Annotated in this window: 37 protein-coding genes, 11 pseudogenes, 1 riboswitch and 1 other annotated feature (1 of these 50 running past the window's edge); of the genes and pseudogenes, 20 read left to right on the top strand and 28 right to left on the bottom strand. The window is 60.1% G+C overall.

Going from position 1 to position 57,671, the window contains the following annotated elements:
* Positions 1-204: 204 nt before the first annotated feature.
* The 6 genes from NKI18_RS21000 to panB form a co-directional block, all read right to left on the bottom strand.
* Entirely contained in the window at positions 205-615 is a 411-nt protein-coding gene (locus NKI18_RS21000) for a DUF2285 domain-containing protein (RefSeq protein WP_084641649.1), read from the bottom strand.
* Positions 616-673: 58 nt separating this feature from the next.
* Complete coding sequence (locus NKI18_RS21005) at positions 674-1,048, bottom strand: transcriptional regulator domain-containing protein (protein WP_352480277.1); 375 nt, start codon at positions 1,046-1,048, stop codon at positions 674-676.
* Entirely contained in the window at positions 1,045-1,695 is a 651-nt protein-coding gene (locus tag NKI18_RS21010; RefSeq protein ID WP_352480278.1) for an acyl-homoserine-lactone synthase, read from the bottom strand. The genes NKI18_RS21005 and NKI18_RS21010 overlap by 4 nt, the downstream gene beginning before the upstream one ends.
* A 93-nt stretch (positions 1,696-1,788) precedes the next feature.
* Complete coding sequence (locus NKI18_RS21015) at positions 1,789-2,514, bottom strand: LuxR family transcriptional regulator (protein ID WP_352480279.1); 726 nt, start codon at positions 2,512-2,514, stop codon at positions 1,789-1,791.
* A gap of 94 nt (positions 2,515-2,608) precedes the next feature.
* A complete protein-coding gene (gene panC / locus NKI18_RS21020; RefSeq protein ID WP_352480280.1) occupies positions 2,609-3,469 on the bottom strand; it encodes a pantoate--beta-alanine ligase in 861 nt (286 codons plus the stop codon).
* On the bottom strand, positions 3,466-4,326 hold the full coding sequence (gene panB, locus NKI18_RS21025) for a 3-methyl-2-oxobutanoate hydroxymethyltransferase (protein WP_353020359.1): 861 nt from the start codon (positions 4,324-4,326) through the stop codon (positions 3,466-3,468). Before panB ends, panC begins: the two co-directional genes overlap by 4 nt.
* Positions 4,327-4,499: 173 nt before the next feature.
* Between panB and NKI18_RS21030 the strand changes: the two genes are divergently transcribed.
* From NKI18_RS21030 to groL, 11 genes are all read left to right on the top strand, one after another.
* Positions 4,500-5,468: an NUDIX hydrolase gene (locus NKI18_RS21030; RefSeq protein ID WP_352480292.1), complete on the top strand. Its 969-nt coding sequence runs from the start codon at positions 4,500-4,502 to the stop codon at positions 5,466-5,468.
* Between the two features lie 66 nt (positions 5,469-5,534).
* Positions 5,535-6,509 (top strand): quinolinate synthase NadA, encoded by a 975-nt coding sequence (gene nadA, locus NKI18_RS21035; protein WP_352480282.1) that lies wholly within the window; start codon positions 5,535-5,537, stop codon positions 6,507-6,509.
* Positions 6,506-8,047 (top strand): L-aspartate oxidase, encoded by a 1,542-nt coding sequence (locus NKI18_RS21040; protein ID WP_353020360.1) that lies wholly within the window; start codon positions 6,506-6,508, stop codon positions 8,045-8,047. Before nadA ends, NKI18_RS21040 begins: the two co-directional genes overlap by 4 nt.
* On the top strand, positions 8,047-8,901 hold the full coding sequence (gene nadC / locus NKI18_RS21045) for a carboxylating nicotinate-nucleotide diphosphorylase (RefSeq protein WP_352469119.1): 855 nt from the start codon (positions 8,047-8,049) through the stop codon (positions 8,899-8,901). Before NKI18_RS21040 ends, nadC begins: the two co-directional genes overlap by 1 nt.
* Before the next feature lie 95 nt (positions 8,902-8,996).
* Positions 8,997-9,995 (top strand): biotin synthase BioB, encoded by a 999-nt coding sequence (gene bioB / locus NKI18_RS21050; protein WP_353020419.1) that lies wholly within the window; start codon positions 8,997-8,999, stop codon positions 9,993-9,995.
* Positions 9,992-11,146: an 8-amino-7-oxononanoate synthase gene (locus NKI18_RS21055; protein ID WP_352480283.1), complete on the top strand. Its 1,155-nt coding sequence runs from the start codon at positions 9,992-9,994 to the stop codon at positions 11,144-11,146. The genes bioB and NKI18_RS21055 overlap by 4 nt, the downstream gene beginning before the upstream one ends.
* A complete protein-coding gene (gene bioD, locus NKI18_RS21060; RefSeq protein ID WP_023673640.1) occupies positions 11,143-11,778 on the top strand; it encodes a dethiobiotin synthase in 636 nt (211 codons plus the stop codon). Before NKI18_RS21055 ends, bioD begins: the two co-directional genes overlap by 4 nt.
* Entirely contained in the window at positions 11,778-13,043 is a 1,266-nt protein-coding gene (locus tag NKI18_RS21065; protein WP_352480285.1) for an adenosylmethionine--8-amino-7-oxononanoate transaminase, read from the top strand. The genes bioD and NKI18_RS21065 overlap by 1 nt, the downstream gene beginning before the upstream one ends.
* Positions 13,040-14,023 (top strand): 3-oxopimeloyl-[acyl-carrier-protein] synthase BioZ, encoded by a 984-nt coding sequence (gene bioZ, locus NKI18_RS21070; protein WP_352802071.1) that lies wholly within the window; start codon positions 13,040-13,042, stop codon positions 14,021-14,023. Before NKI18_RS21065 ends, bioZ begins: the two co-directional genes overlap by 4 nt.
* Positions 14,024-14,453: 430 nt before the next feature.
* The gene (gene groES, locus NKI18_RS21075; protein WP_019863563.1) at positions 14,454-14,750 is read left to right on the top strand and encodes a co-chaperone GroES; all 297 of its coding nucleotides are present in this window, start codon (positions 14,454-14,456) and stop codon (positions 14,748-14,750) included.
* A 63-nt stretch (positions 14,751-14,813) separates the two neighbouring features.
* Positions 14,814-16,469, top strand: a complete 1,656-nt coding sequence (gene groL / locus NKI18_RS21080) for a chaperonin GroEL (RefSeq protein ID WP_353020361.1) — start codon at positions 14,814-14,816, stop codon at positions 16,467-16,469.
* A gap of 868 nt (positions 16,470-17,337) precedes the next feature.
* Here the strand turns inward: groL and NKI18_RS21090 are convergent.
* From NKI18_RS21090 to NKI18_RS21155, 14 genes and pseudogenes are all read right to left on the bottom strand, one after another.
* Positions 17,338-17,496 (bottom strand): annotated as a pseudogene (locus NKI18_RS21090) (ATP-binding protein); the annotation flags it as partial.
* Between the two features lie 172 nt (positions 17,497-17,668).
* Complete coding sequence (locus NKI18_RS21095; RefSeq protein WP_352572603.1) at positions 17,669-18,103, bottom strand: DDE-type integrase/transposase/recombinase; 435 nt, start codon at positions 18,101-18,103, stop codon at positions 17,669-17,671.
* Positions 18,104-18,528: 425 nt separating this feature from the next.
* Positions 18,529-19,215: a response regulator gene (locus tag NKI18_RS21100; protein ID WP_023679590.1), complete on the bottom strand. Its 687-nt coding sequence runs from the start codon at positions 19,213-19,215 to the stop codon at positions 18,529-18,531.
* Between the two features lie 718 nt (positions 19,216-19,933).
* Complete coding sequence (gene virB11 / locus NKI18_RS21105) at positions 19,934-20,974, bottom strand: P-type DNA transfer ATPase VirB11 (protein ID WP_023673699.1); 1,041 nt, start codon at positions 20,972-20,974, stop codon at positions 19,934-19,936.
* Positions 20,958-22,097, bottom strand: coding sequence for a type IV secretion system protein VirB10 (gene virB10, locus NKI18_RS21110; protein ID WP_023679589.1), 1,140 nt, complete (start codon positions 22,095-22,097; stop codon positions 20,958-20,960). Before virB10 ends, virB11 begins: the two co-directional genes overlap by 17 nt.
* Positions 22,090-22,974: a TrbG/VirB9 family P-type conjugative transfer protein gene (locus NKI18_RS21115; protein ID WP_352480564.1), complete on the bottom strand. Its 885-nt coding sequence runs from the start codon at positions 22,972-22,974 to the stop codon at positions 22,090-22,092. Before NKI18_RS21115 ends, virB10 begins: the two co-directional genes overlap by 8 nt.
* Positions 22,971-23,684 carry a type IV secretion system protein VirB8 gene (locus NKI18_RS21120; RefSeq protein ID WP_023679587.1) on the bottom strand — a complete coding sequence of 238 codons (714 nt, stop codon included), beginning with the start codon at positions 23,682-23,684 and terminating at the stop codon, positions 22,971-22,973. Before NKI18_RS21120 ends, NKI18_RS21115 begins: the two co-directional genes overlap by 4 nt.
* The gene (locus tag NKI18_RS21125; protein ID WP_081731114.1) at positions 23,681-23,839 is read right to left on the bottom strand and encodes a type IV secretion system lipoprotein VirB7; all 159 of its coding nucleotides are present in this window, start codon (positions 23,837-23,839) and stop codon (positions 23,681-23,683) included. The genes NKI18_RS21120 and NKI18_RS21125 overlap by 4 nt, the downstream gene beginning before the upstream one ends.
* A 27-nt stretch (positions 23,840-23,866) precedes the next feature.
* Entirely contained in the window at positions 23,867-24,754 is an 888-nt protein-coding gene (locus NKI18_RS21130) for a type IV secretion system protein (RefSeq protein WP_023762840.1), read from the bottom strand.
* A 58-nt stretch (positions 24,755-24,812) separates the two neighbouring features.
* A complete protein-coding gene (locus tag NKI18_RS21135) occupies positions 24,813-25,496 on the bottom strand; it encodes a TrbJ/VirB5 family protein (RefSeq protein WP_023673704.1) in 684 nt (227 codons plus the stop codon).
* Positions 25,497-25,509: 13 nt separating this feature from the next.
* Positions 25,510-27,879 carry a type IV secretion/conjugal transfer ATPase VirB4 gene (gene virB4 / locus NKI18_RS21140; RefSeq protein WP_023685155.1) on the bottom strand — a complete coding sequence of 790 codons (2,370 nt, stop codon included), beginning with the start codon at positions 27,877-27,879 and terminating at the stop codon, positions 25,510-25,512.
* Positions 27,879-28,205: a type IV secretion system protein VirB3 gene (locus NKI18_RS21145; protein ID WP_023673706.1), complete on the bottom strand. Its 327-nt coding sequence runs from the start codon at positions 28,203-28,205 to the stop codon at positions 27,879-27,881. The genes virB4 and NKI18_RS21145 overlap by 1 nt, the downstream gene beginning before the upstream one ends.
* Positions 28,205-28,510 (bottom strand): pilin major subunit VirB2, encoded by a 306-nt coding sequence (gene virB2, locus NKI18_RS21150; RefSeq protein WP_023673707.1) that lies wholly within the window; start codon positions 28,508-28,510, stop codon positions 28,205-28,207. The genes NKI18_RS21145 and virB2 overlap by 1 nt, the downstream gene beginning before the upstream one ends.
* 74 nt (positions 28,511-28,584) lie before the next feature.
* Positions 28,585-29,370, bottom strand: coding sequence for a type IV secretion system lytic transglycosylase VirB1 (locus tag NKI18_RS21155; RefSeq protein WP_352480565.1), 786 nt, complete (start codon positions 29,368-29,370; stop codon positions 28,585-28,587).
* A 1,289-nt stretch (positions 29,371-30,659) separates the two neighbouring features.
* Between NKI18_RS21155 and virG the strand changes: the two genes are divergently transcribed.
* The gene (virG, locus tag NKI18_RS21160; RefSeq protein ID WP_023685159.1) at positions 30,660-31,385 is read left to right on the top strand and encodes a two-component system response regulator VirG; all 726 of its coding nucleotides are present in this window, start codon (positions 30,660-30,662) and stop codon (positions 31,383-31,385) included.
* A gap of 690 nt (positions 31,386-32,075) precedes the next feature.
* Here virG and virD4 read toward each other — a convergent pair.
* The 3 genes and pseudogenes from virD4 to NKI18_RS21175 form a co-directional block, all read right to left on the bottom strand.
* Positions 32,076-33,821: a type IV secretion system ATPase VirD4 gene (gene virD4 / locus NKI18_RS21165; RefSeq protein WP_352621496.1), complete on the bottom strand. Its 1,746-nt coding sequence runs from the start codon at positions 33,819-33,821 to the stop codon at positions 32,076-32,078.
* Positions 33,822-34,068: 247 nt separating this feature from the next.
* Complete coding sequence (locus tag NKI18_RS21170) at positions 34,069-34,929, bottom strand: hypothetical protein (protein ID WP_353020363.1); 861 nt, start codon at positions 34,927-34,929, stop codon at positions 34,069-34,071.
* Positions 34,930-35,140: 211 nt separating this feature from the next.
* A pseudogene (locus tag NKI18_RS21175) lies at positions 35,141-35,443 on the bottom strand (integrase core domain-containing protein); the annotation flags it as partial.
* A 30-nt stretch (positions 35,444-35,473) separates the two neighbouring features.
* On the opposite strand from NKI18_RS21175, the pseudogene NKI18_RS21180 reads away from it, so the two are divergent.
* A pseudogene (locus NKI18_RS21180) lies at positions 35,474-36,869 on the top strand (IS30 family transposase).
* 7 nt (positions 36,870-36,876) lie between these two features.
* Here the strand turns inward: NKI18_RS21180 and NKI18_RS21185 are convergent.
* Positions 36,877-37,800, bottom strand: a pseudogene (locus tag NKI18_RS21185) (IS3 family transposase); the annotation flags it as partial.
* Positions 37,401-37,517, bottom strand: a sequence feature (AL1L pseudoknot). It overlaps the preceding pseudogene by 117 nt.
* Positions 37,801-38,303: 503 nt before the next feature.
* Between NKI18_RS21185 and NKI18_RS21190 the strand changes: the two are divergent.
* Positions 38,304-40,223, top strand: a complete 1,920-nt coding sequence (locus NKI18_RS21190) for a potassium transporter Kup (RefSeq protein ID WP_353020365.1) — start codon at positions 38,304-38,306, stop codon at positions 40,221-40,223.
* A 127-nt stretch (positions 40,224-40,350) separates the two neighbouring features.
* On the opposite strand, the pseudogene NKI18_RS21195 reads toward NKI18_RS21190, so the two are convergent.
* The 3 genes and pseudogenes from NKI18_RS21195 to NKI18_RS21205 all read right to left on the bottom strand — a co-directional run bounded on the left by NKI18_RS21195 (position 40,351) and on the right by NKI18_RS21205 (position 41,872).
* Positions 40,351-41,045, bottom strand: a pseudogene (locus NKI18_RS21195) (IS6 family transposase).
* A gap of 49 nt (positions 41,046-41,094) precedes the next feature.
* Positions 41,095-41,294: pseudogene (locus tag NKI18_RS21200) on the bottom strand (DUF1403 family protein); the annotation flags it as partial.
* A 200-nt stretch (positions 41,295-41,494) separates the two neighbouring features.
* Positions 41,495-41,872: a flagellar export protein FliJ gene (locus NKI18_RS21205; protein ID WP_352653415.1), complete on the bottom strand. Its 378-nt coding sequence runs from the start codon at positions 41,870-41,872 to the stop codon at positions 41,495-41,497.
* Positions 41,873-42,167: 295 nt separating this feature from the next.
* On the opposite strand from NKI18_RS21205, the pseudogene NKI18_RS21210 reads away from it, so the two are divergent.
* Positions 42,168-42,473, top strand: a pseudogene (locus tag NKI18_RS21210) (IS6 family transposase); the annotation flags it as partial.
* On the opposite strand, the pseudogene NKI18_RS21215 reads toward NKI18_RS21210, so the two are convergent.
* Positions 42,472-43,203: pseudogene (locus NKI18_RS21215) on the bottom strand (TnsB C-terminal domain-containing protein); the annotation flags it as partial. The pseudogenes NKI18_RS21210 and NKI18_RS21215 overlap by 2 nt on opposite strands.
* 358 nt (positions 43,204-43,561) lie before the next feature.
* Here NKI18_RS21215 and NKI18_RS21220 point away from each other — a divergent pair.
* From NKI18_RS21220 to thiC, 5 genes and pseudogenes are all read left to right on the top strand, one after another.
* Positions 43,562-50,332: a Ulp1 family isopeptidase gene (locus tag NKI18_RS21220; RefSeq protein WP_353020367.1), complete on the top strand. Its 6,771-nt coding sequence runs from the start codon at positions 43,562-43,564 to the stop codon at positions 50,330-50,332.
* 774 nt (positions 50,333-51,106) lie between these two features.
* A pseudogene (locus NKI18_RS21225) lies at positions 51,107-51,471 on the top strand (type IV secretory system conjugative DNA transfer family protein); the annotation flags it as partial.
* 641 nt (positions 51,472-52,112) lie between these two features.
* A complete protein-coding gene (locus NKI18_RS21230; RefSeq protein WP_352859937.1) occupies positions 52,113-54,647 on the top strand; it encodes a two-component system VirA-like sensor kinase in 2,535 nt (844 codons plus the stop codon).
* Positions 54,648-54,764: 117 nt separating this feature from the next.
* A pseudogene (locus NKI18_RS21235) lies at positions 54,765-55,707 on the top strand (ATP-grasp domain-containing protein); the annotation flags it as partial.
* 223 nt (positions 55,708-55,930) lie between these two features.
* A riboswitch (TPP riboswitch) is annotated at positions 55,931-56,047 on the top strand.
* 103 nt (positions 56,048-56,150) lie between these two features.
* A pseudogene (gene thiC / locus NKI18_RS21240) lies at positions 56,151-57,671 on the top strand (phosphomethylpyrimidine synthase ThiC) (it continues 314 nt past the right edge of the window).

Below are 57,671 nucleotides of genomic sequence, written 5' to 3' on the forward strand. Positions count from 1 at the left end.
GCTCCGGCGTCAACATCAGCAAATCACTCAAGGCGGCACCTCCTGCCACCTTGAATCACCCAACAGAGATCAACTCAACAAATTAATGGGTCCTGACCCTAGCTAGGCGCGTGTCACGTTTTGTATAAGGCACAATAGCAGTGAGAAATGGAGATTGATGCCTGCGCGTTTTCGAATAAGACAATCACTAAGCTGTCAGCGGAATTACATCAGGAATTGTCTATAGCCGCCGCCCATCAGGTAGCGGCCACGTTGGATGGCGCGACGCACCTGATCGCGAAGATGGCTACCTGGATGAGACCAATCTTCTTCGACACGGCGTCTCCCGAACAGGGCAATGGCGATCTCCTGATGAGATGCTCCCGCAAGCGAGCCATCCAAAGCCTGGAGCACGAGACGCAGACGCGCTCCGCGGGGCTCCGGCGGAAAGCAAGCAGCTGCCAGGCGGCCGCAACCATTGATGTCGTTCAGGAACTGAAGGGCAGCGACATGGAACTTCAGGTGCTGCGGCTGCACGATCGCGTCGACATATAGCCGCAACGGGCGGAGAACGGATGCACCGGAAAGGGCGATCTGCAGACTCCGGCAGTCCTCCCTCAGCAGCACGTGCTGCACGCCGGCAGGTGTCAGCAGGATGTCCTTGCAGCATGAGAGCGAAGAAAGATCAAGCGGTTCAAAATCGCGGTCGAGCCCAACCGGCTCCGCGGCCGCTCGTAGGATACGGGCGCAGTCGCGCGGATCCCAAAAAACCCTTGCCGACGTAGCGTCCGACTGTGGCGCGTCCGCGAAAAAGGAGGCTCCATTGTCTTAGGAAAGATGATCCTGTCGTCAACTCGATTATCTTCATGTCGGCCTGGGCTCCGACAATGCAGGCGGACGGTGCCATTTTGGCGTGGTCGCGCTGGAATTGTGGATTGCGCCGAAGAAACTCCCAGGCCCAGGCAGTGCGCGGCAATCGTCTGGCGTAGTGGTAAGCTTCGTGACGACGCCAGTCCGGCCAGCATTCAAGACCGACCGTCGCTTCCTTGGGCAGACCAGCATCCTTCACGGCTCAGGTGTCCACAATGCCGACGGGCCTAGAACCGGTTGCCACAGTACCGGTCCGCTCAGACGTCCCCTGCTGCGGATGCGCAAAAGGCTCGCGCGGGAAATCTCGAGAAACCCGGCCACCGCCTCCGTTTTGCCGACGGACTTGGGTTGTCCGATGCGCGACAATGGCCACGTCGCGAGGCGAAGGATCCGTTCCATGCGCGTATCCGTCACCGTTACTATCCGGGTCAGATCCTTGGCCAAGCCGAACTCGATCATGCCCGCGAAGAGCTCGTAGGTTGCCTGGGCCAGCCCGCCCGCTGCCTTGGGCGCCGACGGAGGGAGATCGAGCGCGAAACGACTGCTCTCCCATATGTCGGCAGTCGAGGGCATGACGTCAGCACCCAGCAGCACCGGGAACGTGTCGCGCAACATTGTGGGTCCGGTGCTGGGCAAAAGACGCACGCAACCGCGAATTCGCCAGTCGGATCCCCTGAGGAGCAGATAGACAGGCTTCAGACCATCAAACGGGTCTGTTTCCATCTGGTCTTCGGTATCAACTTCCCAATCGAGCCTTTCCTTGAACACCCGAAACCTGAGCCCGTGCATCTCTTTGAGCTCGCTTGCGAACTCGTTGTAAAGGTCTGGTGTTATCAGCTGCATCATGGTCGCCTCCGTGCGGGATGTGTTCCCGCCATCGAAGGGCAAAGCTGGCAACGATGCAGCCTGTAGAGGTTTACAGCTATCGTGGCAGAAGAATCAGGATCTCGCCTGGCCGGAGGCAACCAATCGTGCAACGGCCTGGTTGATCGTTCGAACGCCAAGCTTTGCCTTGGCGTTTTCCAGATGAAAGGTCACGGTGCGCTTTGAGACGCCGAGAAGCTGGCTGATAACCCAAGCCGACTTGCCGCGCGCCGCCCATTTCAGGCACTCGAACTCCCGCGGGGTGAGCGTTACACCATCCACCACGCGATCGTCGGCGAGCCTGCGCCGGACATGGATATGAAAGTTGATGGCCACCAGCTGCAATGCTTTTTCGTAACGTGTCAGTGACCGCAACAGAGGCGGGCGGGACTCGTCGGAAGCAAAGGTCAGGGCAGCAAACCGGCCGCAATGATCATGCATGGATATCGTCAGGCCGCCGCGGATGCCAAACTCAGCCGCACTCTCCAGAATTTGTTGCTGCGAATTCGGCAGACAGTGCCGAGCGCGATCCACACCCCAATCGAAGGTATCCCAGCCTTGCAGCCCGCGCAGGATGACCGGATCAAGACTGTGGTACCGCTGTTGCAGATAACGTGATGTCCAGGATGATGGATAGTTTGAGATCAATTGCGGGGCGTCGCCGGAGGCCGACGGGTAAGTGAAATAGGCGAATAGCGGAAAATCGAAGCCGGCTGCAGCGGATGCCATTGCCTCACGGAGATCGGCAGCATCAACACTTGCAGACAGTTGCTCGACGAAGTTCTCAAACACGCGATGCATTTGAGCTTTGCGTAACCTCCGTGATCGCTCGATGCCAGGCAGAGACCTTGTTTTAAACAATCCCGGACGGATACAGGGCGTGCCGAGGACCCCGTTAATCTGGTGAAACCCGTGATATTCTGACGTTGTCTATGAGACGTGTGCCGCCGAGCCAGGCCGCGACAAGCAAGCGTGCCGGTTGGTCAAGGCTTGTCATCGGTCGCAGATCTGCCTCGTCGCGAAGTTCTAGGTATTCGACCTCGCGATAGCCTGCAGCCAGAATTGCTGCGCGCGCTTCGGCAAGCGTTGGCAGGACGGGCGAGCCGCGGGCAAGCCGCTCAGCCGTCTCGAGCAAGACCGATGGTAGCTCGGGGGCAACAGCACGCTCTGCTGGCGAGAGCCGGACATTGCGCGATGATAGTGCAAGACCGTCGGCTTCGCGGATTGTCGGACAAGGAACAATGGTGATTGGAATATCCAGGTCCCGGGCCATACGCCTGACTAGCTGAAGCTGCTGAAAGTCCTTTTCGCCAAAGAAGCCGAAGTCAGCGCTGGTCTGCAGGAAGAGCTTGGAGACGACGGTCGCCACGCCATCGAAATGTCCCGGCCGGAAGGCACCGCACAGACCCTCGCTGACACCGGAGACCGAAACGGTCGTGGCGAAGGCCGCCGGATACATCTCCTCTGCATCCGGCGCATAAAGCAGGTGCGCGCCAAGCGGTGCCAGCTTGGCGGCATCCTCGTCCTCAGTGCTCGGATACGCGGCGAGATCGGCCTGGCTGTTGAATTGCTTCGGGTTGACGAAGAGCGTCACGATCACCCGGTCGGCCTTCACGAGTGCCGCGCGCACCAGGCTGAGATGGCCCTCATGCAGGACGCCCATCGTTGGCACGACGGCAATCCTCACGCCCTCGCGGCGCCATGCGGCGACGATTTGGCGAAGCTGGGCAACGCTCCTGACAATCGGCACGCTCACGCTGCTTCTCCGCTCTTGGTGGCGTCCGCGTCGGCGGGCTTGGGCGCATCGGCAAACACGTGCTCGGCGGCCGGAAACTGGCGCTCCTTCACTTCCCGCGCATAGGCCGCGATCGCAGCCGCAGCGGCCTCCCCCAGTTCAGCGTAGCGCTTGACGAATTTGGGCCGGAAGTCGCCGAAGAGGCCCAGCATGTCGTCGACGACGAGAATCTGGCCGTCACAGGCTGCCGAGGCACCGATGCCAATGGTCGGGGTCGCCACCTCCCCGGTAATCCGGCGGGCGAGCGCCTCGGGAACCTTCTCCAGCACGACCGCAAAGGCGCCCGCTTCGCTCACCGCAAGCGCGTCGCGCCTGATGCGCTCGGCATCCCCGCCTCTGCCCTGCACGCGGTAGCCACCGATGGTGTTGATCGCCTGCGGCGTCAAGCCGACATGGGCCATGACCGGCACGCCGCGCGCGGCGAGGAAGCCGATCGTCTCTGCCATCGTTTCGCCGCCTTCGAGCTTGACGGCCCCGCAGCCGGTCTCGGCCATGACGCGCGCGGCATTGCGGAAAGCCTGCTCGGGGCTTTCCTCGAAGGAACCGAACGGCAAGTCGACGACCATCAGCGCCTGCTCGAGGCCACGGCGCACGGCCTGGCCGTGCGTGATTATCATCTCCAGCGTCACACCGAGCGTGGAGGGCAGGCCGTGGAGAACCATGCCGACGCTGTCGCCGACCAGCACCACATCGCAATGGGGATCGACGAGCCGGGCGACTGGCGTCGTGTAGGCGGTAAGGCAGACGAGCGGCGTCCCACCTTTACGCGAACGAATATCCGGCGGTGTGATCGCCTTGGTGTCACCAAACGCACTCAATGGAACCTCCTTCCCCAACGTTACCAACCGCGGGTGTCGCGTTTGCCACATTTTTGTGCAAGTGCGAAGAGCTAAAAATGGCCGTGCAGCTTTGCGGTGTTGACGTGCTGACAGGCGCGCTTACAGTTAAATCGATTCAGGCGCCCCCGAGCTGGCCAACCACTTTCGCGAACATGGACGATCAGGCAAAAGGACCCAGGAAAGACAGAGCTGCCGTCAAGGCCGACGAAGTCAAAGTGGACCTGATCGCCTTTGTCGTCGCCGTAAACGACGGTGAACCCTGTGTCCTCACCATCGGCCAGGCGGACACCCTGCCCTCCGGACCATTTGCGCTTGAGCACCGATCGCTGCAATCCGGTTTGAGGGGGTGGGTCGAGCAGCAGACCGGCCATCCGCTGGGGTATATTGAGCAACTCTACACCTTCGCCGATCGGGATCGCATCGGCGCCGAGCGCCAGCAGCGCGTCATCTCCATCAGCTATCTCGCATTGACCCGCAAGGAACAGGCAGCTGGCTCGCCCAAGTGCGGCTGGCAGAGTTGGTATGAATATTTTCCATGGGAGGACCACCGCTCGGGCACGCCTCCGGTCGTGCTGGACGTTCTGCGACCGCGCCTGATTGAATGGGCAGACGGCGTCAGCGACGCGGCCGCGCGACGTGAACGCTGGCAGCGGGCGACGATAGCCTTCGGCTTCGACGACCGCTTTTGGAACGAGGAACTCACGCTTCAACGCTATGAGTTGGTCTACGAAGCAGGCCTGGTCCAAGAGGCCGGAAGCGGACGGGACGCGACGCCGCCTCCGCTGGTGCCCAGCAAGTCTATGGTCGCCGATCATCGCCGCATCGTGGCGACCGGCATTGCGCGGCTGCGCTCCAAGATCAAATACCGGCCGGTCGTCTTTGAGCTGATGCCGCCGGTCTTCACGCTTTTGCAGCTGCAGCGAACCGTGGAGGCGCTCGCCGGCAGGCTCATCCACAAGCCGAACTTTCGCCGCCTGATCGAGCAGCAGGAGCTGGTCGAAGAGACCGGAGAGGCCACCACGGAGACCGGCGGCCGGCCAGCGAAGCTTTACCGGTTCCGCCACGCCGCTCTCGACGAGAGGGTCATCGCCGGGACAAAATTGCCGCTGGCGCGGGGTTGACATCCCTTATACTCACAGCAAGTATATGCTGGTTATTTTCAACTAGAGTATAAGCTGGAGGGGTCGATGAGCGCCATGCTGCCGACGGCCGCGTTTCTCTACGAGCGCGTCCGACGAGTGATCCCGCCGATCGAATGGCCGGCTTTCGTCGAGGATATCGAGGCGATCCTTGCATTGAAGCGCGAGCGCAACGCCATCATCCTGGCGCACAACTATCAGACGCCCGAGATCTTCCATTGCGTGGCCGACATCGTCGGCGACAGTTTGGCACTGGCCCGCAAGGCTGCGACGATTGAGGCGCAAGTCATCGTGCTGGCCGGCGTACATTTCATGGCCGAAACGGCCAAGCTGCTCAATCCGCAAAAGACGGTGCTCATTCCCGACCTGCGGGCAGGCTGTTCGTTGGCGGAATCGATCACGGCAGAAGACGTGCGCTTGATGCGCCAGCGTTATCCCGGCGTGCCGATCATCACTTATGTCAACACGTCGGCCGAAGTGAAAGCCGAGTCGGATATCTGCTGTACATCCGGCAACGCCAAGGCGGTCGTCCAATCCCTTGGCGTTCCCCAGGTGATCATGTTGCCGGACGAATATCTGGCCCAGAATATCGCCGCCCAGACCGATGTGCAGATCATCGCCTGGAAAGGGCATTGCGAGGTGCATGAGCGCTTTACACCGGCCGACATCCGCGAGTTGCGCGAAAGCCATCCCGGCGTGATCGTGCTCGCGCATCCCGAATGCCCGCCCGACGTCGTGGCTGAAGCAGATTTTTCCGGCTCGACCGCTGCCATGTCCGACTATGTCGAAAGGCAAAGGCCGGCACGTGTCGTGCTGATGACGGAATGTTCGATGAGCGACAACGTCGCGTTAGCGCACCCAGAGGTCGAGTTCATCCGGCCCTGCAATTTGTGCCCGCACATGAAGCGGATCACGCTTGCCAACATCCGCATGGCGCTCGAGCAGAACCACCATGTCATAACCATCGAACCCGGGATCGCCGGGCGCGCGCGGCTTGCGGTCGAACGGATGCTGGCAATTTGAGCGCCGATATCCGCAGCTTCTTCGGGCGGCCCATCATCGTCGGCGGCGGCATCGCCGGACTGATGACCGCGCTTCAACTGGCGCCGGAGCCGGTGCTTCTTCTGTCCAGGACGCTGCTGGGAGCTGACAATTCGAGCACCTGGGCACAGGGTGGTCTGGCTGCAAGTTTCGGCGAAGACGACGATCCAGCACTGCACCTGGCCGATACACTTGCCGCCGGGGAGGGTCTCTGCGACACAGACGTGGCGAGCCGCATCCTCCAAGCCGCGCCCAAGGCGATAGAGGGGCTTGCGGGCTTTGGGGTTCCTTTCGACCGTACGCCGAAAGGTTCACTGTGCCTCGGATTGGAGGCCGCACACAGCCGACGTCGCATCGTTCATGCGCATGGTGACGGCACCGGGCGTGAGATCATGCGTGCCCTGATCGCGGCTGTGCGTTCCACTCCGTCGATTGTTGTCGTGGAGGGCGTGGAAGCGCGCCGGCTGGCGGTGCGAGAGAATGCGATCCGAGGCGTCTGGGCGAGCGGCTCGACAGGACCTGTCTTCTTCGGCTCACGGCGGGTCGTCCTCGCCACCGGTGGGATCGGGGGACTGTTTCTCGACACCACCAATCCTTGGGGCAGTTGCGGACAGGGCCTGGCGCTTGCGGCCCGCGCTGGAGCTGTCCTTGCCGACCTCGAGTTCATCCAGTTCCACCCGACCGCGCTTGACGGCCCGGAACGCCCTATGGTGCTGATCAGCGAGGCCGTCCGCGGCGAAGGTGCTGCCCTGATCGACGAAACCGGCCAGGCTTTTCTCCAGAGCGTGCCAGGGGCGGAACTTGCGCCTCGTGATGTCTTGGCGCGCGCCGTCTGGAACCATCTTGCCAACGGCCACCGTGTTTTTCTCGACGCGCGGCAACGGCCTGGCCCGGAATTTGCTCGACACTTCCCGACAATCGCATCAGCCTGTCGTGGAGCCGGCATCAATCCCGCGCGCGATCTCATCCCCATTCGTCCGGCCCAACACTACCACATGGGTGGCGTTGCCGTGGACTGCTCCGGTAGGACGTCCGTCAAGGGGCTGTGGGCCTGCGGCGAAGTCGCTTCGACAGGACTGCATGGCGCCAACAGGCTCGCCAGCAATTCCTTGACCGAGGCCGTCGTGTGCGCGCGCTGGGTCGCTGAAAGTGTTGCCGGAACGCCTGCTCGCAGAACAAAGCCTGCGTTTGCGGACGTTTACCCATCGCCCGCTCCGATTCCGGTGCGTGTTTTCCTGTCGCGCGCACTCGGCATCGTCCGGGATGGTGAAGGTTTAAAAGCAGCCGCACGTGCCTTATTGCCGCTCGCCGATAGCAAGGACGCGGCCTCGGATCCGGCGGCTGCCGGGCTGATGATCGCGGTTGCCGCCCTGTTGCGCGAAGAAAGCCGCGGCGCTCATTACCGGACAGACTTTCCTCATCATGCGACTGTCGCCCGACGGTCCGAAATCACCCTCGAAGCCGCCTTGGCCGCTGCGCGGGAACTCGGACACTCGCCAAGCCTCGAAGGGGCAAAGTGATGACGCTCTCACCGCTTCCCACGGTCATGCTTGAGCCGCTTGTAAGGGCAGCTCTTCTTGAAGACCTTGGCAGAGCCGGCGACTTGACCACGGAGGCCATCGTCCCGAAGGAACGCCAAGCGGGAACCGTGCTGGCGGCGCGCCAGTCCGGAGTTGTCGCCGGCCTCGATCTGGCGATGCTCGCTTTCCGCTTGATTGATCCTGATATCGAAATCTCGGTGGAGCGGGCAGACGGCTCCAATGTCATGGATGGAGAGGTCATTGCATCAGTGGTTGGCCCTGCCCGGGCCATTCTCACAGCCGAACGGACGGCACTCAATTTTTTGTGCCATCTGAGCGGCATCGCTACAGCAACGGCATCGATCGTCGCTGCGGTTCGTGGATATGGCGCGAAGATCGTCTGCACGCGCAAGACGACGCCCGGATTGCGGGCAGTCGAAAAGTATGCGGTGCGCGCAGGTGGCGGATCCAATCACCGCTTCGGCCTCGACGACGCAATTCTGATCAAGGACAACCACATCGCCATCGCAGGCGGCGTTCGCCCGGCGCTCGAGCGAGCACGAAGACGGGCCGGTCATCTCGTCAAGATCGAGGTCGAGGTCGATACGCTGGCCCAGTTGGAGGAGGTACTTGGCTTCGCTCCCGATGCGGTTCTGCTCGACAACATGTCCCTCGCCGATCTTCGCCGCGCCGTCGCAATCGTTGGCGGCCGTGCTATCACCGAGGCTTCTGGCGGGATCGCATCCGATACAGCGCGAGCGATTGCCGCGACCGGCGTTGATCTGATTTCAGTCGGCCGACTGACCCACAGCGCGCCGATCCTGGATATCGGCCTCGACTATTGGGGCTCATGATCGCCTGAGGAACGAACAGGATCGAATCAACTGTCCTTTCCGATCGTCATCAATCAGACAGCAAAGCAAGGCAGAACCGGAGGAACAGCATGGACATGCAAACAGCGAGTCCAACGCAGACATCGCCACAGGCTCAATCCCCTGACCCTGGAGCGTGGACCCTGGAGAAGGCTCGGGCACTTCACGATGCCCCCTTCAACAATCTCCTCTTCCTCGCGCAAACCGTGCACCGCCAGAATTTCGATCCCAACAAGGTCCAGCTCAGCCGGCTGCTCAGCATCAAGACGGGCAGATGCCCGGAGGATTGCGGCTATTGTAGCCAGTCGGCGCATCACGAGACCGGCCTGAAGGCGTCGAAGCTGATGGAGGTCAGGCGCGTCATCGTCGAGGCGAAGAAAGCGCGTGACGCCGGCGCAACCCGCTATTGCATGGGCGCGGCCTGGCGAAACCCCAAGGCGCGCGACATGGATGCGGTCGTGGCGATGGTCGAAGGCGTCAAGGCGCTGGGCATGGAGACCTGTATGACGCTCGGCATGCTCGATCTTGAGCAGGCCGCTCGAATGAAGCAGGCTGGTCTCGACTACTACAACCACAACATCGATACGTCGGAACGCTACTATAGCGAGATCATCAGCACGCGCAGCTTTGCCGACCGGCTCGAGACGCTCGAGCACGTTCGCCAATCCGGCATCAAGGTCTGCTGCGGCGGCATTGTCGGCATGGGCGAGGAGCCGGTGGACCGGATCGACATGCTGGTGACGCTGGCCAATCTGCCGGAACATCCGCAAAGCGTTCCGATCAACATGCTGATTCCGATCGCCGGCACCCCGCTTGCGCACGCCAAGCCGATCGAGCCGATCGAATTCGTGCGCGTGATCGCGCTGGCGCGCATCATGATGCCGAAATCGCATATCCGACTTTCGGCCGGCCGCACCGCCATGACCGACGAGATGCAGGCGCTGTGCTTTTTTGCCGGTGCCAATTCGATTTTCGTCGGGGACACGCTGCTGACGGCGGACAATCCCGGCGAGGACAAGGATACCCTGCTGTTCCGGCGCCTCGGCATCGAGCCGATGGAACTCGAGGCGCAATGAACGGGGCACCGCTTGCCCGCTATGAGGCGACCTTGCAGGGACTGGCGCGCAAGGACCGGCTGCGGACGCTGAAGCCGCGCGCCGGCCTCGACTTCTCGTCGAACGACTATCTCGGGCTTGCCGCCTCCAAAAGACTTGGCGAATCGGTTGCGGCGGCGATCGCGCGGGGCACGTCGGTTGGCGCCACCGGGTCGCGGCTGTTGCGTGGCAACGCGCCGGAGCATGAGGAATTGGAGGCAGACGCGGCGGCATTCTTCGGGACCGAGCGCGCGCTGTTCTTCGGCAGCGGCTACATAGCCAATTTCGCTCTGCTGACCGCCCTGCCGCAGAAGGGTGACCTGCTGATCCTCGACGAACTTGCCCATGCCAGCATGCGTGAGGGTGCACAGGCCGGGCGCGCCGAGGCCAGGCTGGCCGGGCACAACGACGTCGACGCTGTCGAGGATGTCATCACCCGCTGGCGCGCCGAAGGCGGCATGGGGCGCGTCTGGATCGCGGTCGAAAGCCTTTACAGCATGGATGGCGACCGCGCGCCGATGGAGAGCCTCGTCGCGCTTGCCGATCGGCACGAGACGTTCCTCGTCGTCGACGAGGCGCATGCCACCGGTGTCTGGGGACCGGATGGCCGCGGCCTTGCCGCCGCTTTCGAGGGCCGGGACAACATCATAGCGCTCCATACATGCGGCAAGGCGCTCGGCGCTTCCGGCGCGCTGGTCACAGCGCCGCGAACGCTGTGCGACTATCTCGTCAACCGATGCCGGCCATTCATCTACGCTACTGCGCCATCGCCGCTGATGGCGGTCGCGGCGCGCGAAGCGCTCGCAATGCTCGCCGACGAGCCCATGCGCCGTATTCAGCTGCATGAGCGGGTCGCTTTCGCGAGCCGCCAGTTGGTCGAGCGCTGCGGCGTAAAGCCCAGCGGCTCGCAGATCCAGCCAGTTGTCATCGGCGACGTCAGCCGCGCAATGGCGGTGGCGGCGGCACTGCAGGCCCGCGGCTTCGACATACGCGGCATTCGTCCGCCGACCGTGCCCGAGGGCACGTCGCGGCTGCGCATCTCACTGACGCTCAATATCGGCGAAGCCGACATTTCCGCCATGGTCGAGGCGCTGGTCGAGGTGTTGGCCCAAACATCACCGGAGGCGATATGACCCAACGCATCGTCATCACCGGAACGGATACCGGAGTTGGCAAGACCGTGTTTGCGGCTGGGCTCGCCGGTTTGCTGGACGGCTTTTACTGGAAACCGGTGCAATCGGGCCTCGACGGCGAGACCGACAGCGAGGTTGTCGCGCGGCTTGCCGGCTTGCCCTCAGAGCGCGTGCTGCCGGAAGCCTACCGCTTGCGAAGCCCGCTGTCGCCGCATCGTTCGGCCGAGATCGACGGCGTGGCGATCAAGGCTGCCGATCTTGCTTTTCCCGTCCTACCGACGCCGCTCGTCATCGAAGGCTCCGGCGGCCTAATGGTGCCGCTCAACCGGCGCACAAGGTTAATCGACATCTTCGCTGAATGGCGGCTGCCCGTTATTCTGTGCGCCCGCACCACACTCGGCACCATCAACCACACCTTGCTATCGGTCGAGGCGCTCCGCGCCCGCTCCATCCCGTTGGCGGGCATCGCTTTCATCGGCGATGAGATGGCCGATACGCAACGGACCATCGTGGAATTCAGCGGTGCGCCGCAGCTCGGCAGGCTGCCGCACCTCGATGTGCTGACGGGCAAAACACTGAGGGACGCAATGGTTGCCGGCTTCGCCTTCGCCTCGATTACTGGAGGTGACTGATGTCGCAGTCTCATGTGTGGCATCCCTTCACCCAGCACGCGCTCGAGCCTGCGATCCCAGAAATCGTCCTGACTGAGGGCGCCTATCTCCACAGGGCCGACGGCGCCCGCATCCTGGACGCCATCTCCTCCTGGTGGGTCGTCACACATGGCCACCGCCATCCCCGCATCATGAAGGCAATCGAGACAACCGCGTCGAGCCTCGACCAGATTATCTTTGCGGGCTTCACGCACGAGCCGGCAGAGCGCTTGGCCAAAGCGCTTGTCGGCCTCGCTCCCGCTGGACTCGACTGGGTGTTCTATTCCGACAGTGGCTCGACCTCAGTCGAAGTCGCGCTGAAGATGGCGCTCGGTTATTTCCGCAACATCGGCGCGCCGCGCTCGCGCATCGTCGTCATGGAGCACAGCTATCATGGTGACACGATTGGAACGATGAGCGTCGGTGCGCGTGGCGTGTTCAACGCCGCCTACGAACCCTTGCTGTTCGAGGTCGACATCATCCCCTTTCCGGCCGCGGGGCACGAGCAGGAGACGCTGGATCGTTTCGAGGCTGTGACCCGCGATCGACGAGCCGCAGCCTTGATCGTCGAGCCGCTGGTGCTGGGCGCCGGCGGCATGCTGATGTATCCAGCATCGGTTCTGGCCGAATTGAAGAAGATCACTGAGGCCTCCGGCTCGCTGCTGATCGCCGACGAGGTGATGACCGGCTGGGGACGCACCGGAACCATGTTCGCCTGCGAGCAGGCATCGATTTCTCCAGATATCCTGTGCACCTCCAAAGGCTTGACCGGCGGCACCATCCCGCTGGCCGTAACGCTTGTCACCGATGCCATCTTCCGGGCGCACTATTCCGAGGACCGGAAGAAGACGTTTTTCCATTCGAGCTCCTACACCGCCAATCCGATTGCCTGTGCGGCAGCACTCGCCAATGTCGAGATCTGGCGCGACGAGCCAGTGGCCGGGCGGATCACGGCCTTGAGCGTGATGCAGGCCGTCGGGCTTAGACGCTTTCGGGACAATCCATATTTTGCCGACTGTCGAGCCACGGGAACGATCGCGGCGCTCGACCTGCGAACCGGTTCCGCAGGTTATCTCGCCGAGATTGGTCCGAAGCTGCGCGCTTTCTTCCTCGAGCGCGGACTGCTTGTGCGCCCGCTCGGCAATGTCCTCTACCTTCTGCCACCCTATTGCATCGCAGGCGACGAGCTCGAACGACTCTATGACGCCATCGAGGAGGCCGGGGAACGCTTCGGGTCCAGGCCATGAGCAAGTCGTCGCGCATTCTCGGACTTGGCCATCACGTGCCTGGGCGCAAGGTGGCCAATGCCGAGATCGAGAGCAATCTCGGCCTCGAGCCGGGCTGGATCGAAAGGCGTACCGGAATCCGTTCGCGCTTCTGGGCAACGGACGAAGACACGCTGTCTGGCTTGGCCACGCAAGCCGGCGACATGGCTTTGGCGAACGCCGGTATTGCGCGCCACGACATCGGTCTGCTGTTGCTTGCCACCTCGACGCCCGACCATCTTCTGCCGCCAAGCGCGCCGCTGGTCGCACACAAGCTTGGCCTTGGCCGCGCAGGCGCGGTCGATCTGACCGGCGCCTGCGCCGGCTTCATCTATGCGCTCATGTTTGCGGACGGGTTCACCCGCCTGCATGGCAAACCAGCGCTGGTCATCGCCGCCAACATCCTCAGCCGCCGCATCAATCCAGCCGAGCGCGCGAGCTCAGTCTTGTTCGCCGATGCCGCCGGCGCCCTGGTGATCGGTCAGTGCGATGATGCTGATCGGGGCATTCTCGGTGCCTCGGTGGCTTCGGACGGCTCGCGCTACGGGCTGATCCAGATTCCCGCAGGAGGAAGCAACACGCCGTTCCATGGCGACCTCGACCTCGGGCAGACCCGGATGACGATGACCGACGGGCCCGAAGTGTTCGCAAAGGCCGTCGAGATGATGACCGATTGCTCGACAACCGCGCTAGCCACTGCGGGAGTGCGGCCACACAATGTCGGCCGGTTTGTGCCGCATCAGGCCAATACTCGGATTTTCGGCGCGGTCGGAAGAAACCTCGGCATTGCGGACCAAGCAATTGTCAAGACGATTGCCGAATACGGCAACTCTTCGGCCGCGACGGTCCCGCTGTCGCTCTCGCTCGCCAACCAGATGAAGCCATTCCAGCCAGGAGAGAAAATCCTTCTGGCGGCGGCGGGTGCGGGTCTCAGCGGCGGCGCTCTCGTGGTTGGAATCTAGCCGGCCGGCTCACGCGCGCAGGATTGGTCATGAATGGCAATAGGAGCAACAGAACCAATGCCAAAATGGCCTTCTGAAGCTCGACATGACCAAGCTGACGCAGCACGACCCGTGCGAGCCTCTGGATGAGTTCAAATGCAACACCCGTTGCACCAATCGTACCATCTGAATAAAGCTCAATTACAAAGGGTGAGCCGCCCCATATATGTCGGATACCCGACATTGTTCACATAAAAGGCTCGATGCTTACACGCTCTTTGCTGGCTGCTCTTTGCTGTCTTCTCTTTTCTCTTTGCTCTTTGCTCTTCCGTCTTGACTAGCAGGAGCCTGCGGCTTATCTCATTGCCGCGTTAGCACTCGCTTCGGCTGAGTGCTAGGCATGCTCCGGCAACGGAGCACCGTTCAACATCCGCACCAAGGAAATCCAAAAATGGCAAAGTCGAATTTCCGGCCGCTGCATGACCGCGTGGTCGTACGCCGGGTCGAATCCGAATCCAAGACCGCCGGCGGGATCATCATCCCGGATACGGCGAAGGAAAAGCCGCAGGAAGGCGAGATCATCGCCGTCGGCTCCGGCGCTCGCGACGAAGCCGGCAAGCTGGTCCCGCTGGACGTCAAGGCCGGCGACCGCATCCTGTTCGGCAAGTGGTCGGGCACCGAAGTCAAGCTCAATGGCGAAGACCTTCTGATCATGAAGGAATCCGACATTATGGGCATCATCGGCTGATTATCGGCCTCACCGTCAACTGAATTTCGGGCTTGATCGCAAGCCCCTGCCAGGAGCTAAAAAATGGCTGCCAAAGACGTAAAATTCTCCCGCGACGCCCGCGAGCGCATGCTTCACGGCATCAACATCCTCGCCGACGCGGTGAAGGTGACCCTCGGTCCCAAGGGCCGCAACGTCGTCATCGACAAGTCGTTCGGCGCACCGCGCATCACCAAGGACGGCGTCACCGTCGCCAAGGAAATCGAGCTTGAGGACAAGTTCGAAAACATGGGCGCGCAGATGGTCCGCGAAGTTGCTTCGAAGACCAACGACATCGCCGGCGACGGCACCACCACCGCGACCGTTCTGGCACAGTCGATCGTCCAGGAAGGCCACAAGTCGGTTGCCGCCGGCATGAACCCGATGGACCTCAAGCGCGGCATCGACCTCGCCGTCGCCGACGTCGTCGCGGCTCTCGGCAACGCTGCCAAGAAGATCAAGACCTCCGAGGAAGTTGCCCAGGTCGGCACGATCGCCGGCAATGGCGATGCTTCGGTCGGCTCGATGATCGCTGAAGCGATGCAGAAGGTCGGCAATGAGGGCGTCATTACCGTCGAGGAGGCCAAGACCGCCGAGACCGAGCTGGAAGTCGTCGAAGGCATGCAGTTCGACCGCGGCTATCTCTCGCCCTACTTCGTCACCAACGCCGACAAGATGGTTGCCGAGCTCGAGGACGTCTACATCCTCCTGCACGAGAAGAAGCTGTCCAACCTCCAGGCGATGCTGCCGGTTCTCGAAGCCGTCGTGCAGACCTCCAAGCCGCTGCTCATCATCTCGGAAGACGTCGAAGGCGAGGCTCTGGCCACGCTGGTCGTCAACAAGCTGCGCGGTGGCCTGAAGATCGCCGCCGTCAAGGCGCCGGGCTTCGGTGATCGCCGCAAGGCCATGCTGGAAGACATCGCCATCCTCACCGGTGGCCAGGTCATTTCGGAAGACCTCGGCATCAAGCTCGAGAATGTCGGCCTCAACATGCTCGGCCGCGCCAAGAAGGTGTCGATCTCCAAGGAGAACACCACCATTGTCGACGGCGCCGGCAAGAAGGACGAGATCCAGGGCCGCGTTGCCCAGATCAAGCAGCAGATCGAAGAGACCACGTCGGACTACGACAAGGAGAAGCTGCAGGAACGTCTGGCGAAGCTCGCGGGCGGCGTCGCGGTGATCCGCGTCGGCGGCGCGACGGAAGTCGAAGTCAAGGAAAAGAAGGACCGCGTCGACGACGCCCTCAACGCGACCCGCGCGGCCGTGGAAGAAGGCATCGTTGCAGGCGGCGGCGTCGCACTGCTGCGCGCTTCGGCCAACATCAAGGTCACCGGCGTCAATGCCGACCAGGCTGCCGGCATCAACATCGTTCGTCGTGCACTGCAGGCTCCGGCCCGTCAGATCGCTTCGAACGCAGGTGCGGAAGCTTCGATCGTTGCCGGCAAGATCCTCGACAACAAGGGCGCGACCTACGGCTACAACGCCCAGACCGGCGAATATGGCGACATGATCGCCATGGGTATCGTCGATCCGGTCAAGGTCGTGCGCACTGCCCTCCAGGACGCGGCCTCGGTCGCCGGCCTGCTCGTCACCACCGAAGCCATGATCGCGGAGGCTCCGAAGAAGGAGTCAGCTGGCGGCGGCATGCCTGGCGGCATGGGCGGCGGCGGTATGGGCGGCATGGGCGGTATGGATTTTTAATCCAGCCCCTATCAACTTACAGCGGACAGGGCGGCAGCAATGCCGCCCTTTCCTTGTGTGCCGAACATGATCGAAACCTTGGAGTGCGTCCCGAGGATCTCGTTCGAGCCTCACCGCATGGTCGAGAATTAGGATCTTGTCCGATCGAGCAATTCGCGGGCTCAACCTGGTCAAACCGGCGCCCCCTACGAACTGCCCGATCCTTGAGGATTCCGCTGCGCGACAATCACGATGCTTCATTCAGTTGGTAGCTATAGGCGGTGAATCATGAGGGGCATTGAGGAGCGTGGCAAGGCGCCCATCTCGGCATTTAACTCCATCGAGCGTGATATCAGGGACAATTCTCTCATCGGAACCGGCGGCTGGCGTTGAAGGACCCGGTGAATCATCCTGTTCTATAGTGGAGCAGACGCGCTCTGAGCCTCAAGATCAAGCGTTTCCTCCTCTGAGTATCCTTGATCTGCCGCTGGACATTCTCGTTGATATTGCTGAGCGGCTCAGCCCGATGGATCTGCTGAGGATTTCGCACACAAATCAAGAGCTGCGTGTCGCCGCGATGATAATCGCAACGCCTCAAGAAAGGCGGATTCAGGTTCAGGCCATCTGTGGCAGCCCTTGCAACCGGGCTCCAGCAGCGTCTCGTCGTCGTGGCCGAGGGGCCTCGTGACCCCGACGACTGCGCTTCGGCCTTGTGGGGCCTCGGAGCGGGCGTGGCAGCGCTTGCACCCGAGCTCCAGCGGCGTCTCATCCTCCTCGCCGAAGGGCTTGAGCCCAGGTCTCAGACCATTGCCCTGGAGGGCCTCGGAGCAGGCGTGGGTGGCGGACATAGCAGCCTGTCCCATACCTATGAATACGTTTGGCTGAAGCAGACCGATGGCTGCGCGTCGAAGCCGAAGCCGTCGAGTTCGCGGACAAACGGGAACTGCGCGATCTTGCTCGACATGAGCGTGTCGAGCTGGTCGCGGATCGCCGTCAACTTCAGCCGATCCAGGATTGCGATCAGCAGGTCATGATCTAGGGTCGTCATCACCAGCTCCCTCCGGCCACCGCTTCGTACTCGGCGAGTGGCCGCAGCAAGGTGGCCGGGGGTGATCTTGATCCGCTCGGCGCGCACCGGCCCTTCGAAGCCGGCAACGCCGACAAAAGGCTCTGTCGCAAACCTGGAAATGGGGTTGTGAACGGCCATTTCGGCCTGTCCGTCAGGCAGCGAGGAGATCGAAACAGCGATCGACAGACTTGTAGGCATACCTCGCCTGTCGCTTGCCCATCATGTGGATCATCTCGATGCCGGAGAGGATAACCACGTCGTTCGCATGCGACTTGAAGCCGAGCATGGATCGAATGCGGCTTGATACGCCGGTGATCCTGTTCGATCCGATTGTTGAGATGCCGGCTATTGCGGAGCGGATCGGCTTCAGCGGTCGCCGCGATCGCTGCCGCAGCCGGCTTTCAGCGTCGCAGGAAAGGATTGCTTCGTAATTGGTCTGGCTGCCGTCGATGACGATGCGCTCCGGCCGGCCATGGCGCGTCAGCGCCTTGCGGAGGAAGCGTTGGGCCGCCACCAGGTTACGGTTTTCGCTAAAGAAGAACTCGACCGTATCGCCGAGGATGTCGATAGCGCGGTAGAGATACATCCATGGCCGCGGACCTTGATGTACGTCTCGTCCAATGCCACTTGCTGCCGACCACACGCTTGCGCCGGTTGAAGCGCTCCAGCAGCTGCGGCGAGAAGTGGGCAACCCAGCGATGCACAGTGGAGTGGTCGACCTTCAACGCGTTCGGCCATCATCTCTTCCAGATCGCGCAGGCTCAGAGTGTAGGCCAGGTACCAGCGCACGCACAGCAGGATCACCGACTGGTCGAAATGGCGGCCCTTGAACATCACGTGCTCCTCCACAGCTGAGGCGTTTTTCTTGCCATGCTCGCTTACAAAAAGGTTTGCGACAGAGCCGTTCGAACCGCATGCCGACACCATCGTCAAGGGCGGCCGCGATGTCCATTATGGCCACAAGCTCAACCTGACGACGGGCAGGCAGTCTGTTCTTTCAATTTAGACCAACTATGCGGATGCCGCCTCAGTCAATTCAAGAATGTAACCAATGCCGCGCATGGTCGTGATACGTGGCGTTGCACCTGACCTACTCAGGTGTCCACGTAAGCGATAGATTCCGACTTCAAGCGCGTTGGCAGATACCTCGTCGTTGAACGAATAGAGGTGATCTTCCAACTGCGCACGAGGCACGATGCGGCCTGCACGGATAAGCAGATGCTCTAAAATACATAGTTCGCGGCGTGCGATCTTCAGAGGATGACCCGAGACGGAAACCTGTCGGCCGATCGGATCGAAATTGAGATTGCCAAATACAACGATGGGGTCGGTCACCTGTGTCGACCGGCGCAGAATGGCTCTCATTCTGGCGATGAGCTCATCGAAAGAGACGGGCTTGAGCAGAAAGTCGTCCGCGCCACCGTTGAAAATTGCAATCCGCTTCTCGAGATCGTTGATGCTACTCATAATGAGGGTTGGAACTGAATGCCCGTTGCTCCTTAGCTGTCTCAGCCAGCCCAAGCCATCGCCATCTGGCAGAGCCAACTCCAGCAGGAGAATTTCATAGGTTGCGCAACAAAATGCCCTCGACGCCTGTTCCAGGTTGCCAACTACATCAACGGCAAAACCGCTATCCCCGAGCGCAACTCGCACAGCGCGCGTAAGATCCACATGATGATCAATGAGCAGCGTTCGCATTTCACGTCCTATCAAGGTCGGACAGGTCACCGTCCGCTGTAAGACCGGGGCGACAGCGGAAGTCGCGCAACTCTTCGTAGTGTTCGTAACGCTCTTTCCGATGGGTGATCGCGGGAGCATGCAAGCCGCACGCCTGCAATAGTCGGGGATGGAACACGTGAAGACCTGTTGACGGGCTGAAACCGTCGGTCGGCCAGCCCACAATGCCACCGACTCTGCCTGCGATTTCTCTGCGCATCGATCCTCCTATGGGTTGCGTCGCAAACTCCAGCTGAGGTCGCAAGGGCAGGTTGCGGCTTTGTTCATTGAGAGGACCCCCTGGAGGCAATACCAGGAGGATTCCCTATAGGGCACTTCCCGATTTACCACCGGTCATTCCGAACCACGTTCGGCGGCTTTGAAGACACTCATTGAGCGCGGCTAGGTAAATCAAGGGTACGACCTGCCGGGTGTCGATGCCGCTTTTGAAGCAGGCATCGGCACCAGCTCGGTGAGCGTCGCCCGCGCAATTCAGCGGACGCGCTCGATACACCCAGTCGAATCGTGCCGCAACTTGCCGCGCCGACAGGGCGCCCGAAGACTTCAGACTTGTGACCGAAGGTCTACGCCCAGTCCTCCTCCCATTATCCACCTCCCTCAAATCAAAGTGGACGTTCAATCTGAACAAATTACGCCATCGTATCACAAACGACTTACCGATCCCCGACGTGCTCTAGCCTTAGTGCTTGTTAAGAAGGTCGGCTACTGTCTCTCCGCGTCGCCGGGCATCGGCGGCGAGCCACACCTCCCCCACCTCATACACGTCGCCGTGGGTACTGAACGGCACAATGACGTCAATGGCAGCCGACAGCAGGTCAAGAAGCGTGTGGTCTTCCACAGCAGCTCCTTGCGGGCTGCTCTTGACGAGTGAAAAGAGCTTTTTAAAGCCTTGGACCGGATCCGCCCCATGAATCGTTGATATTGATCCCGCATGGCCGGAGACGACTTCGCTAAGGTAGGCCCAAGCAGCATCATCGCGCATCTCGCCAAGCAATATTCGATCAGGGCGCATGCGCAAGCTGGCTTGCAACAGTTGCTCGGCTGTCACCGCACCTACGCTTGCTCGGTCCTTCGGATAGAGTAACCGGACATGGTTCTCGTGCGGGATTGCAAGTTCGAGCGTGTCCTCGATACTTATCAGCCTCTCTTGCGGGGGTATAGCGTTGATCAAAGTCTTGCTCATTGTCGTTTTGCCGCTTCCAGTAGGTCCGCAAAGCAGCATCGTGAGCCGCCCGCAAACGCATGCTCGCAAAAATTGCTCCAAGTCACCATGGTCGTAGTGCTGAAGAATCGTTTCGTCCTGCCGCTCTTGGCGCTCCTTTCGTGACCGCCATTGATTCCAACGCGAGTATTCGTAGCGAGAAGAAACTTCCTTGAGTTCGGTCACACGACTTGAGGGACGCCGTATCGTCAGGCTTATTGTTCCTGAGGGAACAGCGGGCGGCAAACAGATCTGCAGCCGCTCTCCGTTCGGCAGCTCAGTCGCACAGAGGGGGCTTTGCGGTCCGACATCTTGCTTGCGCAGCGCTCCAGCGAGGATCGCGATGTCCTCCAGATCGTCATAAGATAGCGGTAGCGGATGTTTCGTGAAAACGCCGGCCTGTCGGACAAAGGCTTCCCCAGGCCGGTTGATAGCGACCTCTTCGGTCCTTGGCTCCTCAAGCCATTTCAAAACAGGGTTGAGAAGCAAACGCAATTGAGGGTCAGCCTCCGGTCGCATTGTTGTCTCTCCGGCGTTGGCGATGTTGGGGGGCTGGCGCCACGGCGATCGGTCTAAGATCGTATACATCTGAGAAATCGAGGTCCCGAGCCACAAAGATCGATACAGCATCTCCCTGGTTTTTCTTCAGAGTTGGCGGAACGTTGATCGTTGCTCTAAGGGTCGTGTCAACGGCTTGTCCGGCGTTGCTCTGGAAGCTGTTGATGCCGCTTCCTCCACCTGAGCTGCCAGCGTATTGACCGGCGGCCTGAAACGCGCCTTGAATGACGCTCATGAGCATTGCTCCGCCAAAGCGCTGCCAGAAGTGATTATCCACCGTGCCAGGCATTCCGGAGCGGCCGAGCTCGTCAGCGCCCGGCGACGCTAGCGAAACGAGGGCATGGTCAGGCGTTTCGATGCGCGTCCACAGCACGAAGACACGCGCATCCCCCTGTTGGAGACCACGCTGGATCTCGCCAATCACGGTCGTCCCGCGATCCAAAAGCACCACGTTGTTGGTGGCGCCGCGGACGTCTTTAGGTAAGACGCACTTCACATAACCCGGTAAATTTGTGTCGACTGCCGTTTGCAAAATGCAGGGAATTATCGTTCCTTGGGTAATCACGAGATCAGGGTGCGGCAAAAGTGTGGCCCGGCTTGGCTCCTGTATATCTGGCTTCAATCGCCCCGTCAGATCGCCAGCGTCTGAAATCTCATGCGAGGTCGCGGGAGCATCCCTATGGTTGTCTTCGCTCCGCTGACCGTCGTTGGGCATTTGACCGCTGCCACTGTAGGCGAAAATTGGTGTTTCCTCCGGCGGCGGATCAGCTGGCGCCGGAGGCGGCGTGGATGGCGCAGGATCTCCTGCCTGCGCCGCCTGTACGGGTGCTGGAGCTTCGGGAGCAATCTCAATCGGCACGGGGCGGAATGGCTCGGCGTCGGCGACAATTGGAGGTTTTGGCTGAGTTGGCTCGTCTTGTGTGCTGGGACGACCGCCGAGCCAGATGAGCGATAGAGATGAGATGAGAACAAGAGCAGCGACGGCCAACTTCTGCAATCCCGAAACATGCCGGCGGGCCGGCTCCGAGACCATCGATCCTGAGGCATGGACATCATGTCCCGACTGTGGGCCGGTTTCATTCATCGGCCGGGCCTTTCAAAACGCGCCACACGTCGGGTGTCACTGTACCGGTCACTGGCGCTCGTCCCACAGGGTCATAAGCCCTGTTGAAAATGGACAAGACCGTATTGCCATCTCTCAGACGCCATTCCCGGGCGACTGCGGATACTTCAACATAGTCTCCTTTGACCGTGTAATTGGCAGCGGCTTCCTTGCCGTCGGGATTGATAATGTAGAGGGAGGGTATGCGGGAATTGCTTGCGAAGCCAAATACGGTGGTAAAGCCATTATCGAAAACTTCCAGCGGCGCCAGCGATCGATCGCCCTTTGCGACGTAGTGAAAATTGCTTTCGTCCGGACTGGTAGTTGCGGCGGGCCGATTCAACAAATCCTGAACTCTCTCGTCGCGCAGCACTTTCGCCCGGGCCTGACCAAGAATCGAGCGCCTTTCTGCGTCCTTTCTCTGAGCAGCAGCCTCATCAGCAGGATAGGTGAACTGCACACTGTAGTATAGGTCAGGTTGCTGCTCATCGAGTTTTGGCATCGCTCTCGTTGAAATACTGAAGACGTATCTCCGTGTACCGGACTCACTCTCGGCCAGCACGATGACCGGCTGCGGCGGGAGCATCCGGCTAGCCTTAAAAAAGAGATAGTTGGCGCGCGGGAGCGCAGCCAGGTCTTTGCTATTGGAAACGGCCACGGCTGCGACTGTCTCGTTGGCCGCGAATGTGACAACCAGCGTTGCCCCCACTGCGGTAGACAGGCGCACCACTTCGTCAGGACGGTAAGCCAGGTAGCGCATGCGCGCATCATGCTTGCCGGCAAGTGGTGTGTCTTCCGCGGACGCTTCCATCGTTAAGAAGAGTGAACAGACCAGCGCGAGAAACGCTCTTTTTGTCATGGCTGCACATAGCCCAGGTTCGATACGCTATCTTCCGAGCTTTGATAGGAAGTGACGAGTAGACCTCCCGGATTGGTGAGCCTCGATTGCCCAGGCAGACCCGTCAAGCGCTCGTAGCGGATGGTAGCTGTCCAGGTGGTCACTATCGGCATCTGCCCATCGACAACAAGCGTACGTTTGTAACGGATCTGTTGAACGTCCGGACTGATGTCGTTTGAAGAAATATGCCCGACCTCGAGCTTGCCGCGTTTGCCGACCGTGACTTGCGGCGAGGTGGGATTCGGATAGTTGAAGAAATCTTGATATTGCTGTCGCACAGCCGGCGCGCTGAAACTGGATACGAGGTCATAGGCGTATTGGGCTGTATCTGCTGTGTACCCCTCGCGCAGGCGTACATATTCCCACAGCGAAGCATTTATGACGGCTCGGTCTTGGGTTGCCGGCAGTCGAGAGACTGACACTTCGCTGTCGACGGTCCCATCCGGCCGGACCCAGAGGAACACAGGTACGAGCTTGGCCAACGGGACCATGGCAGCAATGGTAAATGCCTGGGCAACATTTCCTAGGACCGCCGCTGCGGCAAAGGCTATCAGGGCCTTTGACAGGCGCCGCGCAGACTTCGCTCGTGAAGTTTGAAACGCTTCCACCTTCTTATAGTGGGCGGCTAGCGTTTCTCTCTCCACCAGAAGGGCATGTTCAGGAACTTTCACTTTGGCTCTTCCGCGCATTCGACCTGAAGATCCTCAGGGGTGGTTTCCCATTGTCCCACGTTCAGTTGGAATGGGGCACCCGCGCATGTCGCAAGCCCATGGCTCGTCTTGCAGGCGGCCAAAGCGAGGATTGACAGAAGTAGGCAATATTTCATGTTTTTGGCACCGAGCTTGTCGATTGATTAACCACCCGCCGTTTTGGCAAAGTGGCGATTGAGGCTGTTAAGAGGTCGGTTCGCACCTCCCCAAGAGCCGCCGGCGATGCTGCTGGCGATCGTCGGAAGCGCGACGATCAGAGCGTCACCAGCTAGGAAAAGCATGTCGAGCTCGTAAAGCCCGATGATCTTGGCTGCTGTCGTGCCCGAGAATTTGATCATCAAAAGCATGGCTGCCAGCGAGACTGCTTCGGCAGCGATTACTATCGTTGCAACGATGTTGAGGAGGAGAAGCAGCAGCCCGTACGAGAGCAGTTGGCCGATCCATCTGGTGGCTATGTCTCGAGTGTGATCAAAAAGGTAGCCTACAAGGACCAGGGGGCCGATCGTCAAGAGCACCTTCGTCAGAATTCCAACGGCATCGTAGATCTCGAACGCTGTCCACAGCGCGCCGTAGAAAATCCATTGCGCTCCCTCGAAAGCAAGTATGTCCTGGCCGTTCATAGGCCCAATTTCGGAAGCAATCAGCTGAAAGACATACTGGCTTGAAGCAAACATGAGATCGAGCTTCTGGGGGATTCCGATGAAGGGCAAGTCGCTGCCACTGATGTCGTGAGCCAACCTCGGAATCGTGTCGTCGAAGAGCGCTTCAATGTACTGCTGATAGTTGGCCTGCCCTAAGATAAGGGCGACGACAATCGACACCATGATTACGCGCGAGATACCCCCGCGCGCATCGACTTGACCACGCATGACCAGACAGCCTTGGATTATTATCCAGAGCGTGACACACGCAACCAGAGGCGCACTGACCGCCGCTTGGACGTTTTCAAGCACTTTGTGCAGCCCGGACGTGAAGGCCCCATGAAAGATCGTGTGTATAGTCGTGAATGGCGCGGGAATTTTGAAATTCATGGCGTGAGCCTGATGTGTCCCTGATCAGCGCAGCTGAGCCTGATGAACTCTGTGTGGTTTACGGGAGGATGCTAAACATATTAGCGGTGTCCTGATGTTCGCGACGCTGCGTGGCGGCCTCCTCCACGGCGTGAAGGCTCCCTTGTGCAGTGGCCATTGTCAGCAGACTCGTGGCCTGGACATTTTGGATCATCGCATCGTGAATCTGCTTGAGGACCAGACCGTTGGTCACGGTGGCCTGCATAATATTTCCCGAGCGGGAAAGCTGACCAAGCGTGCCGGCGTTATCCTTAAGGCGCTTGTCCATCATGCCCAAAGTGTCGGCTGCAATAGCTGCGGCATTGGCGGCCCCGGCGATTTGTCCCTGTAACAGTTTCGCTTCTGAATCGGTGCCGTTGACTATCCGATTTGGGTCCTTCGCAATGTTACGGGCCATAATCGAAGCTGGCGCCCGAGCATCAAACATCTGCTCCTCCAGCTTATTGCTCGACGGGTAGTGATTTCCTTGGTTCAGTGAGCTTAGCAGTCCCGTGACAGCGAATGACGACGTTAGAATTGTCACCATTTCAATCGTGGTAGCGAGCGTCTCGATTGACCTCTCAAGGATCGCCGCATTGGAAAGCGCTGTTAAGGTCGCTTGTGTTTCTGTTACAGGGTCGCTGACGATAAATTGCGAACGGGCCTGTCCGTGAAGCAGAAGGGAAGCAGCAAGGGTCGTTACTGCAAGTTTGGCAAATTTCATGAATATTCCTCCGTCAGTCTTGAACTTCGTGGTACCGGGCCATGAACTTGTCGAGCCACCCACTTGGGGCGTCTCCGTGCTGGTTACGAAGCTGGTCGGCAAAGCGCACTGTGTTGGCCCGCCCCGAGAGTACGGCTACGTACTCGCGCATCTGCCCAAGATCGAATTCGCAAACAATACTCCCGCTATCGCGCTTGAGCAAAAACTTGCGGCTGCCGATTGCCATTCCCTGGCGGATTGCCTCGAACTCCTGCGCAGTGCACTTCAAGCCATCGACATACGCAGAGCGGTCCGCCGTCGGTGATGGGTAGAAAATTTTCGTCATACATTGCGCAACGAGACTAGCTCCGAGAGGCGATTCCAGAACGTGTTCAGGCTGCTGCGTTGCGAGTATCAACATGCCGTTGTTTTTGCGGACCGTGAGCAAGAACTTGTCGATAACGGCCGAGAATTGGGGGTTGAGTAGATAGAATCGAAATTCGTCGCAGCTCATGACGAACCGACGACCATCGACGATAGCGCCCACTCGATGCAGAAGGTATGCGGCGGCCGGTGCACAGACCTCCTCATATTCCAGGAGCTGCGTCATGTCGAAGCCCGTAATGGAGGCATCCAGCCTTACTTCGTCCACGTCGCCGTCAAAGGCCCATCCAAGCGCCCCCCCTCTACACCACCGCTGCAGCCGTGCTCCTGCGCCCTCGGAGGGGCTGTGCAATAGGAACTCGCGCAGGCCCGCAAGTGAGCGCATAGGGGGTTCGAACGAAAGCTGACGAACAATGCCGCGTTCCAGCCGACGGCTTTCCTCCGGCGAGATCGGACCACGGCCGTCACTCTCGATCAGGGCCATCAACCACTCGCGCAGAAAGTCCCGGGAGGCGGAGGTGTTGTCCAGTCCACGCAGAGGGGCCAAGCCGCTCGGAGCGCCTCTGCGCAACGCAAGATATGTCCCTCCCGTGGCTCGCACCAGCAGTTCACCACCCCGATCCTTGTCGAAGAAGACGATCGCACCATTGCGATCGACCAAGCTTTGCTCAAGCATCGCGAGGACAAAGGTCATCAGCGTCGTCTTGCCTTTGCCAACGGGCCCGAATATTGCCGTCATGCCGACGTCATTCTCATGGGGGATGTAGTCGAAAGAAGTTCCACCGTTTGTGCGAAAGCGCGCAACAGCATTGCCCCAGTGGCCGGAACTGGAACCGCTTGGGAAGTTCTCAAATGAGACGAGCCCGGCAAAATTGTGTGAGGTGATCGCCCCCGGGCGCGTGCGCCACCTGTTGTTCCCCGGAAGTTGGGACCAATATGCGGCCTCCATGCCGATGCCCTCTTGGACGATAACGGCGCCCGCGTCGGCCAGCCGTGCGCGGGCACTTGCTGCGCGATCTGCAAGGCTATTGAGGCTGTCGGCATAGACGCACAGGCTCAGATGATGCGAACCCATCACGAATTCGTTGCTTGCCAGTGCGTCCTCTGCCTCGGCAAGTTCATTGATCTGGGTGAGAGCCTTGTCGCCGGCACTCGTCATCTGGCTGGACTTAAGGCTTAGTTTGGCATGAGCTTGTGGGCGAGTGAGGAAGGAAAAGCTCTGGCTCAGGACAAGCGGGAAGTTGGCGGACAGCAAGGAATTTAGCATGCCCGGCCGCGTCGTCGCCGGATATTCACGGAACGAAAACAATGATCCGACGGAGCTATCCCCGGGCCTTCGAATCTCAAGCGCCCGCTTCCCGCAGATGACCTGGTCAGTGTAGATCGAGGCGCCAAGTGAGCCGGTAACCATCGGAACCGGAAGAAACCGGCAAGTCATCATGAGCCGAAGCGCCTCGCCGATTTCCGTGAAGAGCACGTTGCCTTTCTCACGAATGCCCAACCGGCGCAGACCGTAACCGCCGAGTGCGCCAGCAGTGATGTGCCAGAGGTCTTCCAGGCTCCGCATTTGGGTGGCTAGATCGTGCTCATTCCGTCTGCGGGACTTGGCAATCCGCAAGCCGATCTTGCCGATTGCGGTGCGGGGGGACACGATCAAAGTGAGGAAGTGATCGTTGCGAAAGAGCTTTCCCGACAGCACACGACGCTCGTAGGCCTCGCTCAGACTGCCAGCGAATGCACTTTGAAACTGGCGCGGCGCCGGCGCCGGCACATCGTTGTGTCTCACAAGATGAGCGTATATCGAGACATTGTCATCGGCGATGTTGCGCAAGAGAGTGTTGAACGCGCGGCAGCGCGAGTTGCGCATCTCAGCGTCTTCCAAATCAAAGGGCACACCGTTCACATGTGCCATGGCCATGATCGATCCGTCTTCCAGAAGGACAACCTGATCGCTTACGTGACCAACATACGGAAGGTAGATCTCGCCAGACCTCTCGGTCCGGCCGCTGGCGCCGAACATTACACCATTCCTCTTCCGCGTTTCGGCACTCTGATCGGATTGGCGCTGACGCTTGCGCCTCCCCAGACCGGCCCGTCCACGCTTCTGCCGGCCGTCTGCAAATAGAGCAGCACGACGCTTGCCGCGTTATAGTCACGCTCAACAACCAGCCGTGCTCCGAACCAGAGTGGCACGAGAACGATTTCGTAGAGCGGGTTCTGAAGGATAATGATAACAAGCCCAGCCAACATCATGAGCAATCCGGCCAGCGTCAGCGGCACCCCCAGAAACAGTGCGGGGCGCGTCGCCGCCACATAGAGGGTGCTCACTTCCAACCGGTCGCTCATCAGCCGCCGCCTATGAGCGCCTTGCCCAGGAAGCTGGCCCCGAACATGATGACGATCCCTCCAACGACACCCGCAACCAGGCCAAGTGAAGCACGACCGAACATCCAAGAGATACCGATGGCTACGAGCCCGAGCACGGCCAGTGATTGTCCAAAGGGGCCAAGTATGAACGTGCAGATATTCTGGACCATCTTGGCAGGATCCGTCCCTCCGGTCACCTGAGCCGCGGCTGGCCCGCTGTAGAAGACCGTCCACGCCGCGCCTGCAGCAGCGGCCGGTACATATTCAGCCGCCATGCGCAGCATGGAAAAAGGCGAAGGAACACGCGTTTTAAGCGCACGAAGTATCTTGAGTGGCGTCATCATTGCATCTCCATGTTTCAATCGAATACGAGTTTGTTCGGGTTCGCGGGTTCCCGTGCTTTCGCAGCCTGGCTGCCTGTCGGATCGGAGGGATCGGCCCCGGAGCGGTCTGGCTGATACGAGCCCCAGATGTCCCAAGAATCTTGGTTGGGCTGCTTCTTTCTATTGGCCTGTTGGCTCTGCTGGAGCAGAGGCGGCACGGCTTTCCGACCGGGTGCCTCAAGGTGCGGCACGTCTCGAGCAGTCGGCTCCAGCGTTCTCTCAAGGAGACTTGAGATGTCCTTTGCGGCCGACTCGACCTTGCGTACATAACCGTTGGCGAAGCCATGCGTGACGTCGCCCGTGTTATAGGCCGAGATGGCACGGCGAAGCGCCAGTTGCTGTGCCACAGCAGTGGTGCCGCCGGCATACCGGCTTTCAAGCAGGTGGGCGGCAGCCGAAAGCGAGGCGCAGGGCTCGAAAGCCCTTTCCGGCGTGAGATTGAGCATGGCAAAGTTCTTGCTGTTTATCTGCATCAATCCAACATCGACAGAATGTTGTGCTTCGAGGCGTTCCTTGATGCCCCGCGTGGCTTCCAGGTGGTCTATCCAGCGAAGCTGCTCACCTGTGGTGTTGTCATGAGCCACCAGCGTTTCAAAGCCACTTTCAATCTTGGCAATCGCGGCGAGGGTGGACGGCGCAACCCAGGGGGCGCATTTGCGCGACAGGCTGCGGAACTCACGCGGAGAAAGTGGCGCGGGCTCGGCTGGGAGTGACATGGATGTCATCAGGACGATGGCCAGCGGCCAAGCTGCAATAAACATCCCTATCACCTACCTTTCCAAGCCGCCGGACGGGTTCTGGCCCTGTCCGGCACGCGCTTATCGGGGAGGTTTGTTACTGTGTGATGTTCAAGTTCAGCTTTTCGGTTTCAATTGAAGCAAAGACCGTGTTCGTATCAGCGTGGGTGAGCATCTTGCGCATGCGTGGGTGGCGCGGGCCCGATCAGCCAGCGACATCCGGAGCATCTTGGTACAATGACTCCTGTACAGGATTGCTCGTCCCGGCCGTCCGTTGCTCCTGGAGTGTGGGCCGCGACTTTGGCGTCATGGATGGTACTTCTGTCAGCGCCAAGCCAAGGACAAAATGGGGAGCTTGGCGGGCTTGTTCAGGCTCGGGATCACCGTGGGGAATCGACTAAGGCGATAAAGCGGCCCAACTTTGCCGGTATGCTGCCGGTCCTTAAAGAGCAGCCATGCGCGGCCCTGCACACTCATATCATTGCTTGAGACGCGAGCTCGTCCGCGAAGCTGGCTCGAAGGCGCAAATCCGCGGCGGCGAGGGTCGACTGGGAAGACGTGGCGGCGCAGCCCTCCTGGTGCGAGCCTCGTTCAGCTGTTCGGCCGCCGCCGCCAAAGGGTGGATCATGCACAGTCCCATCGGCAGATAACCGCACGTGATTGACGGAGTCCGACGGCGCAATGGACAAGCATAGTGACACGCTCAAGATGGAGGAGTTGCAGTAACTGAGAAATGTTAGCCCGGACGTTCACCGCAACCGGCGACCTGCCGGTCGCCGAACAGCATTTGAGGCCGCCGGCCACCTTGGACGAAGCCGGCTTGGCAGGAGACACACTATTTTGCACAAGGCCGCTGCAGCGAATCACGGTCTTCTTCCGCCGACCGCCTCTCCGATCAAGCCAAACGCCGCGCTGCTCAACCATGTCCGAGCTGGATCCACGAGCCGGAGGATATCGAGATGATCCAGGTCCGCAAACTCCAGGATGACCAGGATGCAAGGGCATAGCAGGAAACTTGGCATCCATGAGGTCGAACTTGAGTGATATTGGCAGGCCTGCACCAACGGGGGAGCTCGAAGCGAAAAAGCGAAGGACCACACGGCAGGGTCATGTCGGCGCTTGGACCTGTCTGGTGGCCACGGGCTGCCTTGGTGCGGTCAATTCGCTGGGGATGAAAAGAACAGGACGAGCACGGCCTCACATTGGCCGCACGCAACGGCGAGTGGTATCAAGGAGCAGCTGTTCTGGGTCGGTGCCCCAGGGTTGCTCGGCAACAGGTTTAGACAAGGGGATTCAAGATTGAAGGTGTGCCGTTGAAACATGTTCTTGTCATTGACGATGATGCCGCAATGCGGCGCCTCATCGCCGAGTATCTCACGATGCATGCCCTGAAGGTAACCGCAGTCCACGATAGCAAGCAGTTTGACTATGTTCTTTCACGTGAGCCAGTCGATCTCGTGGTTGTTGACCTTAACCTAGGCCGGGAGGATGGACTTGCGATCGTCCGCAATCTGGCGACAAAATCGGATGTTCCTATCATAGTGATCAGCGGCGACCGGCTTGATGAGGCGGAAAAAGTGGTTGCACTGGAGCTCGGCGCAACCGATTTCATTCCCAAGCCTTTCGGGATGCGCGAATTCTTGGCCCGCATTCGAGTAGCGCTACGCCAGCGCATTTCTAGTCCGCGAACCAGAGAGCAGCGCTCATTTCGCTTTGGGGCCTGGAAGCTCAGCGTGAAGCAGCGGCGACTGATCTGTGCGGAGCGTGGCGAGGTCAAGCTTACCGCATGTGAGTTCAATCTCTTGATCGCATTTCTGGAGAACCCCCGCAACGTGCTATCCAGAGAACGGCTTTTGCTCGCGAGCCGTGTGCGTGGAGAAGAGGTGTACGATCGAAGTATCGATGTCCTAATCATGCGCTTGCGCCGAAAGCTGGAGGCTGATGCGGCCAACCCTCGCCTGGTCAAAACATCCCGTGGCGCAGGGTACTTCTTCAACGCTGACGTAGATGTTAGCTACGGAGGCACGTTGGCCGCGTGACAGTGAGCTATGCTGGAGATTGGGGTGACGAGGCTGATCAAGCCTTCCACAGTACCAGCCTGATCAATTACGGCGAGAGCTACCGGTCCGGAGATCGCATCAGCCCCTCTCTGCATATGCACGCGGCCGCCTGAATTGCCGATTTCGCTCAGCTGCTGCTGAATGGCGACGGCTTGCGGCGTATTCAGGGCCCTCTGCGTCTCCGCTGGCCACAACAGCGCTGGTGAATGTTCATTGTTGGGACGACTCACTCGGGTGGCAGGTGGTTGCCCTGGTCAAGCTCATCCGGCGAAGGGCGGATCTGCTGTTGGCTGGCAGCCAAGACTGGGGGCGGCGGCCCGAACTCCGGCGTCCCAGAGCTTGCGAAAGCCTCCGACACGCTTCTGTTGAGGTCATCCCGTCCATCGGGCATCCCTGGGTTGCTGAAAAAAGATGAGGCGGCTTGATGATCCTGCCCTCGCTGAAGCACCTCGCGAAACCCCCTGTTCCAGTCGCAGAAGCTCCTCTGGATTGGTTGGCGGCTCGTCAGCTCGACCATCGAACAGCGGCCGGAGCGCCTCGGACACGTGCTGCTCAAAGCCCACTCGCCGGGCTTGGCCCGCTTGCCCCTCTTCCAAGCCGGCGTCCTGCACCTGCGACAAAGCTGTTACACGCGATGGATTTTTTCGCGGGGTCCACACCAGCCTCACATCAAACTGTATCGTCAAAGTCCTGCGCCAATTCACACAGCGGGTCATCGAGTTGAGATTCGGCGGAGAGCGCCTCCTCTGCTCCCGTCAAGGGCGCCGGCTCCGGGAGGGCGCCTGTCTGGCTTTCAAAGATGCGTTTCAGAATGCGATCCGAGAAATAACGCACCTTCCTCAATCTTAATGGTGGCAGACCTTTGATAAGAACAATCTCGTAGTCGTCATCGAGCAGCCGAACCTGTTCGGGACGCAATAGCGGTGCACCTTGATGTGAATTCTGAATGGTCCAGTCGAACGTTCGCGCCTGGCTGTGGGAAATCGATTTGGCTTCAAACGTGTATTCACCGATGGCCTTGGAAATGTAGTTCGGAGTCTCGTCATCAGCCGTGGCCATGAACACTTGCAGTCCGGTATTGCTGAGAAAATTCTGCTTGCCAGCCTCTCCATAAGCCCCCGTCAGTGCCGAAAGGCTTTGGATGATGAGCATGAAACGCCCCTTGTAGCCCGCGATAGTCGTGATTGCGGTCTCGATCGCCTCCAGCTTACCCAAGTGCTTGAACTCGTCGAGCAGGAAGAGAACCTCGTGCTTTTCATCCCGACGGGCCAGCGACCGCTGCAGAATTGAAACGATTTGCTGAAAAAACAAACGTATCAAAGGCGCGATCACCTCAAGGTCGTTCGGACCAACGCAAAGATAGATGCACGTTCTGCGACGGCGAAGATCATAGACCGAAAAGTCCGAGCGACTTGTGGCCGCCTTTACAGCGGGATCCGCCCACAGGTTGAGCCCGCCATCGCCGAGCACGGAAGTGTAGGAGGTTAGGATTTTCGTATCGTTCCCCGCCATGTCGTCGAAGATGCGTTGTGCCTCTTTGTTCTGGGTCTCCATGGCGAGTCGCGCGAAGAGCTTAAACTTCTCCCCCGGCTGGGCGAAGAGGTCATAGACGGCGCCGATTGTTGGCGTGCCCCGCTCGATGCAGGCAAGGATTCCCGCGACAAAGATATCTCGCGCGCCGCTGACGAAACCTTCCGCGCCCTCCCCCTTGGCCGTAATCAGGTTTGCGGCCAAGCGGCGGGCTTCGGTGAATTGCTGCTGTGGAGGCAACGCTATAAGATCCAACAGCGGATTGTAGCAGTTTGTGCGCCGCTCCGAATCCAGCGGCGCGAATTTAAACACGTCGTCACCTGCGGCTTTGCGCGCCCTCGAGGTGAGCTCAAAGAGCTCCCCCTTGACGTCCAGAGCTATCACCGAGCCTTTGAATGTAAGTAGCGTTGGAATGACTATGCCGACGCCCTTGCCAGCGCGGGTCGGTGCAACGATGAGGCTGTGAGGCTGCTCGCCATTGGTCAGGTAGTAGCCAGGCCAGAAAGGGCCACTTGTCTTCCCAAACACCGGCCCTGTCACGCCACGGTATCGTCGCAGATATCCCGTGCGTCGCATTTCATCCACTCGAGCCCAACGAGCCGTCCCGTGGTGTTCGAGCTTGCGGCGCAATACGATCTGCTGAATCAGCAAGACGACCGCGGACGTCGAGAGCACGATAGCCGCGCCCCGATAGAAAACGGGGGTTGCGAAACCCAAATAGAAGGGCGTCTCAAACCAAAAGGCACGGACATCAAACGCCATCAGAGCCTCGCCGCTACCGCCGTGGCGGAAGGTTGCGTAAAGACTTGCCGCACAGAAGCCCACGGCGAGTGAGCACGCGATGCTAATGGCTATGTTGGGGGGCGTCGTTTTTGTTGAAAGCATTGTTCCATTGCCGGATTAGCCGTAGCTAATGCTGCGCGTGCTTCAGAGACCGAACCGACGTCGCGCGATGTCGCCGCTCGACAGATCGATGCCGCAGCGGGTGGTGCGATGCTTGCAGCGCATCACCCGGCAGACGTGGTTTTTGAAAGTTACACTAAGCAGGTACCTCAACGGCCAGCGAATTGGAAACGGCAAGGCCGTAAACGGAATTCGGGAGAGAAAGCGTCACTGTACCATGGCCGAGACCTCAACGGCCGGAGCGATCTCTGCTTCTGGTGGCCTCCATTAGGTCCTCTCGGGCGTGATTGTAGGTGTGGCTTATGGACTGCCCGACTTGAGCACCCCGCTGCAGCTGTTCATAGGAGGTTTGCGGGCTTACTGTATCACGGACTGCAGCCTCAATACCTGCTATGTGGCCGTCCAGATTCGCACTCCGTTCCTCTGCTGCATGCTGCGGCGGCGGCATGTGCGGCAAGATGTGTTGCATGCCGGGAACTGAGTGAGCTTGGGCCTGTTGATTTGCGTCGAACTGGTGATACGCGTTGAGAATAGCATTGGATGCTGTCAACTTGACATTGACATCCGGATCAGAAGCCAATCCAATGGCCTGATCAAGAATGCGAGATTTATTTTCGTCATTAAACTTACTGAAGTGTGGCGCAACGTAAAGAGCTCCGAGAGCTTGCGACGACGGCTCCATGTTGCCAATGCGATTAACAATAGCATCTTGCATCCCTGGCGTTAGGTAATGGCATACATTACTGACCGCTCTGACTTGCTGCAACGCTACGTCATCCGGGGTGTACCCCAATCCGGCTGTTAATTTCTCGGCCAGATCGATGGCTGATCGTCCAAGCTGATTGGCCCGCCTTTCAAATCTCGCGAGGTCAGTTTCTGGCCCGGGTTGAGTGCCCCGAACGGCTGTTCGCTCGTGCGTCCCGAGGCCTTTGAAGCCCCCAAGATTTCGCGCTGTATCGCGCGGGTTAGCGGTTACCAGCCGTTCTGCAACATCGCTCAATGGCCCCTCTGGAACGTCACGGAGGCTACTGCTCCCCACGCCTTGAGAAGATCTTGCAGCTGCACGTGCCCGTTTGTTATCGCGATCCATTGCTCGCCTCCAAAGTAGTTATTCTACCCAATGAGGTTACCACCGAAGCTTGACCTGCTAAACCGATATGATGTTACAGTTGTAGTATGGCAAAGGGTTCCCAGCTCTGTGGGTCTGCCAAGTGCCCGTCCAAGCCGAAGAAAATACGATGAAGCTGGCATCAAATGCGATGTGAACTGCCCCGGGCATTCCGGAGGCCGTTTCGTTTGAGTCACGCGGCTATGGCTGGTTCATCCAACATGGCGTAGTAGCGTTCCTCGGCTTCGGCCGGCGGGATGTTGCCGATGGGCTCCAGCAGCCAGCGATTGTTGAAGCAGTCGACCCATTCGAGCGTGGCGAACTCGACGGCCTCGAATGAGCGCCAGGGTCCGCGTCGATGGATCACCTCGGCCTTGTAAAGACCGTTGATCGTTTCCGCGAGAGCATTATCGAAAGAGTCGCCGACACTGCCCACTGCGGGTTCGACGCCGGCCTCCGCCAAGCGCTCGGTGTATTGAATGCTGACGTGTTGGGCGGATTCAACCGGTCGTCGCAACACCAAGGGATTGGAGGTTGCAATGACGGTTCACCAACGCGCTTAGATCGGTGCACTCGAAAGAAGCTGGATTCGCCCGGGCGTCCGCCTGCCTGGCAGCGTGAGAATCGCTTCCGGTTCTGGCAAGCTATTGCCTTGGGACATTCGAGCGAGGAGGCCGCACTGGATGCCGGTACATCAACGCCTCTTGGTCCGCGCTGGTTTCGGAGTGCAGGAGGGATGCCGCCAACGCATTTGGCGCCGTGGGCGAAGCCGCCTTCGGGGCGATATCTTTCTTTCGGGACCGCGAGGATATTGCGCTTGAGCTTGCTAAGGGGATCGGCATCCGGGCCATTGCTCGTAAGCTAGGTCGGCCGCCGAGCACAATCTCGCGGGAGGTCAGGCGCAATGCCGCGACGCGCAGCGGCAATCTGGATTACCGGCCAGTGCCGCCCAATGGCACGCCGATCGTGAGTCCCGGCGGCCTCCTGGCAAGCTGGCGGTCAATCCGGCTCTGCGTGAATATGTTGAGGAGCGCTTGGCCGGCAAAGTCACCAACCCCAATGGCGCCTCATTCGAGGGCCCCAATGTGGGTATGGAAAAAACGACAGAGCCGGAGGTGGTCGGCAGCCTGGAGCCCCGAGCAGATCGCTAAATCGGCTTCAGATCGATTACCCAGAGGATCAAACCATGCGGATCAGCCAAGAGACGATCTATCAGTCCTTGTACATTCAAGGACGCGGAGCATTGCGCCGAGGACTTACCGCATGTCTGCGTTCAGGCCGAGCGTTGCGCGTACCGAACGGGCCCGAGTTCGCAACAAGTCCTTCGTTGGAGACGCCCTTATAATAAGCGACCGTCCGGCCGAAATTGCCGATCGGGCTGTCACCGGACATTGGGAAGGCGACCTCATCCTTGGCCTCGGAAGCTAGGCGATCGGTACGCTCGTGGAACGAAGTTCACGCTTCACAATGCGTGCTTCACCTGCCGCGCATGCATGGCTATCAGCAGAGCATGCGCATCAAGAACGGTCCACCACTTGCCGGCCACGGCGCTGAAGCAGTCCGCAGAGCCATAGCCCGATCCATGGGCAAACTTCCCGAGCAACTGCGTCAGTCGCTGACTTGGGACCATGGAGCGGAAATGGCGCAGCAGCCGACCTGCGCATCGACACCGGGCTCGAGATTTTCTTCTGCGATCCCCAAGCCCGTGGCAGCGAGACTCCAACGAAAACACCAACGGCTTGCTGAGACAGTACTTTCCAAAGGGCACGGATCTCAGTCGGCACACAGCCCGGGAACTGGACGCAGTCGCCCATGCTATCAACACAAGACCGCGCAAAACGCTCGGCTGTAAAACACCTGCCGAAGTCCTCGACCAGCTCCTTGGGGGACAGTATGATGCCGGTGTTGCGACGACCGGTTGAATCCGCCTTGGCTGCCTCTATCCCTGTGATGGATGAGCCCGCCTCCCTGCACGGGCCGCCGATCATGGAGAGCCTGTTCCAGGGCATCGAGAACGAAGGCTGCATGCGCCGTCCGGCTCACCCGCCAGCCGACGATCCGACGGGCATAGGTGTCGATGACAAAGGCGACATAGACGAAGCCCGTCCAGGTCGCGACGCAGGTGAAGTCGGAGACCCGCAGCATGTTCGGCGCGGAGCAGTGGAACTGGCGGTTGACGTGGTCGAGAGGGCAAGGTGCGGCCTTGTCGCTCACCGTAGTGCGGATCGGCGGACGATGCCTTCGAGGCCCATGGCCTTCATCAAGCGGGCAACCGTGCAGCGGGCGACGTCGAAGCCCTCGCGACGCAACCGCCGCCAGACCTTGCGAACGCCGTAGACGCGGAAGTTCGCCTCAAACCGTCGGACCTCATCCTTCGAGGCTGTATCCCATCTTGCCCGAGCCGAGAGCCGGCAGGGGTCGATGCGCTTGGCGACATGGTCGTGGTAGGTCGACGGGGCGATCGGCAGCACCTTGCAGATCGGCTCGACCCCATGCGCCTGGCGGTGATCGTCGATGAACGCGATCGTGGCCTGAACCGGCGGTCGAGCTTCGCCTGGGCAAAATACGCGGAAGCCTTGCGAAGGATCTCGTTGGCCTGGCGAAGCTCGCGGTTCTCGTTTCCAGAGCCTTGAGTTTCGTCGCCACATCCGTAGGCACACCGACTTGCACGCCACTGTCGCGCTCGGCCTTCTCCACCCCCTCATGCAGCGTCTGCGCCGTGCAGCCGATCTTGGCGGCGATCGATGAAACCGCCGCCCACCGCGACGTATGCTCGCGTTCGTGATCCAGAACCAGCCGCACCGCGCGGGCCCGGACCTCGGGAGAGAACTTGTTGGTCGTCTTGCTTGTCATGGTTCCACCTTCTCAGGAGTTGGAGCCTCCGATCAACCCGGCGCGGTTCACAACAAGGGTCACGGATCAATCTGGGCGGGAACCCTAGAGAATCAGCCCTCAGAGCCTTTGGTAATAGACCGACCCCTCGCACCTGTTTGGGCTGGGTGTACAAGTCAGGTTTTCATCAGGTTGGACGAGTATGTCTGGCAGCCAGAGCGCGACCACTTCCGTGCCCGCCCGCTCGTCTGGCAGACACACAAAGGAGAAAGATATGCCGTCAGCTACAAGCAGCGCCATCGTTTCCTGCCGCAGATCATCGCCCATCCGGTCTGGCCCTCCTTCAGGTCCCCTTGAGCCTGTGTCTCGTCGAGGAAATGGCCCGGGAGCGGGATCGTGGTTTCGTATGAGACAATCCGCCGGTGCGGCAACAAATGCGGTCCGCATACGGAGCCATTACGTCGCGGCACTTGATATTGCAGTGCAGCAAAGGTAGAGGGCCGCCCCTTATCGGAGTGTCGTCCATGGCCCTTACCAATGCTGGTAGCGAGGCAGAACCCGTCGAACAATCGAGCCATCCCGAAATCGAACAGCACAGCACCAAGGTGCTGATGCTAGGCGCGCTCGGCGTTGTCTATGGCGATATTGGCACCAGCCCGATCTACGCGTTCCGTGAGGCGCTGGTGGCGTCGTCGGGCGGCAATGTCGCCGAGCGCGGCGATATCCTCGGCGTGCTGTCGCTGATCATCTGGTCGCTGACTATCATCGTCACCATCAAGTACATCATGTTCGTGCTGCGCGCCGATAACGGCGGCGAGGGCGGCGTGCTGTCGCTGATGGCGCTAGCGCGCGGCAGTTTCCCCAAGCGGTCGGCGGTGATCCTGGGCATCGGCATCGTCGGCGCCTCGCTGTTTTTCGGCGACGCGGTCATCACGCCCGCGATTTCGGTGCTGTCGGCGGTCGAGGGTATGAACGTCGTCACGCCGACCTTCCAGCCCTATGTGGTGCCGCTGACACTGGTCATCCTGGCCATGGTGTTCGCGGTGCAGCGCTTTGGCACCGGCGGGGTGGGATTGGTGTTCGGCCCGGTGACCGCCGTATGGTTCCTGGCAATTGGCCTTTGCGGTCTCAACCACATCATCGCCGATCCAGAAATCCTGTGGGCGGTGAGCCCGCACTACATCGTCGCCTTCCTGATCAATTCGCCCGACGTCGCTTTCGTGACCATCGGCGCCATCTTCCTCGCCGTCACCGGCGCCGAAGCACTCTATGCCGATCTCGGCCATTTCGGCCGCAAGCCGATCGTGCTGGCCTGGCTGGCGATCGTGTTTCCCTGCCTGCTGCTCAATTATGCCGGGCAAGGCGCCTTCGTGCTGGCCAAGAACGGCGTCGTCGGCCATCCATTCTTCGAGATGAACGAAGGCTGGACGCTGATCCCGATGGTGGTATTGGCAACCGCGGCGACGGTGATCGCTAGCCAGGCGGTCATCTCCGGCGCCTTCTCGCTGACCCGGCAGGCGGTGCAGCTCAATATGCTGCCGCGCCTCGAAATCCTGCACACGTCGGAACGGCAGTCGGGCCAGATCTACATGCCGCGCGTCAATCTGTTGCTGGCGTTGGCGGTGATGTTGCTGGTCGTCGGTTTCGGCGAATCGAGCAAGCTGGCCTCCGCCTATGGCATCTCGGTGACCGGCAACATGCTGGTGACGACGGTGCTGCTGTTCGTCGTCATGACGCGCATTTGGAAATGGCGCCTGTGGGTGGCGGTGGCGATGACGGCGGTGTTCGCGTTCATCGACATCGGCTTCTTTGCCTCCAACATCGTCAAGGTGTTCGAGGGCGGCTGGGCGTCGCTTGCGGTGGCCTTCACCATCGTTTTGGCGATGTGGACCTGGGTGCGCGGCAGCCGCTATCTGTTCGACAAGACCCGGCGCAACGAAATCCCGCTCGATTTCCTCGCCGGCAATCTGTTGAAGAAGAAGCCGCAGCTGGTGTCCGGCACCGCCGTGTTCCTGACCAGCGATCCGCAAAGCGCGCCGACAGCGCTGATGCACAGCCTGAAGCACTACAAGGTGCTGCACGAGCAGAACGTCATTCTTTCGGTGGTCACCGCGCCGCAGCCGCTGGTGCCCGACAGCGAGCGGGTCAAGATGGAGACAGTCAACGAGTTGTTCATGCGGGTGACGCTGACCTTCGGCTACATGGAACAGCCAAACATTCCGCGCGCCCTGGCGACCTGCCGCAAGCAAGGCTGGAAGTTTGACATCATGACGACATCCTTCTTCCTGTCGAGGCGCTCGCTCAAAGCCTCGCCCAATTCGGGCATGCCGGTGTGGCAGGACAAGCTGTTCATCGGCCTGGCACGCACGGCCGCCGATGCGACCGAATATTTCCAGATCCCGACCGGACGCGTCGTCGAGATCGGAACGCAAGTGACGATTTAGGGCATGCCGCGGTTGAGAAGAATCGGTGCTGTCACATTGATTGAGCGGTAAGGAAATTCAGGTAGCAGCGCGCCCGGCACTGTAAGTTTCAGCGGCTTGATGCAGCGATAGCTGGCCGGGACGGCTGTCACGCTGTGGCGACACAATGCATGGCGGCGTTACGCAGGTCTCGATGTTGAGCCGATGACAGCGCATTGCAGGGAAAGTGGAGCAGGTCGGCAATCGGATCATGGATGGAAACGAACCGCTGAAGCTGGCGTGCCGACTTGAAGCGTTTCATGATCCTTTCGCGTCGTCGGGCCGGCTGGTGCGAATTTTCCGCTCGATAATTCAGGCCTGTGTGCGACCGGTGTTCGACGCCGGGCATGAGGTCGCGCATGGCGGCATCATAGGATCGGAGCTTGTCGGTGATCATGATCCGTGGTGTCTGCCCTTGAGCCTTCAACTTGCGCATCAGACGCTTTGCCGCCTTGGCATTTCGGCGGCTTTGTACCAGCACTTCGAGGACGAAGCCGTCCTGATCGACGGCACGCCAGAGCCACTGCTTCTTGCCACTGATAGCCACGACACATTCGTCGAGATGCCATTTGTCGCCCAGGCAGCCGGCTGACCGTCGCTTGATCTCTCGGGCGAAATTCCGTCCGAATTTCTCCGCGCAGCTTCGAACGGTCTGATGCGTGACGATGATGCCGCGGGCCGCCAGCATGCCTTCAACCATGCGCAGGCTGAGCGGAAAGCGAAAGTAGAGCCATACCGCGTGCGCAATGATCTCGGGGGAAAGCGGTGGCGACCATAGAGCGGACCACGAGCAACTTCTGACATGGCCCAATGTACGCACATCTTCATAGCTGTCGGTTGACTTTACGGTGCCGCGCCAAGCGAGCAGCATCCGGCCGGCGGGGCCGACCCCGTCTCCCGGCCGTGAGCAGAACGGCATCGCGCAGGGGCCGCTTCATCCTCGACGCGGCCAGCCTGCTTTGCCGTTACCGCCGCCGCCGAAAGCGCCAGGCGTTGCCGCCAGGCGCCGGTCCGCCGGCAGCGGTTCGTCTCCACCGATGCTCCGATTGCCAACCAGTTCCACTTTCCCCCAATACTTGCGTAACGCCGCTATGCAAATCTGGAACAAAATCGCGTATGTCGCCGCAGCATGACAGCCGTCCCGGCCAGCTATCGCTGCATCAAGACGCTGATATTTTTACAATGCCCGCACGCCTCTCGCGCGCCAACGGCCAGTCGGTGTCGCGAATTGAGGCGCGCTGAAGCCGTCCGGCTCAGCCGATCATGGCGCTTCGGTTGCCGGGTTCGAGGTCGTGGCCTCTGCCGCTGCGCGATTCTAGCATTTGCGCCTTGGAGAGCTCTGCTTCAGCCTCGGCGAGGCATTGCGCGGCTGCGGTTCTCTGCCGCAGAAGGTCCGATTGCGAATTCTTGACGTTGTCACGACGTAGGCGAGCGGCCTTGGCGAACGTCGGATAAGCGAAATGATTGACATCGGAGATGCCGGCCTTCGTTTCCTCGGCGTTTATCTGGAAGTCCAGTTCTCGCGCCATGCGTTCGAAATCGGCAATCATGATGTCTAGCTGGTGCAACTGTCGCCGCTTCTCATTCACCTGAAATTGCTTCAGTCGGACCAGATTACCTCGTGGCTTCATGACTCGGTACTCCGGTACCCATTTCGTCCAATCAAACCGCTCTCTCCCCTTAACGTTAGGCCTACAGCGACTCTCACGTTTTCTGCTGCGAGCGGAAACATATTTTCCAAAATCCTTGGCCGATGGCTATGAGTTCAATGGCATCGACAAGCATGCGAGCGGGGGACTTAAGGGGCGGTAAAAAAAGGCGGAATAGGGCGATTTTCACAATGTCTGCATATGAACGCGTTGAGACCTGCGGCGGGCTTGACACACAAAGCAATCGTCAAGATTTGCGACATGGACGCCGGGGGGCATGAATACGCCCGCCGTCAGCTACACGCCCCCCGATTTCCGCCGCCTATTATCGCCCACGCGGTCTGGCTTTATTTCCGGTTTCCGCTGAGCCTGCGCCTGGTGGAGGAAATGCTGCTGGAACGCGGCATCGTGGTTTCGTATGAGACAAGTCGCCGGTGGGGCATCAAGTTCGGGCCGGACTGCGCTCGCTGCTTGCGCCGCAAGCCGCCGTGCCGGAATGATGTCTGGTACCTGAACGAAGTGGTCGTCACCATCGCCCGGCAAAAAGCTTTGGTTGTGGCGCGCCGTCGACCAGGATGCGTGGCCAACCATGCCTCCTTTGGACACATGGCCTGCGCGAGGCAGAGCGCGACCGACAGCGCCGATGGCTTCTCAAGGGTGAGGCAGAAGCCGAGAATGCAGCGCGTCGCCACGTCGCTAACGATCGTAAGATATGCGCGGCCGATGAAGGTTCCACCACCGTCGACGACCTCAACGAAGTTGATGTCGGTGGGTGTGTGATTGATCTGGCAGACATCCAGCGGGTGCGTGGCATGGATGTAACCCGGCCGCGCCTTGAGCCGTTGAAGATGCTTCGGGTTCGCTGATCTTTTCCTCGCGATCTCCTCGGGGCTGAACAGCGAGGGTATGCGACGCGCGACGGTGAGATAGGATGGAGTGGCCAGGCCGGCCTCCTCGCAGCGAGCCCGGACCTCGGCCACGACGGGAGCGAGCGGCGGAGCCTCCAGCACGAGCCACTGCGTCTTCACGATGATCTCCTCGATACCCTGGTCAAGGCGCTTTTTCCGAGTCCCGTCCCCGTCGCGCAGCAGCGACGTCACGGTCCGGTCGATGCGGTAGCGCGCCAGCAGATTGTAGATCTGGCGGGTCGACAGGCGCAGCTCCGCGGCGGCCCGCTCGATCGGCGCCTGACGGGGCCCCGCACCATCGAGGATCTTATCCAGCTCGCGGGCTACACGACGTGCCGCGGACCATGCTTCATCGGAGAGAGATGGGGAAGGAGTTGCTTTTCGGTTGTGTAATCGGTTCGGCAAATGACCAATGAAATCGTTAGCGGAAAATCGGGGCTGTCGTAGCGCTAAAACCTAAACAACACCTAACTTTTCCCTGTTTGAAATCGGGAAGTAAAAGCGACACCGGTAAACCAGCGAGCCATCTCCAATATGTGAATTGTGGATTGCTCCTCGACGGGAGCTGAGGGGCGGCTCCGCAAGCTTACGACGCTCTTTGCGAGCCGTAGCTGCCGAGCTGGCAAAAGGCCGGGCTACGTCGCGCCAGCGCAATCGGCGCGCAGAAAATTAGGCCTACCCGCTTCGGGACCGCGGACCTCGTCAGCTTCTCGTAAGTATGCCCGAGTAGGTTGCTCAGCTGATCTGTGGACGTGAGGCTAGCGTGAACCGGCACAAATTTGACCTATCCAATGTAACAGCTTGGCGGCAGGTGCAGCCCCCGGCATCTCAAGAGCAAGCGGCACAGGCCGGGCAAGCGGGCTTTGAGCAGCGCTTGGGCGAGGCGCGCCGAGCCGCTGCCCAAATTCCGGCCCCCGGCGTTCCGGCTCTGCCAGACCCGTTCCATCCTCATCCGTCTCAGGGAGACCTGAGCCTCATCGAAGCCGCGGCCCCATGGGAAGCGCAGCCCATGATGCAAGGGAGCGGACAAGAACACGCCGCGGCGCCGTACGCCGGAGGCAGTGGGTCGATGCTAGGTGCCTCGGTGCTGCAGCCGGGTCACTCAACGGCGCGCCATCTTCATGCGCCGGATTCGTCAGTGGTTGATCTGAATCCCGCACCGGTCGAGTTGCGTGACCATGCTCGTTCTGTGCCGGCGGCGGTGCAGCCAGATCCTTCAATAGTGGTCTCCGGTCACGACAAGCGTCCTCTTTATTCCAACGATGCGACTGTTGTCGAAGGGCTGAGGTCAGCACTCTATGCCGGTAAGGTCGGGGAGCGCTCGGTCAAGCGCCATGTAAATTCTCTTCTCGGCTTCGGTCGTTGGCTCTTTGATAATAACAGGCCGGGATTTGCTGCTCGGCTTGACGCGCTGGATCAGGATCTCAAGGAGTACGAGAGCAGGGTCGGCCCCTCGGAGTACGAGAGCAGGCGTGGCCCCTCGGACGTGGCTAGAGCAGTGGGTCGTCTCAAGACGTGGGCGGGCGGAGCGCCAGTGCTGGGCCGCGCTGTCCTGACTCCCGACCCTGCCGACGCCGCGCTCATCAGAAAATACACAGCGGCTCTCATCAAAGAGTACAAGGCAGCGTCTGCGACCGAGCCGAATCCCGCTACCATTCAGACCTATGGATCTGCTCTTAGACGTTTTAGTCAATACCTGGTTGAAAACAACAAGCCGGGGATTGCGGCTCGGCTTCACGAGGGGTCGCTGGATGAAGATGCCAAGCGCTATATGAACTCCGGTGGGATCAGTGCACTAGCTCATCTCCGGAAGTCCGAACTCAGGCGCGAAATTGCCCTTGCTGCTCGTCCGGAAGACGCAGTCGGCATGGAGGCTCGTGCCATTGGGGACGCCGCTGCGCAGCATAGCGGGCCGCAGAAGGCATTGGGTCGGCCAGAGAAGCTCCCTGGGAAAGCTAATGAAGACGGGCGGGTGCTCGGCGCATTGCAATTGCTAGGCGACCAACATATCCAGAGGGATTACCAGCTCCTGGAGCAGGAGTTGCAGGGGAACAATCCAGAACTCGCCGCCCGGACGCGGTTCGTGGATCCCCTCGTAGCCCATTCTCATCTGCGCTTCGGCTCCGAGAGCGACAGGCTAAGCGCATTCCAGCGCATCGTCCATAATCAGAACGGTAACGACACAGCCGACTTCCTGTTCGTGCCAGTGAGCGATGCCGGTACGACTCGTGAGGAGCGCGGCACCCATTGGTCGCTGCTATTCGTTGATCGCCGCGACCGGGCACGGCCGGTTGCCCATCATTATGACTCCGCCGGGGAATACAATAAAGAGCTTGCAAAAGAGTTCGCAAAAAGGCTGGGCGCCCGCCTGGACTCACCCCGCATGGCCCAGCAGAGCAACAGGTGGGATTGCGGAGTCTACGTGGTGGACGGCACGCGGGCGCTGGTTGGGCGATTGCAAAGATGGCAGCCAGATGACCTGAACCTCAACAACCTCGTCGTCAATCGGCAGGCACTACAAGCCCGACTCATGGGTGACGATACATCTGGAACGGCAAATTATCTCACGAACTTTGAACTCATGGACCGACACGCCCGAGAAGCGGTTAAGGAAAGCCCCGTTGGGACGGGGGACGCCGCTGCGCAGCGCAGCGGGCCGCAGGAGACATTCAGTTGGCCGGAGAATCTCCCCCTTGGGGAAGCTAATGAAGACGACGCTGTTGTGGCATCGTCTTTCGTGCCTGGGCACCATCACCAAGCCTCGGATCCCGCAGGGTCCTTTCGTCCCCTGAGCTGGCGCGACGGCGACCAGCGCGCGCTGGACGAGCGGATCGCTGCACAGGACAGGAGCAACCAGCTACCAAGCGAGGAGGTCCTCATCAACCGTGAGCATGATACAGCGGAGTTGAGACCAGCGAAGAGGCAAAGGACCCTGAACAGTCGTCTGCAGGACGTTGCCACTGAGCCGCAGCTGAGCGAGACCGGCAATTCAGGCGCTCGCGTGCTGATGCAGGCCCCCACCCATCAAGTGGGTGCATTGCCATGGGAGGCGCAGCCCATGATGCAAGGGAGCGGACAAGAACACGCCGCGGCGCCGTACGCCGGAGGCAGTGGCGAGCACCTGGCACCGCATACCGGAGGCAGTGGGTCGATGCTGGGTGCCTCGGTGCTGCAGCCGGGTCACTCAACGGCGCGCCATCATCATGCGCCGGATTCGTCAGTGGTTGATCTGAATCCCCCCGCACCGTTCGAGTTGCGTGACCATGCTCGTTCTGTGCCGGCGGCGCCTGCCGGGCCAGCGTTCGCCAGGGCTGAGGAGACGCCCTCCGCGGTTGGCGAGGCCGCGGTGGCCGAAAGGCTGGCTCGGTTGCAAAAGCAGACGGTCGACGCTGATTTGTCGGGATATTTCGACTCGATTCCGCACGCGGACCTTCTACGATCGCCATGGGAGGCGCAACTCATGACGCAAGGGAGCGGACAAGAACACGCCGCGGCGCCCTACGCCGGAGGCAGTGGGTCGATGCTGGGTGCCTCGGTGCTGCAGCCGGGTCACTCAACGGCGCGCCATCTTCATGCGCCGGATTCGTCAGTGGTTGATCTGAATCCCCCCTCACCGTCCGAGTTGCGTGACCCTGCTCGTTCTGTGCCGGCGGCGCCTGCCGGGCCAGCGTTCGCCAGGGCTGAGGAGACGCCCTCCGCGGTTGGCGAGGCCGCGGTGGCCGAAAGGCTGGCTCGGTTGCAAAAGCAGACGGTCGACGCTGATTTGTCGGGATATTTCGACTCGATTCCGCACGCGGACCTTCTACGATCGCCATGGGAGGCGCAACTCATGACGCAAGGGAGCGGACAAGAACACGCCGCGGCGCCCTACGCCGGAGGCAGTGGGTCGATGCTGGGTGCCTCGGTGCTGCAGCCGGGTCACTCAAGGGCGCGCCATCATGATGCGCCGGATTCGTCAGTGGTTGATCTGAATCCCCTCGCACCGTTCGAGTTGCGTGACCATGCTCGTTCTGTGCCGGCGGCGCCTGCCGGGCCAGCGTTCGCCAGGGCTGAGGAGACGCCCTCCGCGGTTGGCGAGGCCGCGGTGGCCGAAAGGTGGGCTCGGTTGCAAAAGCAAATGGACGAACCAGTGCATGATCCCGGCCCTCAAGTGGATACATCGCCATGGGAGGCGCAACTCATGGTGCAAGGGAGCGGACAAGAACACGCCGCGGCGCCCTACGCCGGAGGCAGTGGATCGATGCTGGGTGCCTCGGTGCTGCAGCCGGGTCACTCAACGGCGCGCCATCATCATGCGCCGGATTCGTCAGTGGTTGATCTGAATCCCCCCGCACCGTCCGAGTTGCGTGACCCTGCTCGTTCTGTGCCGGCGGCGGTGCAGCCAGATCCTCCAATAGGGGTCTCCGGTCCCGACAAGCGTCCTCTTTATTCCAACGATGCGACCGTTGTCGAAGGGCTGAGGTCAGCATTGGAGAGCACGGTCAAGCGCCATGTAAATTCTCTTCTCGGCTTTGGTCGTTGGCTCTTTGATAATAACAGGCCGGGATTTGCTGCTCGGCTTCACGAGGAGTCGCTGGATCCGGATCTCAAGGAGTACGAGAGCAAGAGTGGCTCCTCGGACGTGGCTAGAGCAGTGGGTCATCTCAAGACGTGGGCGGGCGGAGCGCCAGTGCTGGACCGCGCCGCTGTCCGGAATCCCGACCCTGCCGACGCCGCGCTCATCAGAGATTACACAGCGGCTCCCATCAGAGAGTACAAGGCAGCGCCGACCGGGCCGAATCCCGGTACCATTCAGACCTATGGATCTGCTCCTAGACGTTTCAGTGAATACCTGCATGAAAACAACAAGCCGGGGATTGCGGATCGGCTTCACGAGGGGTCGCTGGATGAAGATGCCAAGCGCTATGTGAACTCCGGTGGGATCAGTGCACTAGCTCATCTCCGGAAGCCCGAACTCGGGCGCGAAATTGCCCTTGCTGCTCGTCCGGAAGACGCAGTCGGCATGGAGGCTCGTGCCATTGGGGACGCCGCTGCGCAGCGCAGCGGGCCGCAGGAGGCATTGGGTCGGCCAGAGAAGCCCCCTGGGAAAGCTAAAGACGGGCGGGTGCTCGGCGCATTGGAATTGCTAGGCGACGAACATATCCAGAGGGATTACCAGCTCCTGGAGCAGGAGTTGCAGGGGAACAATCCAGATCTCGCCGCCCGGACGCGGTTCGTGGATCCCCTCGTAGCCAATTATCATCTGCGCTTGGGCTCCAAGAGCGACAGGCTAAGCGCATTCCAGCGCATCGTCCATAATCAGAACGGTAACGACACAGCCGACTTCCTGTTCGTGCCAGTGAGCGATGGCGGTAAGACTCTTGCGGAGCGCGGCACCCATTGGTCGCTGCTGTTCGTTGATCGCAGCGACCGGGAACGGCCGGTTGCCTATCATTATGACTCCGTCAGCGGATGGCATGACCCGCTTGCAAAAAAGCTCGCAAAAAATCTGGGCGTCAGCCTGGAGACCCGCGTGGACTCACCCCGCATCGCCCAGCAGAGAAACGAGGTGGATTGCGGAGTCCACGTGGTGGACGGCACGCGGGCGCTGGTTGGGCGATTGCAAAGATCGCAGCCAGACCTGCCAGACGTGAACCTCAACAACCTCGTCGTCAATCGGCAGGCACTACAAACCCGCCTCAGGGGTGACGATACATTCGGAACGGCAAATAATCTCACGAACTTTGAACTCATGGACCGACAGGCCCGAGACGCGGTTAAGGAAAGCCCCGTTGGGACGTTTCCCCAGCAGATCAAGCGGCTCGGCCAGTCAGCGCCAGACGTTGCTCCCGGGGACCCATTTAAATTTCAAAGTCTTGAGAGCAAGGGGGACGCCGCTGCGCAGCGCAGCGGGCCGCAGGAGACATTCAGTTGGCCGGAGAATCTCCCCCCTGGGGAAGCTAATGAAGACGCCGCTGTTCTGCCATCGTCTTTCGTGCCAACTGGGCCCCATCACCAAGCCTCGGATCCCGCAGGGTCCTTTCGTCCCCTGAGCGGGCGCCACGGCGACCAGCGCGCGCTGGACGAGCGGATCCCTGCACAGGACAGGAGCAACCGGCTACCAAGCGAGGAGGTCCTCATCAACCGTGAGCATGATACAGCGGAGTTGAGACCAGCGAAGAGGCAAAGGACCCTGAACAGTCGTCTGCAGGACGTTGCCACTGAGCCGCAGCTGAGCGAGATCGGCAATTCAGGCGCTCGCGTGCTGATGCAGGCCCCCACCCGTCAAGTGGGTGCATTGCCATGGGAAGCGCAGCCCATGATGCAAGGGAGCGGACAAGAACACGCCGCGGCGCCGTACGCCGGAGGCAGTGGGTCGATGCTAGGTGCCTCGGTGCTGCAGCCGGGTCACTCAACAGCGCGCCATCATGATGCGCCGGATTCGTCATTGGTTGATCTGAATCCCCCCGCACCGTTCGAGTTGCGTGACCATGCTCGTTCTGTGCCGGCGGCGGTGCAGCCAGATCCTCCAATAGTGGTCTCCGGTCACGACAAGCGTCCTCTTTATTCCAACGATGCGACCGTTGTCGAAGGGCTGAGGTCAGCACTCTATGCCGGTAAGGTCCAGGAGAGCACGGTCAAGCGCCATGTAGATTCTCTTCTCGGCTTTGGTCATTGGCTCTTTAAAAACAACAAGCCGGGATTTGCCGCTCGGCTTCACGAGGAGTCGCTGGATCCGGATCTCAAGGAGTACCAGCGCAAGAGTGGCTCCTCGGACGTGGCTGGGTCACTGGGTCGTCTCAAAACGTGGGCGGGCGGAGCGCCAGTGCTGGGCCGCGCTGTCCTGAATCCCGACCCTGCCGACGCCGCGCTCATCAGAGAGTACACAGCGGCTCTCATCAAAGAGTACAAGGGAGCGCCTGCGACCGGGCCGAATCCCAGTACCATTCAGGTCTATGGGTCTGCTCTTAGACGTTTTAGTCAATGCCTGGTTGAAAACAAAAAGCCGCGGATTGCGGATCGGCTTCACGAGGGGTCGCTGGATGAAGATGCCAAGCGCTATATGAACTCCGCTGGGATCAGTGCACTAGCTCATCTCCGGAAGTTCGCACCCGGGCGCAAAATTGCCCTTGCTGCTCGTCGGGAAGACGCAGTCGGCATGGAGGCTCGTGCCATTGGGGACGCCGCTGCGCAGACCGCGGCACAAGCTCATGGCCACGCAGGAGAGCAGGGACCCATCTCTCGAGCTCAACAAGTCGCGCCAGCGCCGTTTGAACGGCACTTGGGCAAGAAGCGCGAGGCCCAGGACGGACTGACGAGTACACTTGACAGGAGCAACCTCGTGAACAGCGGGGGCGTCATCATAAACAATGAACATTACACAGCGCTGTTGAGACCGGCGAAGAGGCAGAGGACTGATAATCCGCAAAGCCGCGCCATGGGGCGGCAACTGAGCGAAGCAACCACGACGTCCATCAGCCAAGCCTCCGATCAAGCCCGAGCGGACCTAATGGCTTCCTTCAGAAGCAGGGAGCGCTCCGACGCGGGGCGTTGAGCTCCATGGCTGGGGTCAAATCGCCAAACCGACGCAAATTGTCGGACAGGGGAGGCCGCTGAGCCTCATCCGCTTCGATGAGAGCGGCGTCGGCGGGTTCTGTCGCAAACTTTTCGGAAAGGTCATTTGCCGCAAAAAATCGCTTGCGGCATCGCGACGAGCACTGAAGTCGATCAGCAGCCGCAAGAGCCAGTATGTCAGCAACCGGGCTCGAACACATCTCAACCGGTGAAAAGGTTCTCGAAGTCCGCGAGGCCCCCGCGGCGGCCATCATCATGTACGCGTTGCGGCACCTCGAAACCGCTTCCCTTGGCGTCGGATCAATCGTGTTGAATCAGCAAGCCTGGCCCCAGGAGGCGGTTTCAGGTGCATGGCGCAGTACTATTCACAAGAGGGTGCGAACGGGGCATAGCGTGCGCACTCGAAGGCGTCAGCGGGAGCGTCAGCTACATAGTCGATAACACGCGCTTTTTACCTCGGTCTCGGCTCGCAACGATGGATTGCTAACGGCGAACTCATGCTGGTCGGCAAGGCGATACTGGCTGGAGCATCAACTCGGCCGACGAGAGTGGCCACACCATCCTAGACAGGATCGGCCGATATGCCCGGCATCGCCGCTCTGCAAAAAGCACAGCGGGCATCCAGACGTTGCCGGGTTGACTATGGGTGTCCGAACCGCGAAAAGAGGCCGCTCTTTCTGAGTGGCGTGGGCCGGCAGTCTAACCCCAAGCCCCCCGCCCGGGCTGCCGGCGCGCTTCTAGGAACATCGAGGTAGATGACGAGACTCCGAACTACATTTCCAAAGCTATCGGTGGATTCACATTTCAAGCCCAATCGATTTCCTACAGCCAGGCGCGAAGGAACGTTCAGAATTCACATCAAGGTGCACCGCTGTTGCGTCCCGAACAGGTGCGGCTGCTCAATGACGAGTACGAAATCGTTCTCATCAAGGTCTGCCACCATTAAAATTGAGGAAGGTGCGATATTTTTCCGATCGCATTCTGAAACGCATCTTTGAAAGCCAGACAGGCGCCCTCCCGGAGCCGACGCCCTTGACGAAAGCAGACGGGGGGCTCTCCACAGAAAAACTCGATGAGCCGCTGCGTGGATTGGCGCAGGACTTTGACGATACAGTTTGATGTGAGGCTAGTATGAACCCGCGAAATAGTAATCCATCCCGTGTAACAGCTTTGTCGCAGGTGCAGGACGCCGGCTTGGAAGACGGGCAAGCGGTCCAGGCCCGGCGAGTGGGCTTTGAGCAGCACGTGTCCGAGGCGCTCCGGCCGCTGTTCGATGGTCGAGCTGACGAGCCGCCTACCGGTCCAGAGGAGCTTCTGCGACTGGAACAGGGGTTTCGCGAGGTGCTTCAGCGAGGGCAGGATCATCAAGCCGCCTCGTCTTTTTTCAGCGATCCAAGGATGCCCGCTGGACGGGATGCCCCCAAGGGAAGCGTGTCGGACGCTTTCGCAGCAGCCGGCTCTAGGCACGCCGGAGTTGAGGCCGCCGCCCCGCCAGTGTTAGCTGCCAGCCAACAGCAGATCCGGCCCTCGCCAGTTGCGTTTGACCGGCCGGTATCATCCTCGGCTGCTGCAGGCGTGCGCTTGTATGCCCCTTCGATGATCTCTCGGAAGACCAGTTCCGAAAACTGCGATCAGTTGCCCGCCTTGTGCTGCCGCCTCGCCGTCGAGGTCGAAACGCCCGCGAATCAATGGAAGGTCAGCGGGCCATGGGGGCAGAGTGCAACGGTGTCTACACCGCCTATTTGAGGGGAGAGGTACACTTGGCTTTCCTGTTCCAGCAGCATCCGGCCGCACACCGACGCGATGGGGAGCTAGAATTCAAATCGGACCTTCGCAAGGCACGCACCGCGGATCAAACGCCGTTCGTTTGGGAAAAATGGCTCAGTACCGACAAAGCTTCTGTAATGGCCCTAGTGGCCTCGGTTGCGCTCTTGGTCGCGATACAGTGGCAAGACCCCCAGATCAACGAGGCGGTCCTAAGCGAACTGCGGACGATTCAGATCAACTACGCATTGCTCCAGCGAGACGTCGCCCGCGCCGACATGGTATTGGACTTCCGTTCCGTTGCTTCTACCGGGCAAGCATTAAAAAGGAACCTTCAAAACTACCAACGCCTTGTTGAGATTTCGCCCAATGAGAGCTCCGGGGTGCACTCCAGGTTGGTTGCACAGCTCAAAAAGTCCCTCGAAAACACAGAAGCTGCCATCTCGGCCTCGGCCGCGCAAAATGAGCTTCTGCAAAGCTCTCTCGTACGCTTTGCTCGCTCGGCTAATCGCCTTCGGGGGGGAGTGTCGAACAGGCCTGAATTTTCCAATCTGATCCTTCAATTTTCGGCCAGACCGGGATTCAGCCTCGCATTACAAATCGATCAGTCTCTCCGCCGACTTCCTCCTAGCCAGGACCAAGTCACGGAGGATGTTGCCCGCGAGGGCCGCGCTATCCTGTCCTCAATGTTGAGGTTGGACCGCGCTGTCAATCGGATCCCATCCTTCGACACGTTCGCCAAGGCTGCCGAATTGGAGCGAGAACATCTGAAAGCCTACAGCTTCGCCAGCGCGCAAGCGCAGCGTACACGACTTTTCTTTGGCTTGGTGTCCATATGCCTCTGCTTGTTTGCGACCATTCGAGCCTCCACGCTGCATGTGCGGACGAACCGGTTGGAAAGGCGGTTAGAGCTTGAAGCGGCGATGAGTGAGATCGAAGCTTGTTTCATCGACAGTCAAGCAACGAAGGCTTCGCGGCGCTTCTCCACCGAAGCAGCGCTTAGACTCATTCAATGCGTTTTCAATGCGGATCAATGCGCGCTTGCTCTGGTGGATCCGAGTATCAGCAGGAATACCGAGTACTTTGTCGCGAACAAGCGCATGCGCGTCTGGAACGCCACGCTAATCAATGAAGTCGTCTCACTTGTACACCCGGAACAGCCAGTGTTTCGCGTCGTTCCCGCGTCGGAAGTGGTTCGGACTGCCGTAGGCACTACCGGTGTTTGTCAAATTGTTGGTTGCAGGGCCTCCGATCAGCAGGCTGCGGTTTGTATCCTTGTTTTTGAAGGAGATCGCTCACCACCCTCCACAGACGACCTCCTGGTTCTGGCGAGCGCTACTGTGCGTTTAGGCAACCATCTTGAAATGCAACGTGTACACACGGAACGTAACCTTTTTGAGAGTCGATGGGAGCATGCGGAAAGGCTGACGGCTGTCGGCACAATCGCAAGCGGCGTTACACATGAATTCAATAATGTTCTAGGAGCAATAGTCGGCTACGCAGAGATGGCTAAAGGTCTTGTGCGTCGCCCCTCGAGAATTCGGGGCCACATCGGCCAAATTATCTTGGCCAGCAACCGAGCCAAACTGATTATTGACCAAATTTTGTCACTAAGCCGAAATCGGAAGCGCGTGGCGATGCCTTTCGACGTCTCGGAGAGTGTAATGGATCTCGCGCCATTGCTGCGGGTTGCACTTCGTGTGGATGTTCAGTTGAACTTCAAGATCAACGAGTGGCAAACGGTGATCGAGGGCAGCCCGACCGAGATACAGCAGATCCTTATGAATCTATGCAAGAACGCGTCGGAGGCTCTCTTGAATGAGGGCCGTGTCGAGATTAGCGTTTCTCGCGCTCACGTCTGTCAAACGAAGCCCGTGGCTAAGGGCACCTTGAAACCGGGAGATTACGTTCTCCTCTCCATCAGCGACGATGGCCAAGGAATCGCAAGTTCGGTGCTTCCGCATATCTTTGAGCCCTTTTTTACCACGCGCTCTCGCGTCGGCGGGACCGGACTGGGTCTTGCTGCAGTGGACCGCCATGTGAGCGCGCTCGCAGGATGCCTTGACGTCACCTCGGCTGTTGGCCGAGGTACACGCTTCGATCTCTACTTACCGGCCTGCGCTGAGGAGCAGGTCAGAGCTGATAGCGCTTTCGGCCCATGCGATGGATCACTTGGCAACGGAGAAATCATTGCAGTCGTGGAGCCCGATCCAGCAGCGTTGGAGATCTACAACGATAAGATCGCCGCGCTTGGTTATAAGCCTGTCGGCTTCGCGACCTTCGAAAGTCTTTGCGACTGGATCGAGAGCGGGAAGGCAGCCGACCTCCTAATTTTCGATAAAGCGACTTTCCTCGGGCCAGGACAGCCCGAAGCCGTACGTACCACCCTGATGACGGTGCCCATCATCGTCGTTGGTGGAAGCGACCCCATGCCGATCACATCTGGTAATCAGACCTTCGTCCTTTGGCTAGCCAAACCGGTCTCGTCCAGGACGATGGAGCATGCAATTCGTAGGATGATAATGGCATGATGCCGCCGACGCGCTCAGGATACCGAGCTACCGAGGCAGTCGGAGGCGGAGCCGGCTGGGATCCAGCAAATACAAGAGCGTCGGACGATCGCTGCGCACCCGGCTCATGGCGAGTTCCTCGCGCAGGCCGGCGTTCCAATACCGGCTTATCGGTTGGCAACGAATGCGGCGGAGGTAGAAAGCTCGGCTGCAGAGATCGGCCTGCCCGTGATTCTTAAGCCGGCATTAGGCAGCGGCAGCATGGGTGTCCGATTGTGCCGCAGCCTCGAAGACGTAGCCGAACATACGACCTATCTATTGGGCGGAAAGCACATATGGCGGTCTACACCGAAAATACTCGTCGAAGAATTCGCACAGGGCCCGTTCTATAGCATTAATGTTATGGGGAATGAGGTCGTTGCGATTTGCGCCAATGACTTTGGTCCCCTCCCCCATTTCGTCATACGTGAGGTGACGTATCCGGCCCTGCTAACCGATCAGGAGCGTGAGCGCATCGCCGATGTTTCGTTGAGCTGTTTGCGGGCTCTCGGCCTTGGCTGGGGGCCAACTAACATTGAACTCCGGTGCACGAAACGCGGTCCAGTTGTCATTGAAGTCAATCCGCGTCTTAGTGGCGCGCCCGACCCTCAACTGGTCCAGTTAGCTTACGGTGTCGACCTCGTCACCGAGCACATCAAGCTTGTCAATTGGCGAGGAATGGGATCTGCGCAAAAAGCATTCGCATACTGCGGCCGCGCGATTCCTGCTTCCTGATCAAGATGGCACCCTGGACTGGATTGGTGGCGACACTCAGGCAGCTGCTATATCAGGTGTGGCCGAGGTCAAATTGAATGTTGAACCCAAGACACCGATCGTCAGGAAGGGGGATTTCCGAGACTGGATTGGACATGTCATTGCCACTTCGCCCAGCCGTGCTGAAACCGAGGGCGCCCTTCAGCGAGCGGTCGACTTGATCGATTGGTCGATCACCCCTTTTCCGGCGACAATAGGAGGTGATCGAGAGCACGATGTTTGTGGGGCGTTCGGGCGGCCCACCAGTTCTGTTCCGATCAGGCATTGACGGCTTAAGATCCTTGAAACGCAGCAGTTCCGTCTACGTCAATGTCACATCAAGTTTGATGAGGCAAATGCAGCTTTGGCCACACCTGCCCTATCTCCCGCGGAACTTCTCCGCGACCCGTGGCGAGGCCGTCGGCCCAATTTGGGCCCAATTTGATTGCCGCCCACCGCCGCCGCAGGACGAACATGCGCTTGACAAGACAACCCCGGCCCGTTCAACTTGAGGCATTCACCAGGGGAGTCCCGGCAAGGGGCTGAGATACTGCTGGCTTTCGTGGCGCAGTGACCCGTTGAACCTGATCCAGTTCATACTGGCGTAGGGACGGTGCAAGCGCTTTGCGGGAGTTCACGCCCGAGGTCCTGTTTCGGCAGGTAGACAGAAGCGTCTTTTCATCCTTCCGGCACAGAACTGGGTCTCCAATGCATGAGCAAAGGAGCCTCACGATGAATGCCCTCACCCCAGCCGTCTCAACGGGACCGCTGCCCGCCTCACGGAAAATCCACAAGCCCGGTGCCATCCACCCGCAGATCAGGGTGCCGATGCGCGAAATCTCTGTCCATCCGACAGCCGGCGAGCCGCCCGTCACCGTCTACGATCCGTCGGGCCCCTATACCGATCCGGCTGTCGAAACCAGCATCGAAAAAGGCCTAGCCCGACTTCGCCACGAATGGATTTTGGCGCGCGGTGATGTCGAGGCCTGTGACGGGCGCCATGTCCGGCCGGAGGACAACGGGTTCGCTACGGGCGAACGCCTGACGCCAGAATTTCCCATTCGCAACCGGCCACTCAGGGCCAGGGCCGGCAAGGCGGTGACACAGCTTGCCTATGCGCGCGCCGGCATCATCACGCCCGAAATGGAGTTCGTCGCCATCCGCGAGAACCTTGGTCGTGAGATCCTGCATGGCAAGCTTGAGCGTGACGGCGAGGCTTTCGGCGCGACGCTGCCCGATTTCGTGACGCCGGAATTCGTCCGAGAGGAGGTGGCGCGCGGACGCGCAATCATTCCCGCCAACATCAACCATCCCGAGAGCGAGCCGATGATCATCGGTCGCAATTTCCTGGTCAAGATCAACGCCAATATCGGTAACTCCGCCGTCACCTCGTCCATGGCCAAAGAGGTCGAAAAGATGGTGTGGGCGATCCGCTGGGGCGCCGATACGGTGATGGACCTGTCGACCGGCCGAAACATCCACAACATCCGCGACTGGATCGTGCGCAACTCGCCGGTGCCGATCGGCACGGTGCCGCTCTACCAGGCGCTCGAGAAGGTTGGCGGCATTGCCGAGGATCTGACCTGGGAGGTCTACCGCGACACGCTGATCGAGCAGGCCGAACAGGGCGTCGACTATTTCACCATCCATGCGGGCGTGCGGCTGCACTACATCCCGCTGACCGTTGACCGGGTCACTGGCATCGTCTCGCGCGGTGGCTCGATCATGGCCAAATGGTGCCTGCACCATCACCGGGAAAGCTTCCTCTACGAACATTTCGCCGAGATCTGCGACATTTGCCGCGGCTATGACGTGTCCTTTTCGCTGGGCGACGGCCTTCGTCCCGGCTCGATCGCCGACGCCAATGACGCAGCACAATTCGCCGAACTGGAAACGCTCGGCGAGTTGACAAAGATCGCCTGGGCCAAGGATTGCCAGGTCATGATCGAGGGGCCGGGCCATGTTCCCATGCACAAGATCAAGGAGAACATGGACAAGCAGCTCGCCGTCTGCGGCGAGGCGCCGTTCTATACGCTTGGGCCGCTGACGACCGACATCGCGCCGGCTACGACCACATCACCTCCGGCATCGGCGCGGCGATGATCGGTTGGTTCGGCACCGCCATGCTCTGCTACGTCACGCCCAAGGAACATCTCGGCCTTCCCGATCGCAACGACGTCAAGACGGGCGTCATCACCTACAAGATAGCCGCACACGCCGCTGATCTGGCGAAGGGTCATCCGGCGGCGAAAC

Origin of the sequence: Mesorhizobium sp. M0800, from assembly GCF_040320095.1 — a bacterium.
Lineage (GTDB): Bacteria > Pseudomonadota > Alphaproteobacteria > Rhizobiales > Rhizobiaceae > Mesorhizobium.

Coding starts and splice junctions, on each gene's coding strand:
- NKI18_RS21010 (WP_352480278.1), bottom strand. CDS start 1,695: ATGATGCAGCTGATAACACCAGACCTTTACAACGAGTTCGCAAGCGAG.
- NKI18_RS21015 (WP_352480279.1), bottom strand. CDS start 2,514: ATGCATCGCGTGTTTGAGAACTTCGTCGAGCAACTGTCTGCAAGTGTT.
- NKI18_RS21030 (WP_352480292.1), top strand. CDS start 4,500: ATGGACGATCAGGCAAAAGGACCCAGGAAAGACAGAGCTGCCGTCAAG.
- nadA (WP_352480282.1), top strand. CDS start 5,535: ATGAGCGCCATGCTGCCGACGGCCGCGTTTCTCTACGAGCGCGTCCGA.
- nadC (WP_352469119.1), top strand. CDS start 8,047: ATGACGCTCTCACCGCTTCCCACGGTCATGCTTGAGCCGCTTGTAAGG.
- bioB (WP_353020419.1), top strand. CDS start 8,997: ATGCAAACAGCGAGTCCAACGCAGACATCGCCACAGGCTCAATCCCCT.
- NKI18_RS21055 (WP_352480283.1), top strand. CDS start 9,992: ATGAACGGGGCACCGCTTGCCCGCTATGAGGCGACCTTGCAGGGACTG.
- bioD (WP_023673640.1), top strand. CDS start 11,143: ATGACCCAACGCATCGTCATCACCGGAACGGATACCGGAGTTGGCAAG.
- NKI18_RS21065 (WP_352480285.1), top strand. CDS start 11,778: ATGTCGCAGTCTCATGTGTGGCATCCCTTCACCCAGCACGCGCTCGAG.
- bioZ (WP_352802071.1), top strand. CDS start 13,040: ATGAGCAAGTCGTCGCGCATTCTCGGACTTGGCCATCACGTGCCTGGG.
- groES (WP_019863563.1), top strand. CDS start 14,454: ATGGCAAAGTCGAATTTCCGGCCGCTGCATGACCGCGTGGTCGTACGC.
- groL (WP_353020361.1), top strand. CDS start 14,814: ATGGCTGCCAAAGACGTAAAATTCTCCCGCGACGCCCGCGAGCGCATG.
- NKI18_RS21095 (WP_352572603.1), bottom strand. CDS start 18,103: ATGTATCTCTACCGCGCTATCGACATCCTCGGCGATACGGTCGAGTTC.
- NKI18_RS21100 (WP_023679590.1), bottom strand. CDS start 19,215: ATGCGAACGCTGCTCATTGATCATCATGTGGATCTTACGCGCGCTGTG.
- virB11 (WP_023673699.1), bottom strand. CDS start 20,974: ATGCGACCGGAGGCTGACCCTCAATTGCGTTTGCTTCTCAACCCTGTT.
- virB10 (WP_023679589.1), bottom strand. CDS start 22,097: ATGAATGAAACCGGCCCACAGTCGGGACATGATGTCCATGCCTCAGGA.
- NKI18_RS21115 (WP_352480564.1), bottom strand. CDS start 22,974: ATGACAAAAAGAGCGTTTCTCGCGCTGGTCTGTTCACTCTTCTTAACG.
- NKI18_RS21125 (WP_081731114.1), bottom strand. CDS start 23,839: ATGAAATATTGCCTACTTCTGTCAATCCTCGCTTTGGCCGCCTGCAAG.
- NKI18_RS21130 (WP_023762840.1), bottom strand. CDS start 24,754: ATGAATTTCAAAATTCCCGCGCCATTCACGACTATACACACGATCTTT.
- NKI18_RS21135 (WP_023673704.1), bottom strand. CDS start 25,496: ATGAAATTTGCCAAACTTGCAGTAACGACCCTTGCTGCTTCCCTTCTG.
- virB4 (WP_023685155.1), bottom strand. CDS start 27,879: ATGTTCGGCGCCAGCGGCCGGACCGAGAGGTCTGGCGAGATCTACCTT.
- NKI18_RS21145 (WP_023673706.1), bottom strand. CDS start 28,205: ATGAGCGACCGGTTGGAAGTGAGCACCCTCTATGTGGCGGCGACGCGC.
- virB2 (WP_023673707.1), bottom strand. CDS start 28,510: ATGCTGCGCATGGCGGCTGAATATGTACCGGCCGCTGCTGCAGGCGCG.
- NKI18_RS21155 (WP_352480565.1), bottom strand. CDS start 29,370: ATGTTTATTGCAGCTTGGCCGCTGGCCATCGTCCTGATGACATCCATG.
- virD4 (WP_352621496.1), bottom strand. CDS start 33,821: ATGCTTTCAACAAAAACGACGCCCCCCAACATAGCCATTAGCATCGCG.
- NKI18_RS21170 (WP_353020363.1), bottom strand. CDS start 34,929: ATGGATCGCGATAACAAACGGGCACGTGCAGCTGCAAGATCTTCTCAA.
- NKI18_RS21190 (WP_353020365.1), top strand. CDS start 38,304: ATGGCCCTTACCAATGCTGGTAGCGAGGCAGAACCCGTCGAACAATCG.
- NKI18_RS21205 (WP_352653415.1), bottom strand. CDS start 41,872: ATGAAGCCACGAGGTAATCTGGTCCGACTGAAGCAATTTCAGGTGAAT.